The organism is Brevundimonas sp. (assembly GCF_050729455.1).
GTDB lineage: Bacteria > Pseudomonadota > Alphaproteobacteria > Caulobacterales > Caulobacteraceae > Brevundimonas.
Genome location: NZ_JBOHLI010000011.1, coordinates 1 through 57,671, shown reverse-complemented (window position 1 = coordinate 57,671; position 57,671 = coordinate 1). Strand labels below are relative to the sequence as shown.

General features: G+C 68.0%; 48 protein-coding genes (1 of these 48 running past the window's edge). 24 read left to right on the top strand and 24 right to left on the bottom strand.

Features of this window, described 5'->3' with window-relative positions; genetic code table 11:
- Together ACREEF_RS04700 and ACREEF_RS04695 are read left to right on the top strand one after the other, a co-directional pair.
- A protein-coding gene (locus tag ACREEF_RS04700; protein WP_431564453.1) for an SDR family NAD(P)-dependent oxidoreductase crosses the window boundary here: on the top strand, positions 1-291 show its 3' portion. Its footprint begins 618 nt before the window's first position; the window shows 291 of its 909 coding nt (coding positions 619-909); the start codon falls outside the window, past its left edge; it ends in the stop codon at positions 289-291.
- A 166-nt stretch (positions 292-457) separates the two neighbouring features.
- Positions 458-1,660, top strand: coding sequence for an acetyl-CoA C-acyltransferase (locus tag ACREEF_RS04695; protein ID WP_431564452.1), 1,203 nt, complete (start codon positions 458-460; stop codon positions 1,658-1,660).
- On the opposite strand, the gene ACREEF_RS04690 is transcribed toward ACREEF_RS04695, so the two are convergent.
- Entirely contained in the window at positions 1,654-2,361 is a 708-nt protein-coding gene (locus tag ACREEF_RS04690) for a helix-turn-helix transcriptional regulator (protein WP_431564451.1), read from the bottom strand. The genes ACREEF_RS04695 and ACREEF_RS04690 overlap by 7 nt on opposite strands.
- A 111-nt stretch (positions 2,362-2,472) precedes the next feature.
- On the opposite strand from ACREEF_RS04690, the gene ACREEF_RS04685 reads away from it, so the two are divergent.
- Entirely contained in the window at positions 2,473-3,084 is a 612-nt protein-coding gene (locus ACREEF_RS04685; protein WP_431564450.1) for a glutathione S-transferase family protein, read from the top strand.
- A 3-nt stretch (positions 3,085-3,087) separates the two neighbouring features.
- On the opposite strand, the gene ACREEF_RS04680 is transcribed toward ACREEF_RS04685, so the two are convergent.
- From ACREEF_RS04680 to otsB, 3 genes are read right to left on the bottom strand one after another with little or no spacing between them, the layout of a single operon-like run.
- A complete protein-coding gene (locus ACREEF_RS04680; RefSeq protein ID WP_431564449.1) occupies positions 3,088-4,494 on the bottom strand; it encodes an alpha,alpha-trehalose-phosphate synthase (UDP-forming) in 1,407 nt (468 codons plus the stop codon).
- A gap of 10 nt (positions 4,495-4,504) precedes the next feature.
- A complete protein-coding gene (locus ACREEF_RS04675; protein ID WP_431564454.1) occupies positions 4,505-6,289 on the bottom strand; it encodes a glycoside hydrolase family 15 protein in 1,785 nt (594 codons plus the stop codon).
- Complete coding sequence (gene otsB, locus ACREEF_RS04670) at positions 6,289-7,071, bottom strand: trehalose-phosphatase (protein ID WP_431564448.1); 783 nt, start codon at positions 7,069-7,071, stop codon at positions 6,289-6,291. The genes ACREEF_RS04675 and otsB overlap by 1 nt, the downstream gene beginning before the upstream one ends.
- A 194-nt stretch (positions 7,072-7,265) precedes the next feature.
- Here otsB and ACREEF_RS04665 point away from each other — a divergent pair, with 194 nt between their 5' ends.
- Genes ACREEF_RS04665 through ACREEF_RS04655 form a run of 3 tightly spaced genes read left to right on the top strand, consistent with a single transcriptional unit; the run spans position 7,266 to position 10,872 of the window.
- Positions 7,266-8,261, top strand: coding sequence for a KpsF/GutQ family sugar-phosphate isomerase (locus tag ACREEF_RS04665; protein WP_431564447.1), 996 nt, complete (start codon positions 7,266-7,268; stop codon positions 8,259-8,261).
- Between the two features lie 41 nt (positions 8,262-8,302).
- Positions 8,303-9,607 (top strand): glycosyltransferase family 4 protein, encoded by a 1,305-nt coding sequence (locus ACREEF_RS04660; protein ID WP_431564446.1) that lies wholly within the window; start codon positions 8,303-8,305, stop codon positions 9,605-9,607.
- Positions 9,604-10,872 carry a glycosyltransferase family 4 protein gene (locus tag ACREEF_RS04655; protein ID WP_431564445.1) on the top strand — a complete coding sequence of 423 codons (1,269 nt, stop codon included), beginning with the start codon at positions 9,604-9,606 and terminating at the stop codon, positions 10,870-10,872. Before ACREEF_RS04660 ends, ACREEF_RS04655 begins: the two co-directional genes overlap by 4 nt.
- On the opposite strand, the gene ACREEF_RS04650 is transcribed toward ACREEF_RS04655, so the two are convergent.
- Both ACREEF_RS04650 and ACREEF_RS04645 read right to left on the bottom strand, forming a co-directional pair.
- Positions 10,869-11,441 (bottom strand): hypothetical protein, encoded by a 573-nt coding sequence (locus ACREEF_RS04650; protein WP_431564444.1) that lies wholly within the window; start codon positions 11,439-11,441, stop codon positions 10,869-10,871. The genes ACREEF_RS04655 and ACREEF_RS04650 overlap by 4 nt on opposite strands.
- On the bottom strand, positions 11,438-13,252 hold the full coding sequence (locus tag ACREEF_RS04645; protein ID WP_431564443.1) for a glycosyltransferase: 1,815 nt from the start codon (positions 13,250-13,252) through the stop codon (positions 11,438-11,440). The genes ACREEF_RS04650 and ACREEF_RS04645 overlap by 4 nt, the downstream gene beginning before the upstream one ends.
- A gap of 452 nt (positions 13,253-13,704) precedes the next feature.
- Between ACREEF_RS04645 and ACREEF_RS04640 the strand changes: the two genes are divergently transcribed.
- Genes ACREEF_RS04640 through ACREEF_RS04625 form a run of 4 tightly spaced genes read left to right on the top strand, consistent with a single transcriptional unit; the run spans position 13,705 to position 21,108 of the window.
- Positions 13,705-16,317: a hypothetical protein gene (locus ACREEF_RS04640; protein ID WP_431564442.1), complete on the top strand. Its 2,613-nt coding sequence runs from the start codon at positions 13,705-13,707 to the stop codon at positions 16,315-16,317.
- Positions 16,317-17,843, top strand: a complete 1,527-nt coding sequence (locus ACREEF_RS04635) for a hypothetical protein (protein ID WP_431564441.1) — start codon at positions 16,317-16,319, stop codon at positions 17,841-17,843. The genes ACREEF_RS04640 and ACREEF_RS04635 overlap by 1 nt, the downstream gene beginning before the upstream one ends.
- Positions 17,840-20,047 carry a hypothetical protein gene (locus tag ACREEF_RS04630; protein ID WP_431564440.1) on the top strand — a complete coding sequence of 736 codons (2,208 nt, stop codon included), beginning with the start codon at positions 17,840-17,842 and terminating at the stop codon, positions 20,045-20,047. The genes ACREEF_RS04635 and ACREEF_RS04630 overlap by 4 nt, the downstream gene beginning before the upstream one ends.
- Positions 20,044-21,108, top strand: coding sequence for an NAD-dependent epimerase/dehydratase family protein (locus tag ACREEF_RS04625; protein WP_431564439.1), 1,065 nt, complete (start codon positions 20,044-20,046; stop codon positions 21,106-21,108). The genes ACREEF_RS04630 and ACREEF_RS04625 overlap by 4 nt, the downstream gene beginning before the upstream one ends.
- On the opposite strand, the gene ACREEF_RS04620 is transcribed toward ACREEF_RS04625, so the two are convergent.
- Positions 21,105-23,051 carry a GSCFA domain-containing protein gene (locus tag ACREEF_RS04620; RefSeq protein WP_431564438.1) on the bottom strand — a complete coding sequence of 649 codons (1,947 nt, stop codon included), beginning with the start codon at positions 23,049-23,051 and terminating at the stop codon, positions 21,105-21,107. The genes ACREEF_RS04625 and ACREEF_RS04620 overlap by 4 nt on opposite strands.
- Before the next feature lie 185 nt (positions 23,052-23,236).
- Here ACREEF_RS04620 and ACREEF_RS04615 point away from each other — a divergent pair, with 185 nt between their 5' ends.
- On the top strand, positions 23,237-23,950 hold the full coding sequence (locus ACREEF_RS04615; protein ID WP_431564437.1) for a hypothetical protein: 714 nt from the start codon (positions 23,237-23,239) through the stop codon (positions 23,948-23,950).
- A gap of 75 nt (positions 23,951-24,025) precedes the next feature.
- The gene (locus ACREEF_RS04610) at positions 24,026-25,189 is read left to right on the top strand and encodes a polysaccharide biosynthesis/export family protein (RefSeq protein ID WP_431564436.1); all 1,164 of its coding nucleotides are present in this window, start codon (positions 24,026-24,028) and stop codon (positions 25,187-25,189) included.
- A gap of 48 nt (positions 25,190-25,237) precedes the next feature.
- Here the strand turns inward: ACREEF_RS04610 and ACREEF_RS04605 are convergent, their stop codons facing one another.
- Both ACREEF_RS04605 and ACREEF_RS04600 read right to left on the bottom strand, forming a co-directional pair.
- Complete coding sequence (locus ACREEF_RS04605) at positions 25,238-27,469, bottom strand: glycosyltransferase (RefSeq protein WP_431564435.1); 2,232 nt, start codon at positions 27,467-27,469, stop codon at positions 25,238-25,240.
- Complete coding sequence (locus ACREEF_RS04600) at positions 27,466-29,865, bottom strand: glycosyltransferase family 2 protein (RefSeq protein WP_431564434.1); 2,400 nt, start codon at positions 29,863-29,865, stop codon at positions 27,466-27,468. The genes ACREEF_RS04605 and ACREEF_RS04600 overlap by 4 nt, the downstream gene beginning before the upstream one ends.
- A 216-nt stretch (positions 29,866-30,081) precedes the next feature.
- Between ACREEF_RS04600 and rfbC the strand changes: the two genes are divergently transcribed.
- The 5 genes from rfbC to ACREEF_RS04575 are packed head-to-tail and all read left to right on the top strand — an operon-like array spanning position 30,082 to position 34,375.
- Positions 30,082-30,657, top strand: a complete 576-nt coding sequence (gene rfbC, locus ACREEF_RS04595; protein ID WP_431564433.1) for a dTDP-4-dehydrorhamnose 3,5-epimerase — start codon at positions 30,082-30,084, stop codon at positions 30,655-30,657.
- Positions 30,658-30,671: 14 nt separating this feature from the next.
- Positions 30,672-31,730 carry a dTDP-glucose 4,6-dehydratase gene (gene rfbB / locus ACREEF_RS04590; RefSeq protein WP_431564432.1) on the top strand — a complete coding sequence of 353 codons (1,059 nt, stop codon included), beginning with the start codon at positions 30,672-30,674 and terminating at the stop codon, positions 31,728-31,730.
- Positions 31,723-32,619 (top strand): dTDP-4-dehydrorhamnose reductase, encoded by an 897-nt coding sequence (rfbD, locus tag ACREEF_RS04585; RefSeq protein WP_431564431.1) that lies wholly within the window; start codon positions 31,723-31,725, stop codon positions 32,617-32,619. The genes rfbB and rfbD overlap by 8 nt, the downstream gene beginning before the upstream one ends.
- On the top strand, positions 32,616-33,512 hold the full coding sequence (rfbA, locus tag ACREEF_RS04580; RefSeq protein WP_431564430.1) for a glucose-1-phosphate thymidylyltransferase RfbA: 897 nt from the start codon (positions 32,616-32,618) through the stop codon (positions 33,510-33,512). Before rfbD ends, rfbA begins: the two co-directional genes overlap by 4 nt.
- Positions 33,509-34,375: an FkbM family methyltransferase gene (locus ACREEF_RS04575; RefSeq protein ID WP_431564429.1), complete on the top strand. Its 867-nt coding sequence runs from the start codon at positions 33,509-33,511 to the stop codon at positions 34,373-34,375. The genes rfbA and ACREEF_RS04575 overlap by 4 nt, the downstream gene beginning before the upstream one ends.
- On the opposite strand, the gene ACREEF_RS04570 is transcribed toward ACREEF_RS04575, so the two are convergent.
- From ACREEF_RS04570 to rpmH, 9 genes are all read right to left on the bottom strand, one after another.
- Positions 34,368-35,255, bottom strand: coding sequence for a hypothetical protein (locus ACREEF_RS04570; protein WP_431564428.1), 888 nt, complete (start codon positions 35,253-35,255; stop codon positions 34,368-34,370). The genes ACREEF_RS04575 and ACREEF_RS04570 overlap by 8 nt on opposite strands.
- A complete protein-coding gene (locus tag ACREEF_RS04565) occupies positions 35,252-35,932 on the bottom strand; it encodes an ABC transporter ATP-binding protein (protein WP_431564427.1) in 681 nt (226 codons plus the stop codon). Before ACREEF_RS04565 ends, ACREEF_RS04570 begins: the two co-directional genes overlap by 4 nt.
- Complete coding sequence (locus ACREEF_RS04560; RefSeq protein ID WP_431564426.1) at positions 35,932-36,981, bottom strand: chain-length determining protein; 1,050 nt, start codon at positions 36,979-36,981, stop codon at positions 35,932-35,934. The genes ACREEF_RS04565 and ACREEF_RS04560 overlap by 1 nt, the downstream gene beginning before the upstream one ends.
- 162 nt (positions 36,982-37,143) lie before the next feature.
- The gene (locus ACREEF_RS04555; protein WP_431564425.1) at positions 37,144-37,872 is read right to left on the bottom strand and encodes an ABC transporter permease; all 729 of its coding nucleotides are present in this window, start codon (positions 37,870-37,872) and stop codon (positions 37,144-37,146) included.
- A 155-nt stretch (positions 37,873-38,027) separates the two neighbouring features.
- Positions 38,028-39,023: an LLM class flavin-dependent oxidoreductase gene (locus ACREEF_RS04550; protein ID WP_431564424.1), complete on the bottom strand. Its 996-nt coding sequence runs from the start codon at positions 39,021-39,023 to the stop codon at positions 38,028-38,030.
- Between the two features lie 49 nt (positions 39,024-39,072).
- Positions 39,073-39,744 carry a ribosome biogenesis GTP-binding protein YihA/YsxC gene (gene yihA, locus ACREEF_RS04545; RefSeq protein WP_431564423.1) on the bottom strand — a complete coding sequence of 224 codons (672 nt, stop codon included), beginning with the start codon at positions 39,742-39,744 and terminating at the stop codon, positions 39,073-39,075.
- A gap of 4 nt (positions 39,745-39,748) precedes the next feature.
- On the bottom strand, positions 39,749-41,539 hold the full coding sequence (yidC, locus tag ACREEF_RS04540) for a membrane protein insertase YidC (protein WP_431564422.1): 1,791 nt from the start codon (positions 41,537-41,539) through the stop codon (positions 39,749-39,751).
- A 5-nt stretch (positions 41,540-41,544) separates the two neighbouring features.
- Positions 41,545-41,970 (bottom strand): ribonuclease P protein component, encoded by a 426-nt coding sequence (gene rnpA, locus ACREEF_RS04535; RefSeq protein ID WP_431564421.1) that lies wholly within the window; start codon positions 41,968-41,970, stop codon positions 41,545-41,547.
- Between the two features lie 33 nt (positions 41,971-42,003).
- Complete coding sequence (rpmH, locus tag ACREEF_RS04530; protein WP_003164000.1) at positions 42,004-42,138, bottom strand: 50S ribosomal protein L34; 135 nt, start codon at positions 42,136-42,138, stop codon at positions 42,004-42,006.
- Between the two features lie 168 nt (positions 42,139-42,306).
- Between rpmH and ACREEF_RS04525 the strand changes: the two genes are divergently transcribed.
- The 4 genes from ACREEF_RS04525 to ACREEF_RS04510 all read left to right on the top strand — a co-directional run bounded on the left by ACREEF_RS04525 (position 42,307) and on the right by ACREEF_RS04510 (position 46,663).
- The gene (locus ACREEF_RS04525) at positions 42,307-43,035 is read left to right on the top strand and encodes a TVP38/TMEM64 family protein (protein ID WP_431564420.1); all 729 of its coding nucleotides are present in this window, start codon (positions 42,307-42,309) and stop codon (positions 43,033-43,035) included.
- On the top strand, positions 43,032-44,528 hold the full coding sequence (locus ACREEF_RS04520) for a sensor histidine kinase (protein WP_431564419.1): 1,497 nt from the start codon (positions 43,032-43,034) through the stop codon (positions 44,526-44,528). Before ACREEF_RS04525 ends, ACREEF_RS04520 begins: the two co-directional genes overlap by 4 nt.
- Positions 44,529-44,633: 105 nt before the next feature.
- On the top strand, positions 44,634-46,109 hold the full coding sequence (locus ACREEF_RS04515; protein WP_431564418.1) for a GSCFA domain-containing protein: 1,476 nt from the start codon (positions 44,634-44,636) through the stop codon (positions 46,107-46,109).
- A 110-nt stretch (positions 46,110-46,219) separates the two neighbouring features.
- Positions 46,220-46,663 carry a cell wall hydrolase gene (locus ACREEF_RS04510; RefSeq protein WP_431564417.1) on the top strand — a complete coding sequence of 148 codons (444 nt, stop codon included), beginning with the start codon at positions 46,220-46,222 and terminating at the stop codon, positions 46,661-46,663.
- Here ACREEF_RS04510 and ACREEF_RS04505 read toward each other — a convergent pair.
- Both ACREEF_RS04505 and ACREEF_RS04500 read right to left on the bottom strand, forming a co-directional pair.
- A complete protein-coding gene (locus ACREEF_RS04505) occupies positions 46,660-47,691 on the bottom strand; it encodes an oxidoreductase (RefSeq protein WP_431564416.1) in 1,032 nt (343 codons plus the stop codon). The genes ACREEF_RS04510 and ACREEF_RS04505 overlap by 4 nt on opposite strands.
- A 4-nt stretch (positions 47,692-47,695) precedes the next feature.
- On the bottom strand, positions 47,696-48,739 hold the full coding sequence (locus ACREEF_RS04500) for a ribonucleotide-diphosphate reductase subunit beta (protein ID WP_431564415.1): 1,044 nt from the start codon (positions 48,737-48,739) through the stop codon (positions 47,696-47,698).
- Positions 48,740-48,893: 154 nt separating this feature from the next.
- Between ACREEF_RS04500 and ACREEF_RS04495 the strand changes: the two genes are divergently transcribed.
- Entirely contained in the window at positions 48,894-49,538 is a 645-nt protein-coding gene (locus ACREEF_RS04495) for a glutathione S-transferase family protein (protein ID WP_431564414.1), read from the top strand.
- Here the strand turns inward: ACREEF_RS04495 and ACREEF_RS04490 are convergent.
- From ACREEF_RS04490 to ACREEF_RS04480, 3 genes are all read right to left on the bottom strand, one after another.
- Positions 49,535-51,643, bottom strand: coding sequence for a response regulator (locus tag ACREEF_RS04490; protein ID WP_431564413.1), 2,109 nt, complete (start codon positions 51,641-51,643; stop codon positions 49,535-49,537). The genes ACREEF_RS04495 and ACREEF_RS04490 overlap by 4 nt on opposite strands.
- A gap of 100 nt (positions 51,644-51,743) precedes the next feature.
- On the bottom strand, positions 51,744-53,075 hold the full coding sequence (locus ACREEF_RS04485) for an acetyl-CoA hydrolase/transferase family protein (protein ID WP_431564412.1): 1,332 nt from the start codon (positions 53,073-53,075) through the stop codon (positions 51,744-51,746).
- Between the two features lie 66 nt (positions 53,076-53,141).
- Positions 53,142-53,891 (bottom strand): phosphatase PAP2 family protein, encoded by a 750-nt coding sequence (locus ACREEF_RS04480; RefSeq protein ID WP_431564411.1) that lies wholly within the window; start codon positions 53,889-53,891, stop codon positions 53,142-53,144.
- A 287-nt stretch (positions 53,892-54,178) separates the two neighbouring features.
- Here ACREEF_RS04480 and ACREEF_RS04475 point away from each other — a divergent pair, with 287 nt between their 5' ends.
- Both ACREEF_RS04475 and ACREEF_RS04470 read left to right on the top strand, forming a co-directional pair.
- Positions 54,179-56,062: a ribonucleoside-diphosphate reductase subunit alpha gene (locus ACREEF_RS04475; protein ID WP_431564410.1), complete on the top strand. Its 1,884-nt coding sequence runs from the start codon at positions 54,179-54,181 to the stop codon at positions 56,060-56,062.
- A gap of 161 nt (positions 56,063-56,223) precedes the next feature.
- Positions 56,224-57,087: a lipid A-modifier LpxR family protein gene (locus ACREEF_RS04470; RefSeq protein WP_431564409.1), complete on the top strand. Its 864-nt coding sequence runs from the start codon at positions 56,224-56,226 to the stop codon at positions 57,085-57,087.
- 10 nt (positions 57,088-57,097) lie between these two features.
- On the opposite strand, the gene ACREEF_RS04465 is transcribed toward ACREEF_RS04470, so the two are convergent.
- Positions 57,098-57,671 (bottom strand): gamma-glutamyltransferase (locus ACREEF_RS04465; RefSeq protein ID WP_431564408.1); only part of this gene is annotated, 574 nt, incomplete at its 5' end.

Below are 57,671 nucleotides of genomic sequence, written 5' to 3'. Positions count from 1 at the left end.
GCCGCCCTGCCGCTGGAGGCCCTGGGGCCGGAGCTGGTGACGCCGGGCCTGCTGCATCTGGTCAGCCGCGACGCCCCGACCCGCGCCATCCTGGCCGCCGGCGCCGGCGGCTTCGAACGCGCCTATGTCACCCTGACGCAAGGCGACTTCGCCATCGGCCCCGACGCCCCCGAACAGGTCGCCGCCCGCTTCGACGCCATCTCGGACCGCAGCAACGAGATCGTCCCCGAGATGGGCGCCGCCCAGGGCATGATCGAACTGACCAAGGCCCAGAAGCATCATGGATCTTGAGGGGGCCTAACGCGCGGCGCGCGGCGCCTCGCTGCTTGAGGCCCGCGTTCACTTCTCAGAAGGCGCCTTGCGTTGACGCCACGTGAGGCGCCTATCCTGTCTGCAGGCAGAAACGCGCTCAAGCAGCGACCGCGTCGCGAGCGATAGCGCAAACTAGGAATATCCTATGCGTGAAGCCGTCATCGTCTCCACCGCCCGCACCCCGATCGGCCGGGCCTATCGCGGGGCCTTCAACGACACCCAGGCGCAAGCCCTCGGCGCCCACGCCGTCAGGCACGCGGTCGCGCGCGCCGGCGTCGATCCGGCCGAGATCGAGGACGTCGTCATGGGCGCGGCCCTGCAACAGGGCTCGACCGGAACCAATGTGGCGCGTCAGGTCGCGCTGGCGGCGGGCCTGCCCGCCTCAGTCCCCGGCATGAGCCTGGATCGGCAATGCGCCTCGGGTCTGATGGGCATCGCCACGGCGGCTAAGCAGGTGATCTTCGACAACCAGAAGATGGCGGTCGGCGGCGGGCTGGAGAGCATCTCCCTGGTCCAGAACCAGCACATGAACCTGTATCGGATGAAGGATGAGGCGCTGCTGAAGCTGTCGCCCCACATCTATATGTCGATGTTGGAGACCGCCGAGGTCGTCGCCCGCCGCTACGGGATCAGCCGCGACGCCCAGGACGAATACGCCCTGCAATCGCAGCAGCGTACGGCGGCGGCGCAAGCCGAGGGCCGCTTCGACGCCGAGATCGTGCCGATGACCACGTCCATGCTGGTCGCGGACAAGGCGACCGGCGAGACCTCGTCGAAGGAAGTGACGCTGTCGAAGGACGAGGGCAACCGCCCGGAGACCACCCTGGAGGGCCTACAATCGCTGAAGCCCGTCTTCGGCGGCGGCGAGGAAATCCAGCAGGGCGAGTTCATCACCGCCGGCAACGCCTCCCAGCTGTCGGACGGGGCCTCGGCCTGCGTCGTCATGGAGGCGGGCGAGGCGGTGAAGCGCGGCCTGCAGCCCCTGGGGGCCTATCGCGGCATGGCGGTGGCGGGCTGCGAGCCCGACGAGATGGGCATCGGCCCGGTCTTCGCCGTGCCCAAGCTGCTGAAGCGCCACGGCCTGACCATGGACGACATCGGCATCTGGGAGCTGAACGAGGCCTTCGCCGTGCAGGTCCTCTATTGCCGCGACAAGCTCGGCATCCCCAACGACCGGCTGAACGTCTCGGGCGGCGCCGTCTCCATCGGCCACCCCTACGGCATGTCGGGCGCCCGGATGACCGGCCACGTCCTGATCGAGGGCAAGCGGCGCGGGGCCAAGTACGGCGTCGTCACCATGTGCATCGGCGGCGGCATGGGCGCGGCGGGTCTGTTCGAAATTTACTGAGGTTCGCACTCGGCGGCCCGCCGCGCCTCCATCGCCGCGAACCAGCGCTGGCGCAGGACGGCGGGCCGACCGGGATAGCGGTCGTCCAGAAACTCGGCGTCGACCACCCGGTCGGCGCGGAAGCTGCGGAAGTCCTCGCGCGTCTCGCACCAGGCCAGCAGCAGGCGCGCCCTCTCGTGATAGCCGATCAGGAAGGGCCAGATGACGCGCGTCGTCTCGCGCCCCTGCTCGTCGGCGTAGAAAAGCCGCAGCTTGCGACCGGCGTGAATCCAGGCCCGCACCCGCGCCAGGTCCACGGTCTCGATCTTCTGCTCCCACGGCGGGGGCGTGGCCACCGAAGGCTCCAGCACCACCGGCCGCAGACGCTCCGGCACGATGGCGGCGATCTTGGCGGTCAGGTCGCGCGCCGCCCTCGCCAGAGCCGGGTCGCCCCGCGCCGCCACCCACTGCGCCCCCAGCACCGCCGCCTCGATCTCGTCCGAGGTCAGCATCAACGGCGGCAGGTCGAACCCGCCGTCCAGCACATAGCCCAGCCCCGCCTCGCCCCGGATCGGCACCCGCTGGCCCATCAGGGTGGCGATGTCGCGATAGATGGTGCGTTTGGAGGTCTCCAGCTCGGCCGCGATGGCGTCGGCCGTCACCGGACGCGAGGTCCGGCGCAGCAGCTGGATGATCTGGAACAGTCGGTCGGCGCGTCTCATGTCCCCACCCTCGTCGAAGACTGCTGACAGCATGGTGGCAGCAGGGTGTCAGTAGTCAAGACGGACCGCCGCCGACGCCCCGTCGCGGCCCGATATCTGGGAGGACTATCGATGCTGACCCTGTTCCATGCCCCCTGGTCCCGTTCCTCGCGCCTGGTCTGGCTGGTCGAGGAACTGGGAGCCGACTGCCGCATCGAATATTGCGACATCCGCCGCATGGACGGCGCGGGCGCCGCCGATCCGAAGAACCCCCATCCCGACGGCAAGGTCCCGGCCCTGCTGCACGACGGCGCCCTGATCACGGAATCGGCGGCGGTCGCCCTCTACCTGACCGGCCTGCATCCCGAAGCCGGTCTGGGCTTCCCGCCGGACTCGCCGCAGCGCGGGCCGTTGCTGAGCTGGATGTTCTGGGCCTCGGGCGAGCTGGAGCCGTCGCTGTGGAACAAGATCACCGGCGCGGTCGAGGCCGATGCCTATGCCAAGGCCCGCTACGACGCCGCCATGACCCGCCTGCTGGAGGCCCTGTGGGAGGGCCCCTGGCTGATGGGCGATCGCTTCACCGTGGCCGACGTCCTGATCGGCAGCACCGTGGCCTGGGCGCGCGACCACCTGCCGGAAAGCCCGCTGCTGGACGCCTATGTCGATCGGCTGGCGGCGCGCCCCGCCCATGCCCGCGCCATCGCCCGGGACGGCGCGCCGCCGCAGTTCGCTGAAGCCAGCTAGGCGTCAGTCCGCGACGACGTCATCGTCGGCGCGGACGGCGACGCTCTTGAGCGCACCGACGTAGCTGTCGCGCCAGATGGCTACGTCGGTGTCGCGCACCACCTGCATCAGCGCCGTCCATTTTCGGATGCGCTCCTTCAGCGGCATGGTCAGGGCCTTCTTGATGGCTTCGGACAGCTCCTCGCGGCTGAACGGATTGACCAACAGGGCCTCGCCCATCTGCTCGGCGGCCCCGGCGAAGCGCGACAGGATCAACACGCCGGGGTCCTCAGGGTTCTGGGCCGCAACATACTCCTTGGCCACCAGGTTCATGCCGTCGCGCAGGGGCGTGACCAGACCGACCTTGGCGGCGCGATAGAGGCCCGCCAGCTGATCCCGGCGGAAGGTGCGGTTCAGATAGCGGATCGGCTGCCAGTCCATGTCCGCGTAGGCGCCGTTGATGCGCCCGGCCAGGGCGTCCAGCCGTCCGCGAATGTCCTGATAGGCGTCCACCTCGTCGCGCGAGATCGGCGTCACCTGCAACAGGAAGACCTCGCCGCGCAGGGCGGGGTTGTCCTCGAGGAACTGCTCGAAGCCCAGCATCCGCTGCTCCAGCCCCTTGGAGTAGTCGAGCCGATCGACGCCCACGATCATGGAGCGGAAGGCCGCCGAGGCCGCCATCCGGTCATAGGTCTTGTTGCCCAGCACCGAGTCGCGCGCCGCCAGAAAGCCGTCCACGTCGATGCCTATAGGGAAGACCCCGCCCTGGACGCGGCGGCCAAAGGCCTCGATCACATGGTCCGGCGACACCCGCCCCCGCGCCTCGACCTCGACATAGCGTTCAAACAGACCCAGCCATTCCCGGGTGTGGAAACCGATCAGGTCGAAATAGAACATCGACTCCACCAGCCGCCGATGGTGCGGCAAGGTCACCAGCAGCTGCCGCGCCGGCCAGGGCGTGTGCAGGAAGAAGCCGATCCGGTTCGTCACCCCCAGGCGGCGCAGGTCCCGCGCCATCGGGATCATGTGGTAGTCGTGGATCCAGATGATGTCGTCGGGTTGGATCAGCGGTTGGAGCACCTCGGCGAAGCGCCGGTTGGTCCGCTCATAGCCCTCGCCGTAGGACCGTTCATAGGCGGTCAGATCGACCCGGTGGTGGAACAGGGGCCACAGGGTCTTGTTGGCGTAGCCGTTGTAATATTCGTCGACGTCCTGCGGCTCCAGATCGACGGTGGCGACGGTGACGCCCGCCCGATCCTCATAGTTCAGCTCGCCGGTGAAATGCTCCACCGTCTCGCCGGACCAGCCGAACCACAGGCCGTCGTATTTGCGCAGCGCCGCCGACAGGGCCATTGCCAGCCCTCCCGCGGAGCCCTCCGCCGGGTCCCTGGGCGCCGAGACGCGATTGGAGACGACGATCAGGCGGGTCATGGCCGAGGGCTCATCGCGCGTCCTGCCACGAACGGCTGAGCAGGACGGCGCAGTTGATGATCCCGACCAGGGAATAGGTCTGCGGATAATTGCCCCACAGTTCGCCGTCCTGAATGGCGATGTCCTCGCTGAGCAGACCTGCGTGGGTGCGGCGGCTGAGCATCTCCTCGAAGATGGTTCTCGCCTCCTCCGTCCGTCCGTTCAGGTGCAGGGCCTCGATGAACCAGAAGGTGCAGAAGTTGAACGCCGTCTCCGGCTCGCCGAAGTCGTCGGGGTGGATGTAGCGGAACAGGTAGCCGCCCCGCTTCAGGTCTCGCTCGATGGCCTCGAAGGTCTTCACCTGACGGGGATCGCGGGCGTCGAGAAAGCCCAGGTCCGTCATCTGCAGCAGGGAGGCGTCCAGCTCCGTCCCGCCGAAACTGGCGGCGAATCGGCCTTCATGCGGCAGATAGGCCTCGGCCTCGATCCGCGCCCGGATCAGCCGCGCCCGCTCGTCCCAGAGCTCGGCCCGCTCCTCCAGCCCCAGGTGCCGCGCCGCCTTGCCCAGCCGGTTGCAGGCTGCCCAGCACATCATCGAGGAATAGGTGTGGACCCGGGCGATGGTGCGGAACTCCCACAGTCCGGCGTCGGTCTGGTCGTGCATGGAGAAGGCGCGGTCGCCGACCTGTTCCAGGGTGTGGAAATCCTCAACCGACCCTGGCCTCAGCAGGCGCTCGTCGAAGAAGGCCTGGACCAGGGGCAGGACGATCTGGCCATAGACGTCGTGCTGAAGATGCTCGTGCGCCTGGTTGCCGACGCGCACCGGCTTCATGCCGCGATAGCCGGCCACGCTGTCGACGATGCGTTCGCCGATGTCGGCCTCCAGCCCCACGCCGTAGACGGGCTGGACGTGGCCGCCCTTCGACGCGTCCACCAGATTACGCAGATAGCCGAGGTAGTTCTCGAGGATGTCGACGGCGCCCAGCCGGTTCAGCGCCCGCACCGTGTAATAGGCGTCGCGCACCCAGCAGTAGCGATAGTCCCAGTTGCGCCCGCTCTCGGGGAATTCCGGCACCGAGGTCGTCATCGCGGCGACGATGGCGCCGGTCTCCTCATAGACGCAGAGCTTCAGGGTGATGGCGGCGCGGATCACCGCCTCCTGCCACTCCAGCGGCAGGTAGAGGGTGCGCGTCCACTCCTTCCAATAGGCGACGGTGCGATCCAGGGTCGAGGCCACCCCGGCCCTGACCTCCTGATCATAGCCTTCGTCCGGCCCGAGGAAGAAGGCCATGTCGCCCTCCAGCCGGAAGGTGCGCTCATCCATGACGTGCGACACCGGGCAGTTGGTGGTCAGGCGCAAAACGATATCGGCGCACATATAGCGGATGTGGTTGGAGCCCGAGGTCTGCGGGGCCCGCCGCGCCCCCCAGTCGGTCGAGGGCCGCAGCCGAATGGTGATGCGCGGCGCGCCGTTGAGTGGGCGCACGATGCGCGCGAAGGCGATGGGCCTATAGGTCCGCGAGTGCTTGATATGGCGCGGCGCGAAATCGAGGATTTCGACCGCCGCGCCGTTCTCGGCCGTCAGCACGGTGCGCAGGACCGGCGTATTGCGGACATAGGCCTGCTCGACCGCCGCCAGGTCCTCCAGCTCGATAGCCCAGAACCCGTGACTGGGCGCGTCGCCGTCCATCAGGGCCGAAAAGACCGGATCGCCGTCCACGCGCGGGGCGCAGGCCCAGACGAACCGACCGCTGCGATCGATCAGGGCGCTGACGGCGCAGTTGCCGATGGGGGCCAGGTCGAGATTGGGCCGGATCATGCGCGCGCCTCCCCCGCCCGAACGTCGCCCGCCACCGCCTCCAGCCAGTCCAGCACCGCCGCCACGTCGGCTAGGCCGTAGCGGGCGACGGTCGGCCGCGGCGGGCCGACCAGGACGCCGAATCCGCCCAGGGCCTCGGCCGCCGCAAACCCGTGCTCGTCCGTCAGATCGTCGCCCAGCATGATCGGCACAGCGCCCTTGAAGGGCGGCTCGGCCATGAAGGCGGCGACGGCGACGCCCTTGTCCGCGCCCGGCGTCTTCAGCTCCAGCACCATGGCGCCTGGCTGCAAGGCCAGGCCGGTCTCGCCCGCCAGCCGACGCGCCAGATCAGCAGCGGCGGCGGCGGCGGCGGGCGCCTGGCGATAGTGCAGCCCCGCCGCCAGATCCTTGTCCTCGACGATCACCCCCGGACGGTCCGCGGCGAAGGCGTGGAATTCGTCGACGGCGCGCCGCACCCCCGGATCGGCCGGGCGACGCTCCAGCGAACCGTCGCCGCGCCGCCGCTCCAATCCATGCACCCCCGACGCGGCCCGCGCGGCGCCGTCGCTGATTCGGTCGATTTCGGACAGGGTGCGGCCGCTGACGATGGCCACCCGTCCTTCCAGCGCGGCCTCCAGCCGGTGAAGGACCGCGGTCCGTCGCGCATCGGGAAGGACTGCTTCCGGCGTCGGCGCCAGCGGGGCCAGGACGCCGTCCAGATCCAGAAACAGGGCGGGGCGGGCGATGGACACGGGCGGGGCGGACAGGGTTGGAGCTGCGGCTCCGGCGCTAGACGTCATTAGGTCCCGAACTCTTTCCGTTGCGCCCCTCCACCGGACCTAACGCCTCAGCTCGTTGAAGGTTGAGGTTTGCAACTGCATTTCCGTTCCAGTCCCGCCATTGTGCGAACCGGTCGGATCGGGCATTTCACGCCCACGCCTCGCTCAGAAGAAGGCCGCAGAAGCGGCTCCCCCCGGCGTCAGGAGCTGCAAGAATGACCAAAGACACTCTCCATTCGTCGCCCGAACAGATCGCCGCGATGACCGACCGAGCGCGAGAGGTCGTGCGCCTTAACATCGAGGCGCTGGAGGCGCTGGAGCGCTCCATCGACGTCTCGATCGCGCGCGCCTGCGACATCATCCTGTCGCGTCCGGGCTATCTGGTCGTCACCGGCATGGGCAAGTCGGGCCACATCGGCGGCAAGATCGCCGCCACCCTGGCCTCGACCGGCACCAACTCCTTCTTCGTCCACCCCGCCGAGATGAGCCACGGCGACCTGGGGATGTTGCGCCCCGACACCACCCTGCTGGCTATCTCCAACTCGGGCGAGAGCCGCGAACTGCGCGACCCCCTGCTCTTCTGCCAGCGCAACGACATTCCGGTGATCGGCATCACCCAGCGGGCGGGCAGCTTCCTCGGCCGCCACTCGGCCGTCAGCCTGACCATGCCCAAGGTGGCGGAGGCCTGCCCCAACGGCCTGGCGCCGACCACCTCGACCCTGATGACCCTGGCCATCGGCGACGCCCTGGCCATGGTGCTGATGGACCGACGCGGTTTCACCCGGGAGGACTTCGGCCTGCATCACCCGGGCGGCGCTCTGGGGATGAGCCTGCAAAGCGTGCGCGAATGGATGGGCGACAACGCCGCCCAGCCGGCCGGCGTGCCCCTGGACGCCAGCTTCAGCACCGTGGTTTCGGCGATTTCGGCCGGTCGCAAGGGGGCGGTCGCCGTACTGCATTCCGATGGGACCCTGGCCGGCGTCATCACCGACGGCGACATCCGCCGGGCCTTCTCCAGCGACATCGCCGCCGTCAGCGCCGAGAACATCATGAGCCGCTCGCCCATCACCGTCGATCCCGACGCCCGGATGAGCGACGTGGTCGACCTGCTGAGCACCAACAAGATCGCCAACCTGTTCGTGGTGGAGAACGACCGACCGGTCGCCGTCATCCATGTGGCCGAACTGATGCAGGCGGGCTACGTCTCCTGATCGGGGACGCTCGCCTCTCCTTGCCGATTCCCGGAAAACCCATGCCTTCGGTCTGTCTCGACGCCTTCAACATCGGCCTGCCCAAGGGATCGGGCATTGCGACCTATGGGCGGAACCTCATTCAGGATCTCGGCGCCCTCGGGATCGAGGCCCAGCTCCTCTACGGGCCGCACGGCCCGATCGGCGAAGGCCGGCTGCTGGATACGGTCGCCCTGACCGACGCCCCCGCCCCCAAGGGCCGGCCGGCCAAAATTCGACGCTGGGCGGCGACGATCGGCAGCCGATTCGGCCGGACGGCCCATCCCGTCACGCCGACCGACGAGGTCATCTGGGCGGACGCCGGCGGCGGACGCCCGCCGGTCGACCGGTTCTGGGCCGCCCGGAACCTGTATGAGCTCGGCTACCGCTCGCACCGCGCCTATGGAACCTTCACGCCGGTCAGCTTTCCCGCCGGACCAGGCCGTCCCGACGCCGCCCACTGGACCTGCCCCATGCCGCTGGCCGCGCGGGGCATGCCGAACCTTTACACCTTCCACGACCTGATCCCGCTGAAGCTGCCGCACAGCACGATGGACGACAAGAAGGCCTTCCTGGATATGTGCCGCGACATCGCCCGGCGCGCCGATCACATGGTCGCCGTGTCGGAGACGACGCGTCAGGACGTGATCAAGCTTTTGGGCGTAGACGAAAGCCGCATCACCACCACCTATCAGTCGGTCAACCTGCCCGCTCGGGCGACGGATCAGTCGGACGCCGAGGTTCAGGCCTATAACGAAGGGGTCTTCGACCTGGGGTGGAAGGACTACTTCCTCTACTATGGCGCCATCGAGCCCAAGAAGAACGTGGGCCGGCTGGTCGAGGCCTATCTGGCCTCCGGCGTCAGCACGCCGCTGGTCATCGTCGGCGGTCGCTCCTGGCTGGACGGCGGCGAGACCGCCATGATCCACTCCGTCGTCAACGGCGCGAACACCCTGCGCAAGGGCCGCATCCGCCAGCATGAATTCCTGTCCGCGGCCATGCTGCATTCCCTGGTTCGCGGCGCCAAGGCGACGCTGTTCCCCTCCCTTTACGAAGGGTTCGGCCTGCCGGTGCTGGAGTCCATGCAACTGGGCACGGCGGTTCTGACCTCGACCGGCGGTTCGTTGCCCGAAGTGGCCGGGGACGCCGCCATGGTCGTCGCGCCGAACGACGTCGAGGCCATCAAGCGCGGCGTCATCGCCCTGGATTCCGACGACGCCCTGCGCGCCGATCTCGAGAAGCGCGGCCGGATTCAGGCGCAGCGCTTCACGCCCGCCGCCCATCAGGAAAGGCTGGCCGCGGTTTATGCCAGCCTGGGGCTGCGGTGACGCGGCCCGTCCTCTTCGATGCGTCGCGGCTGGTCAGCCGCAACAGCCGCAGCGCCCCGACGGGCATTGATCGGGTCTGTCTCGCCTATGCCGAATGGCTGCTGACGGCGCCCGCCGTGGAGTTGATCCCCGTACGCGGACGACGCGGCGGACTGGTGGCGGTTGATCGCGCCTGGTTCGCGGATCTGGTCCGCAGCGCCCGCGAGCGCTGGAACGGCGATCGCGCCGTGCGTCGCCCGGAGGATGACGCCCTGGATGCGGCCCTGCGCGCCCCGCTCGGGCAGCGCGTCGCCCTGCGCGAGGCCAGCACTCCGGCGGAGCCGCCCAGGACGACGCGCCGCCTGGCGACCGCCCCGCGCCTGCTGGCCAGCCGGCGTATGCCGCCCCCGCCCGAGGGCGCCCTTTATCTGAACGCCGCCCATACGGGGCTGGAAGACGACGGAATTCTGGTCCGGCTCAAGAAGGCCGGGGTCGAGTGCGCGGTCCTGCTGCACGATCTCATCCCGATCACCCACCCGGAATACTGCCGTCCCGGCGACGACCGGAAACATCGGCGACGTCTGGACACCATCCTGACCCACGCCGACGCCGTGATCGTGAACTCCCGCTATACGGGCGACGAACTGCATCGCTTTGCGAAGGCCGAGGGCCGACGACCGCCCCGCACCATCGCCGCTCATCTGGGCGTCGAGGAGATTTTTCGCCAACGGCCGCCTTCGGTCGAGGCCGCCCCGCCCTACTTCCTCCACGTCGGCACGATCGAGGGCCGCAAGAACCTGGCCTTCCTGCTGACGATCTGGTCACGGCTGGCCGAGGTCATGGGAGAAGCGGCGCCGCAACTGGTTCTGGTCGGCAGTCACGGCTGGGAAAGCGAGGCGGTGCTGGACCATCTGGAACGCTCGCCGCGCATCCAGCGCCTGGTGCACCATGTCGCCGGGGTCGGCGACGAGGCCCTGATGCGGCTGATGGCCGGGGCGAAAGCGCTGCTGGCGCCGTCGTCGGTGGAGGGGTTCGACCTGCCCGCCGTCGAAGCCCGCACCATGGGCGTGCCCGTCATCGCTTCCGACATTCCGGTCCACCGCGAGGTCGTGCCGGACGCGGTGCTTGTGGACCCCATCGACGGCCTGGGGTGGCTGCAAGCCATTCAGCAGGCCATGGACGCGCACCCCCTTCGCCCCGCCTGCTTCTCGCCGACCTGGACCGAACATTTCGCCATTGTCGGCGCCGCCCTGGATCTGACCAGGAGCGCGGCCGCCCCGGCCTAGGCGACCGTCGCCAGCGCCGCGGCCAGCACCCGATCAACACCCCTGTCCCGCAGCCGCCAGGCGGTCCCGTCCAGGTAGGCGTCGACCGTTCGCGCCAGGGCGGCGTTAACGCGGGCCGGATCGTCGACGCGCAGGACGTGCCAGGGCCTCCGCCCGCCCGCCGTCGCCAGCCAGAGCGCATCGCTCGGGCTCGGCGCATCCAGACGCCCTCCCAGCAGGGTGGTCGGATCGGGCGCCCAGGCCGCGACGGTTCCAGCCGCGGCCTGCGCCAGCGCATCGGCCAGGGCCAGGGCGATGAATCCCGCCCGAAAATAGGCGGGGCGCTCCGCCCGCTCGCCGTCCAGGCCGGCGTTGTGCAGTCGCACCAGCGCCCCTGGAGCCAATCCATTCATGGCGCGGCTCCTGACCGGCGCCGGGACGGAGAACTTGTCGCTCGCATAGAGAAGAGCCTGCGTTGAAGCGGACTGGGACGCCGCCGCATCCGACACGGCGGCCGCGGCCAGTTCGACATCCGCAGACGTCGGCGCCACGGCGATCAAAATCAGGGAAGAGGGAGGGGCAGCCGTCATTCGCAGAAATCCCGTCCTTCGTATTCCAGCAACAGACGCCAGGCTTCGCCGCTGGCGATCTCGTCCAGGGTGAACTGCGAATAGGCGAGGTGGCTGAGCCAGGCCTCGCGATCCGGCCGGGCCGGCTGTTCGATCCGGGTCAGGTCGGTTTCGCCGACGGGGGCCGCCGCACTGGTCGGGGCCACGAAGACGGGGACGCCGGCTACGGCCGCCTCGACGGCGATGTTCGAGGAATGGGTGACGATCGCATAGGCGCGGCCCAGGGCGCTTTCCAGCGGCTCGCTGGGGTCGCCCGGCACGGGCTTGCCCCGGATCTCGACGGGCCGGTCGGTGCAGGCGCGCAGCGTCGCCAGCGTCTCGTTCAGCCAGTCAGGGCATCCATGGGCGTCCATGAAGTACTGGGTCGGCGGGCAGACAAGAATGGTCGAGTCGCCCCGCCGCCAGGGCGAAAGCTCCAATCCCAAGGCCTTGGCGCGATCCGGCGGACAGTCGCGAACCTGACCCGCCTCATGCGCATTTCGCGTGATGCGATAGTTCAGATAGTGGCCCCGCCCGAAATAGGCGTGATCCGTATAGAAGAAGTCGCGGCCCTCCGCCCGGGCCGCCGCGACGACGCGGTCGCTGTTGCGCAGGACGCCCCAGACGACGGGAATGTTCGGTCCCGCCCCCTCGGCGTCCTCGGCGTAGGCCAGACGACAGCCCGCGCCCCGGGCGAAGGCGTTCATGACCGGATTGCCCGCCCCGCCGCGGTTCAGATAGGCCGTCACCATGTCGGGCCGGATGTCGCCGGGCGACGCCGGGGGGGTGAACGACGACGCGCCGTCGCCCTGGCTGGGCGCCTCGGCCGCCTGATGCAGGATCGCCGCATCGGCGGGATGGGCCGCGGGCGCCGCCACAAGACTCGCCACGGCGGTCGGCGCGGGGATTTCAGGCGGCGGCGGGACGGGCCGCGCGGGCGGAGGGGCGCCTTCACCCAGTTTGCGAATCTCGGCTGCGAACCCGTCCCAGCTGTAGGGCAGCACGGTCGCGCGGACATCGGCGGCCAGATCGAAGGCGGCTTCCACGAGCGGAGCGATATGGGCGGGCTTGGCGCCGGCCTCGAACAGGAAGCCGTTGCGCCCCGGCTGGATCAGATCTGGCGAAAAGCCCGTCCGGCTGGCGACCGGCACAGCGTTCTCCATCATCGCTTCCAGCAGGGGGATCGGCCCCCCCTCCAGCATGGCCAGCGACAGGAAGACGTCGAACTCGCGGTAGATGGCAGGGTAGTCCTTGTAGGTCGCCGTCTTGTAGGAAAAATTAGGCGCCGCCATCAGTTCCTGGAAGCGCGGATACACTTCCCAGCCCCGTCCCACGAGCACGAAACGCCGGTGCGGCAGGGCCTGGACCAGGCCCAGCAGGGCGTCGGGATTCTTGCGCTCATAATAGGACGACGACAGGCCGACGCAGCCGCCGCCCCGGACATGGCCCTTGAACAGGCCGGGATCGGCCCCGCCCAACACCACCGCCGTCCGTTCGGGACGCACGCCCCGGCCGATCCACAGGTCGCGAAACTCGGTGCAGGTGAAGATGACGCAATGCGCCCGATTATAGGCCTCGACCTGCTCTTCGATCGTATAGGGCAGGTCGCGCGGATGAGTGTACCAGACCAGCGTGGTCCTGTCGGTCAGATCAGGCTTCCTGCGAAGGTGGTCCAGGTAGTTCCAATAGTGGGCGAAGAAATAGGTTCGGCCGGCGGGCAGCGTTTTTGGATTGTAGGCCACATCCCAGGAGCCGTTCAGGCGCGCGCCGATCTCGCGACAGATCGCGTCCAAAATCCATCCACGGGACTCCTTCGGCGTGACGAAAACCCAGTCGTTCCGGCCATCCTCCGCCGGGCGTTCGGTAAAGTCAGGCGTCTTGGGCCTGGGGCGGCGATCCAGCCAACGAGAGAACATAGAGCAGGGATTCCATCGCAATAGAGATCGACATCGCGCCAGCGTCGCCGAGGCTTGGAAGGGAGCAGCCACTCCGCTAACACGGTCCTTACGCGGGCCGTCAAGACCTCCCTGCCTTTGACGACCAAAGGAAGCACCATGACGACAGAACAACTTCCGATCACCGGGTGCCGGTTCATGACCCGCACGCTCTTCAGGGCGTGCGCGTGAAGGACGACGCCGTCGGAACACGCCGCGCCGCGGCGGACGCCCTCCCGAAGCGTGGGAACCCGGACTGGCTGAAGAAGCTTGCCCGGCGCACGAAGCGCGGCAGCGGAAAGAAGGCGGTCATGGCCTCCTTCCCCGCCGACGAGGCGGAGGCCCTGGCGCTCGTTCTCGGCACCCCGTTGTTCCAGGCCGAATGGTATCTGCAGCGCTACCCTGACGTCGCGGCCGCGGGCATGGACCCTGCGACCCATTTCCTGCTCCATGGCGGTCACGAGAGGCGCGACCCCAGTCCTCTGTTCCGCACGCGCTGGTACCTGTCGCAGGATGCGGAAATCGAAACCACGGGCGTCAATCCGCTGATTCACTATCTGGTGAAGGGGCAGGCCTTGGGGCGGTCGCCCCTGTCTCCGCAGGAACGCGTCCTTTCGCCGGAACTGACGCAGGACATCGAGACCCTGCTGGCCAGCGGCCTGTTCGACGCCGAATGGTACCGCGCCCATACGCCCGGCTTGCCCAAGGGCCGCGCCACGGTCGCTCAGCACTATCTCGAGACGGGGGCGACGAGCGGCAAGAACCCTGGCCCGGACTTCGACACGCGCGCCTACTGGAAAGCCCATGCGGATGTCGAGGCTGCGGGCGCCAACCCCCTGTTGCACTATCTGCGCCACGGCCGCTCGGAAGGGCGCAGCATCTTCGCCGTCCAGACCGCGCCTCCTCCCCCGTCGAGCCAGGCGCCGGATTTCGAGCCGTTCGACATCACGATGGAGGACTGGGTCAGCGCCCATGACCTCGCCGCCCTTGCCGAGCAGGAGAGCCTGTCCCTGGACGGCGTCGTGCTGGGGCGCGTCTCGCCCGAAAACCGACACCGGCTTGCCGCGTCGGCGGCGGCCTTTTCGTCGGATCCACGGCGTCGACGCGAAGCCGCGCGCGACGCGTCCGCTCGGATCGCGCCCTGGATCGCGGACCTCTGGTTCATCAACGACGACACCCTGCGCCTGCGCCTCAACCTGGCCGGACACGCCGGGGCGGCGTCCCAGATCCTGGTCGCGCGCGCCTATCAACGCGACCTGGAAAGCGGCGCGCTGCGGCTGCTGGACGAAGCGCCGGTGCGCGCGTCGTTCGCGCCGATCGTCGACGCGCGCCTGCCCAACCCCTATTCGCCCGTCCTGCTGACCCTCAGCGACGCCCAGGGCGAGGTGGTCGAGATTCAAGCCCTGGCCTTCCCGTCGCTGGCCCGCCACGGCGCGCATCACGCCGAACTGACGGTGCTGAGCGAGACCCCGTCGCCCGAGGCCGATCTCTGGCGAGTCAGCGCCGAGCTTTGGAACGAGATGACCACCGGCCCGGCGACTGGATTGTCGATCAGCCGCCTCGTCGTCGATCTGGGCGGAGCCATCGGCGGCGAGCGGATTTTCTCAGCGACCTGCCTGGACTGGTTGACCCACGTCATGGCCCTGAGGCCGGAAGCTGTCGGCGCCCCGCAGGAAGCGGACGCCGACAGCCTCAGGTCGGCGCTGGCGCGCGCGCCCATGGTCGAGGCGCGGCGGCGGGCCGCAAGCGCGCTCACCCTGACCGTTTCCGGCGACAGTCTCCCGTCGATCAGCGCCCTGGTCAGCCGGCGGCTGCCGACCGCATTGAGCGCGGCCCTCGCGGGCGGCTATGTCGCCGCCGACGCCAGCCGGGCTCGCCCGCGCTGGTCCGTGTTCCCCGCGTCAGCCGCTCCTGATCTCAGCAACCTTCAGCCACGCAATGCAGCGCTCGCCTGGCCGCTGTTGAGCCGTGAGCGCGAGACTGCCGCGGCGGACTTGCGTCCCGCTCCGCCGGCCTTCCCGCTTGCGGTACGCTTCCTGGACGAGCGGTTCGAGCCCACGACGGCGGAACGACTCTCGCCGACCGCGCTGGACGTCGATGGCCCCCTGTTGCGCCGCGCTCTGACGGCCGGTGAGCGATCCGGCGCCGCGATCGCCGCCGTGATGCTGGCGTCTGAAACGGACTCCGCCCTTTCCGCCGACCTGGCGGCGCTGGCCGCCCAGACGCTGCCTGTCGAAGAGGTGACGCTGGTCTTCGAGGGCGACGCCCGAGCGACTGCCCTCGCCCTGGCCGAAGCCTGTTTCCCTGGCCGTGTCCGCGTCATCGACGGCGCTCAGTCGCGAGCCGGCCTGCTGAACCGCGCGGCCGCCGGCGCTGCGGGCGATCACCTCCTGTTCGTCGGCGCCGGCGTCGTGCTTCACGACCCGAGAACGCTGGAGACCCTGCTCGCCATGGCGAGAACCGAAGGGGCCACATCGGCCGGTTGCATCGCCGTCGAGCAGCACGACGGGCGCAACGACTGGCGGGTTCGTGTTCGTGGCGGAGGCCTGCTGCCCAGCCACATCAGCTTCACGACATCGCCCCGGCTCGTCATGCGCGAAGCGCGCAGCGTCTCGGCCCTGCCGCCCATGACCTACACCGTCGCCGCCAATCCCTTCAGGCTCGCCCTGGTGCCGCGCCGGGCATGGGACGCGCTCGGCGGCCTGGATGAAGGTCGTTTTCCCCATTGCGATTACGACCTGGACTTCGGCCTGAGGGGCCTGGACGCAGGCGGACTGCAATTGTGCACCTCGGCGGTGTCCGTTTCGGCGCTGGAAACCGGACTGACGGATGATCGAATCGATGTCGTGACACCCCACGTCCTCGGCGCTGGAAACTGGTGTCGGATGCTCGCCGGGTTGACGAACATCCGCGAGCTGGCCTGATGAAGATCTGTGTCTTCGGCCCGTCCAGGACCTATGTGAACAGCGCAGGCGCGCGAATTCGCTACCGCCGAATCCAGAAATGGTTGGAGTTGCTGGGTCATTCGATCGAGATCCAGTCGATCAGCGACATCTCGTCCGCCCGATCCCTCACCGCCGACGCCTTCATATTCAGCAAATGCTACGATGCCCGCGTCACGACCATCGGCCGTATGCTGAACAGGGCGGGCAAGCTGGTCGGCGTTGATTTGTTCGACGACATCTTCAGTCAAACGACAGACGCTCGCCTGCTGCATCGGCGTCTATGGCTCAGCCAGATGGCCGAAGGCCTGGACTTCGCCCTGTGTTCGACGCCCAGGATGCGGGACGTGGCCAGCCAGTTCCTCCCGCGGGAAGCCTGCCACGTCATGAACGATCCCTTCGGCGAGTTCGATCCCCAGGCCCTTGCGCCCCTGCTGCAGGCCAAGCTCGACCGGGCGCGCGCTGAACGACGGATAGATGTCGCCTGGTTCGGCCAAGGCGATAATCCGCGCTATCCCGTCGGTCTGCGCGACCTCGCCGCCTATGGCGAAAACCTTCGGCTTCTGGCGGAGGACGGGTGGGATGTCCGGCTGAACATCCTGACCAACCGGAAAAGCCTGACGGCGGCGGGACTTGAACAACTGCAGCGCCTGTCGGTTCCCCACGGCATCCATGAATGGAGCATCGACGCTGAAGCGCGGCTGCTCAAGTCCGCTCTGCTGGCCTATATTCCGGTCAACTGTCAGGCCTTCAGCATCGCCAAGTCGCTGAACAGGGCGGTTTCAGCCCTGACCCACGGCGCCCAGGTGCTGTCTGACGGCCACCCCCTGTACAGACAGTTCGACGACTTGATCTATGATCGCCCGAAGGATCTGGCGAGCGACCTCGAAAAGGGGGAACTTCGCCTTCGCTCCGGTACGCTGCCGACCTTGATCGAGCGGATGAGCGAATGGGGCGATCCCGATGTCGAGACGACGCGATTGTCCGATTTCCTGGCGAGCCGCCTTGCGATGAAACAGACGTCGCCCGACGCTGGCGTCCGCCCGATAGCCGTCGTCCACGGCATCGAGAGCCCGCTCGAAGTGAACGCCGTCCTGCAAGCCCTCGACTACCTTACCATCGGCTCTCCCATGGCCCGCGAGGGGCGACGGTATGATCTCGACCTGGTCCTCGTCGCCGACGAACTCGTGCTGCGACTGACGCCGGAAGCGGCCAGCCGGATTGCGCCGGCTTTCGCCCAGGCGCTGACACCCGCGATAACGCCGGAAGGCGAGCCCCGTTTCGATCTGGCGCTGACCGACCTTCTCGAAGCCGGTGAACTGGAAGCCCTGCACCCCATCGACCAGACGCAACCGCTGCGTCGCCACATTCACTATGGCCCCGCCATGGAAGCCATGATGAAGCTGTGCGGCCGACTGCTGCCCGACACGGACATCCTCATCTCCGAAGTCGATCCTATCGCGGCGGCCTTCAGCCTTGCCCCAGCGGACCACAGGCAGGCCGCATGAGCCAGCATCGCGCCGTTTTCCTGATCAACCTGCTTCAGGACGTCAACATCATCCGGCCTCTGGCCTATCTGGCGCGAGAAGCGGCGGCCCAGCCTGCTTTTCTGCTGTCAAAGCGCTTCTCGAATCGAGACCGCAAAGGCGTTTGGCGGAGCGAGATCGAAAGGATCGCGCGCGATGTCGGGGCCGCCGTCCACACCTATGACTCCGTCTTTGACGCCTATGAGATCCTGCAGGGCGGCGCCGGGGTGCTGGTCGCCGCGAGCGAGTCGAATCTGTCCGCCCATGCCGACACTCACGACGTGTTCCGAAGCGCGCCGTCCGCCTATCTGAAGGTTACGCTTCAACACGGCTATGAATGCGTCGGCTTCCTGCAAAGCCGTCAGCACGACCGCGCCCATGGCCGCAACATCCGCTTCGCCGCCGACGTCCTGGCCGGCTGGACGCCGCTGGAGCGCCAACGCTCGATGCCGGGGGCCGAGCGCGGCAAATATCTGTTTACGGGCTCCACTGCTCGCATCGTCCTGCCTGACACAGCCCCGCGCCGCCGCATCCCCGCGGAGGCGCTGGTCTGCGAGAATCTACACTCCGTCCGGTTCACGGCCGAAGGCGACCACCGCGACGCCTTCATGGAGATGTTCAACGGCTTCGCCGCCGCCATGGGGCCGGCGGACAAGCGCATCGCCCTGCGCCCCCATCCGGGCGGCAAACGCGCCTTCGATCTGAGCCGGGCGGGCTCCGCCGTGATCCGCGAAGACGCGCCGCTCTACGCCCTGGACCTCGGCAGCGTGGCTTATGGCGTGTCGCCGCCGTCCTCGGTGGTGGTCGACCTGCTGATGGCCGATACCCCGGTCGCGGTCTGGAGGGATCCGGCCGGCGACATGGACGCCGACGCCTACGCCGGTCTCTGCAGCGTCAGCCTGCCGGGCGACGTGCTGGCCTTCCGCCGCGAGGCCCTGACCAACCGGGACGCCGTGCTCGAACGTCAGCGGCGCTTCCTGACCGATCGCGGCCTCGACAAGCCGGCGGGGGCGGTGAAGGACGCCTTCCTGGGCCTGTTGGGCGGCGCCCGGCCGGCCCTGCGGGCAGACACCACCCGTTCCGAAGCCGCGACGCCGACCTGGCTGGTCGTGGCCGACAGCGCCGGCGCCACCCAGAACATCAGCTTCGTCCAGCCGTTCGCGGATCCGGCCCCATTGCGCATCGCCCTGGTCGGTCACGACAAGACGTGGAACAAGCCCGCCGCTCTCGACGCTCTGTGGAACCGTCATGCGCCGGAAGGCCTGGTCCTGTCGCGTTACACCCAGTCAGCGGGCGACGCCCTGATCCGGAAGGCGCGGTCGGCCGGCGTCCCAGTCGTCTTCCATATCGACGACGACCTTCTGGCCGTGCCGACGAGCCTCGGCCAGTCCAAATACGACTACTATAACCAGCCCGACCGGCTGGCCGCCCTGAAGGCGGCGATGAACGCCTCGGACGTTGTCTACGCCTCGACCGGTCCGCTGGCCGAACGCCTGCGCTCGCATGGCGTCACGGCGCCGATCGTCGCGGGCGACCTGTATTGTTCGGTCGAGTCCGCCGCCTGGGACGCGCCGCCCGCCGCGCCCGGCCCGATCATCGGCTATATGGGCACCGGCGGGCACGGCGCCGATCTGGACATGGTCCTGCCGACGGTGAAGGCCCTGCTGGACGAGTTTCCGACCCTCCGCTTCGAAAGCTTCGGCACGATCAAGCCCCCGCCCTGGCTGGCCGAGACCTACGGTGACCGCGTCGGGCATCACCCAGGCCTGGCGGACTACGACCGGTTCCTGGCCCGGCTGGGCGAATTGGGCTGGTCGATCGGCCTGGCCCCCCTCGAGGACACCCCGTTCAACCGCTGCAAGGCGGACACCAAATGGGTCGAATACAGCCACGCCGGAATTGCGGTCGTGGCGACCGACTTGCCCGTCTATCATCGCGCCTGCGCCGACGGGGCCGGCTGGCTGGCCTCGTCGAGTGAGGACTGGACCCGCATCCTGCGCCACCTCGTCGCCGACGCCGCCGCCACGCGCGCCACGGTCGAAAAGGCCCGCGCGCGACTGAGACAGGACTATACTCGCACCCGGCTGGCGGACCAGGTTCTCCAGGTCTTCGCCGCCGTCACCCCCGGCGCCGGCACGCCGACAGACGCGCCCGCAACAGGCGACCAATCAGGACCACAGGTTTGACCGCGCAACGCATCTTCATCACCGGCGGCGCCGGCTTCATCGGTTCGCGCCTGTGCACGGCCCTGCGCGCCACGGGCGCGACCGTCACAGCCTTCGACAATCTGCACCCCCAGGTGCATGGCGACGGCGCCGCGGCGCGTCTGCAACCGGGGCTGGTGATCGGCGACGTGCGCGACCGCGACGCCCTTTCGGCCGCGCTGGGGGACGCACGTCCCGACATCGTGGTGCATCTGGCCGCCGAGACCGGCACCGGACAGTCCGCCGACGAGCCCTCGCGCTATTGCGACGTCAATGTCGTCGGCGCGGCCAATCTGATCGAGGCGCTGCGGGCGCTGGAGACGCCGCCCCGCCGTGTCGTCCTGGCCGCGACCCGCGCCGTTTACGGCGAAGGCGCCTATGCCGACGGATCCGGTCCCCTGGCCGCCCCGCCGCCCCGCGCCGTCGAGGCCATGGCCAGCGGCGTGTTCGACCTGATCGGCGAGGACGGGCGTCCGCTGACGCCGCATCCCACGCCCGAAAGCCTGCCGCCCCGCCCCGGCTCGGTCTACGGCTCGTCGAAACTGATGCAGGAATATCTGCTGCAGCAGAGCCCGGCGCCCTGGGATCATGTGATCCTGCGGCTGCAGAACGTCTATGGCCCGGGCCAGTCGCTGCGGAATCCCTATACGGGGGTGCTGTCGATCTTCTGCCAGCAGGTCATGGCCGGCCGCACGCTGAACATCTTCGAGGACGGCGAGATCTATCGCGACTTCATCTTCGTGGACGACGTGGTGGCCGCCTTCGTCGCCGCCTGCGCGACCGAGAAGGCTGCCGGACAGATCATCAATATCGGCGCGGGTCGGGCGACCTCGATCCGCGAGGCCGCCGAACTGATTCTGGCCGAGCTGAAGTCCGATCGCGGCCTGACGATCAGCGGCGACTTCCGCGCCGGCGACGTGCGCTACGCCGTCGGCGACACGCGCAAGGCGCACGATCTGCTCGGCTGGCGCCCTGAAGTGTCCTTCGAGCAGGGCGTGGCGGCGCTGGTCGCCTGGGCCAGGGATGAGGCTCCGGCGCTCTAGGCCTCGGCCAGAAGCGCTTCTTCGCAGATGATCTTCTGCCCTTCCCGAGCTTCCCGGCCCGCGACAAGGTCATCCGTCGCCGCCCCCGCCAGGGGCGCCGTATTGTGCTGCATGAACAGCCGCATGACATGGGCCACCCCGGTCGGGGTGACGGAGCGCAGGTCGTCCTCGTAATAGGTGCCGCGATTGAAGGCGCCGGTGATGATCTCGAAGGACGGGAAATAGTCCACCGCCGCATGGCGACGCGCCGCCGTGTCGGCGACCACCCGCAGCACGGACTTGCTGTAGGTTGTGGCGACCAGGACGTGCTGCGGTTCAAAGGTAGCGGCCAGCGGCACGGGCGAAACCGTCAGGATGACCCGCGCGCGCGGATTGACCGACCATAGGTGCTGGAGCGCCCGCTCCAGCGAGGCGGAGGTCTCGTCGACGTCGAAATTGTGGAACTCGTATCGGGCCGGGTCCATCTCGCCCCCCGCCACGCCAGGCGCCAGGGGATAGACAGCGCCATCCGTCCGCGAGCGCCAGGCCTCGGTCAGGCCCAGAGTGAAGACGAAGACGTCGGTTTCGCGCGTCATGCGGCGCACGGCGGCCAGATGCTCTTCGCGCGACGCCTTCAGGTCCGCCTCGGTCGCGAATCCGTCAGGCTCGATCTGGGGCCGGAAGGCGTCGACCAACCGCCCGTCAGGCCGACGCCACACATCGTCCGCCGCCGCAAAGCTCCCTTCGGCACGCTCGAACAGCTGGGCCAGCTGCTCAGCCGTATAGATGTTCCCGTAGCGGCATGAGAAGACGCCGAAGTTCCGGCGGACCGCGACATCCGGGTCCAACGCCTCGCCAGCCTCGGGCACGAAATAATTGTAGCCGGACCCGCTCAACGCCCTGGCGATATGCTGGGCGAAGCAACTACCCGCGGTAGCGATCTTCGTCGCGCCCTCGATCCTGGTGCGTCCGCCGACCACAGGATCGACAGCCGCCGGTTCGACATCGGAAACGGCCTTCTTCCAGAACTGATGGCCGGGAAGGCCGCGATAGGGATGCCCCGAAGGAGCGCTGCGGATCTTCTTCCGGTCGATGACCGAGGCGTATCGGCCGTCATCAAACCGCGAGCATTGCACGGCGCGCGGGTCCAGCCCCTTGTAGGTCTTGAAGCTGCGCTGCACGAACGCCTCCAGGCCGAAGGTCTGCAAGGGCGCCGCAGCCAGGCGTCCGCCGCTCTTGGGCTTGAAGACATACTCGCCCTCGACACCCAGGCGCTCGCCGATCTCGGGATAAACGGGCCAGACGATATTGGAGGCGAGGGCATCGGGCAGCAGGAGTTCGGGTCGCTCCATCGCCGGCGTGAGCCCCAGCTTTTCTACCACCAGTCGGGCGAAGGTCGACAGAACCGGCAACTTCGGATGGTTGACCGAATAGAGGAAGGCGCCCGATCGCTCCCAGCGCCGAATGTCGGCCACGATATCCAGCCCAAGCCGCTGCGCATCGGCAATCAGGCCCCGTCTGGCGCGCTCATAGTGATCGAAGAACCCCAACGCCTCATAGGTGCGGGCATTGAACAGGCTGATCGTCTCATCGACGGTCAGCTTGGATTTCCAGGCGAACAGACAGATCGACGAATTGAGCTTGCCCAAGACCGAGACGATGCTCTCACCCGCGCAACTCGCATAGACGATGTCGGGATGAAAGCCCGTGAAATAGAGGCTGGGCAGTTCGATGATCGGCTTGTCCACGCCCAGGGCGGCCATCGCTTCACGAACGCGGGCCGTCATTACGGTCTGCGCAACGACCACGTCCGCGCCCGTGACCAGTTCCTCCATATCGACCGCGCCCTGCCGAAGATCGCGTCCCACCCCAGTCGAAATCCGGGCAGCGGGCAGCATGGCGGCCAGACAGTCGGCGATTCCAGCAGACTGGCAGTTTCCGAAAACAGAAAGGGAAATCGTCATGTGACACTCGAATTGCAACCGTAGCGCTGTGGCGCCGGACTATGACATAGTCGGCGACGGCGCGTTGGGGAACACGGGATGCACGCGGCGCCTGGAGCATCCGCGATGCGGCCGCCCGGCGCCGGTGGTGGACGGGCGACGCACGCGACGTTAGAAAAATCCCTTCGTAGGACGGAGAGTGAATCTTGAGCGACCATGGCAAACCGCTGAAGGTCTTTGTCGGCTACGATCCCCGCGAGGACATCGCCTGGGAGGTTTGCCGCCATTCCCTCCTGCGGCACGCGACGGGACCGATCGAGGTCATTCCGCTGAAACAGCCCGCGCTGCGCGAACTGGGCCTGTACCGGCGCCCCAAGGACGTGACCGCCTCGACCGATTTCTCGCTGACGCGGTTCCTGACGCCCTATCTGGCGGCGGATGACGGCTGGGCTGTCTTCGTTGACTGCGACTTCCTGTTTACCGGCGACATCACCGCCCTGCCCGCCTCGCTGGATGACGACAAGGCCATCTACGTCGTCCAGCACGACTATCAGCCGCATCACCAGATCAAGATGGACGGCAAGGCCCAGACGACCTATCCGCGCAAGAACTGGTCGTCCTTCATGGTCTTCAACGGCCGCCACTCCGACGTGAAGGCGCTGACCCCGGACCTGGTCAACAGCGCGACGCCGGCGCAGTTGCACCGTTTCGAATGGATCCGCGACGACGCCCACATCGGCTCATTGGACCGGACGTGGAATTTCCTGGTCGGGGAATATGATCGTCCCGAGCAGTTGCCGACGGCCATCCACTACACCAACGGCGGGCCCTGGTTCGACGAATGGCGCGAGGTCGATTTCGCCCGCGAGTGGCTGGAAGAATTGCAGCGCGTCGAATCCCGTCAGGCCGAAGCGGCGTAGCGACCGCGAAAGCGAGTGGTGGTCCCCACGGCCACGCTCCGCTAGAGAACTCCCGTAACAAACGCTGCGAGCCTCATGTCACGTCACCTGCTCACGCTAGTCCTGGCCGCCGCCGTGGGCGCCTGCACCACGCTGCCGCGAGACGGCCCGGCGAACAGAACCATTGCGCGCGCCGCGACCAATCCCCAGGAATCGAATTTCAACCTGCTGAAGCTCGACTACGCCGTCAGCGAGCGAATCCGCATGGTGCCCTTCAGCATGATGGGTTCGCTGTCCCCGGCCGGGGACAGCGCGCCGGTGGACGTGATCCAGGTCGGCGACGCCCTGTCCGTCTCCATCTACGAGCCCGGCGGCGGCCTGTTCGGCGGCAGCGCGGCGCTGGGCGGCGCGGCGGCCGTGGCCGCGGTCCCTACCGCCAACCAGGCCCTGCCCTCGACGGTCGTGGACCGTCAGGGCGCGGTCACCATTCCCTTCGCGGGTCAGGTGCGCGTCGCCGGCATGACGGCGAACGAGGCCCAGCAGGCGATCCGGCGGGCCCTCGCCGGCAAGGCGGTCAATCCGCAGGTCATCGTGGGCGTGACCGGCTCCAGCGCCAACGGCGTCACCGTCATCGGCGCCGCCAAGCAGGCGGGCCGCGTGCCGCTGTCGCTGGCCAACGACACGGTGATCGACGTGATCGCCGCCGCCGGCGGCGTCGAAGGCCCGCCCGAGAACGTGATCGTCACCCTCACCCGCGGATCGAACAGCGTGAAGGTCGCCCTGACCGACCTCTACCGTTATCCGGCGGAGAACATCCGGCTGCAGCGCGGCGACCAGTTGAATCTGGAGCTCAAGCCGCGCCGGTTCAGCAGCTTCGGGGCCCTGGGCAAGGTCAGCCTGACCGACATGCCGACCGGCGACGTCACCCTGACCTCGGCCCTCAGCAGCCTGGGCGGGCTGGACGCCAATTCCGCCAACGCCCGTTCGGTTCTGGTCTTCCGGTTCGAACGCCCGGAAGTGGCCGACGCCCTGGGCGTCACGGGTCCGCGCTCGGCGCGCGGCGTGCCGGTGGTATATCGCCTGGACCTGGCCGATCCGGCGGGATTCTTCACCGCCAATAATTTCATCGTTCAGCCGGAAGACGTCATCTACGTGCCGCGCGCTGATTCGGCCGAACTGCGGAAATTCTTCGAGTTCGTTCAGACCATCACGCGGGTCATCTACGACATCCGGGTGACGGGAACCTTCGGCAGCGACTAGGACGGCGGACCGCGCGGCTGGCCGACGGCCGCCGCGCGGACGAGAGCGTCAGGCCGCCGGCTCCGGATCGGGCGGCGACCACGGCCGCAGGCGCGCGCTCAGGTCCAGATGGCGCAGCACGCGCCTCGGCGTCGGCTCCTGGAACCCGTCGAACACCGCATGACCGGCCGAGGCCCAGTGCGGATTGTGGCCGGGATCAAACGTCAGGGCCTCGCCCCACGCCTCATACAGGCTGCGCAATTCGCCCCGGTCCCAGGCGATCCGGGCGCGCGATTCATTGCGCCCGCGCGTCTTCGATTCATGGTGGACCAGCTCCACGTCGCCCGCGAACACCACCCGCAGCCCCAATCGACGGACCCGCAGGCAGAAATCGACGTCGTTGTAGCCTATGGCCAGGGCCGCCGCGTCGAAGCCCCCGGCCAGTTCGAACACCTCACGGCGCACGGCCATGAAGGCCCCGGTGACCGCCGCCGCCGAGCGGCTGCGGCTCCAGCGCCCCGCCGGACCGCGTTCAGGCCCCGCCGCCCCCACGCCCTCGTGAAGCGGCGTGCCCTCACCCGCACCCAGCACCATGCCCCCGTGCTGGACGGTCCCGTCGGGATACAACAACCGGGCGCCCACCAGGCCCGCGCCGTCGGCGGCGGCCCGGCGGCGGACGATCTCGTCCCAGCCCTCCGTCAGCATCACCGTGTCGTTGTTGGCGAAGACCAGCAGGTCCTCGCCCCGCTCCGCCGCCAGCAGATTATTGATGCGCGACCAGTTGAACGGTTCGTCCACCGGCACGGTCACGACGTTGAAGCGCGCCGCCAGGTCCGCCAGAACGCGCGCCGTCTCCGCCTCGCGGCTGCGGTTGTCGGCGATGACCACGGTCAGCCGTTCAGGACGCGTCGCCTTGTCGAACAGGCTGCGGACGCAGGCCTCCAGCATGGCGGCCTCGTCGCGCGTCGGCACGATGACCGCCAGGCTCCAGTCCGGCGCCACCCCTTCCGGATCGGCCGTCAGCGGCGCCGGCGCTACCAGCCCCCCCGCCGCCTCGTCCTCGGGTCTCAGACCCTGGCCCGCGCCGTCGGGCAGTTCGGACACGCTGGCGAGGATTCGCGGCAGGTGGGCCACGGGCACGCGCTCCACCATCGCCAGCAACTGGTCGCGGCGCGCCGCCGCGCCGGCGGCGGGATCGTCATTCCGGCGAATCAGGGCTGCGAACAGGTCTGCGCCCGCCGTCGGCGCTGTAAACAGGACGGCCTCGGGCGGCGCCGCGCTGGTGCGCAAATCCTCGCGGTCAGGCATGGAATGAAGCACCGGATCCAGATGGCGTCGGCCGTGGCGCCAATGCTCGACGATGCGGTCCTGATCGCAATAGACGGCGGCGGCCTCGGTCCGCGTCTGGGCGAAGGCGAACCAGGCCAGGGCCTCGGGATGCAGCACCACGCCAGCCGTGATGCTCAAGACCGCGCCGGCCGGAGCCGCGACCGCTTCCAGGGCGGCGAAACGGATCCGATCATCGGCCAGAGCCAGGGAGGCCACGGGATGATCCAGCGTCGCGGCCGAAGCCAAAACCAGGGCGCGCCACTCGGTCTGGCTCTGGTCCTTCAGGGCCAGAAGGGAGGCGCGGATCCGGGCCGGACTGGCGTGCAGGGCATCGACCACGACCGTGACGGCCGCCGCCGTGCGGCGCGGCGGCGGCGTGATAGGAAAATTGCGCCGAAAGGCATCATAGGCGTCCAGAGGATAGGTCGAGACCGCCAGCCAATCGCGCAGGGTGTCCAGCGTATGCTCCAACCGTCCGCCGACGAGAGCCAGATCGCGGACATGAGCCGACCGGGGCCTGTCGTTGTCGGCCGCCAGTTCGGGCGCGCCGATGGCCGCCAGTTCCGTGCGGACATCGGCGTTTCCGGGCGCCAGACGCCCGACCTCGACGAAGGCCTCGATCGCTTCCGCGCGTCGCCCGCCTGACGCCAGAACCCGGCCCAGTTGCAACCAGCCGTCCGCATCCGGCGCCAGGGTCAGGGCCTGCCGATAGGCCCGCTCTGCGCCCGACGCATCGCCCGTCTGAGCTAGCATATTGCCGAGCTGGACGTGGATCGGCGCGGCGTCCGGCTTCTGGGAGAGATAGTCGGCGTAAAAGCGCGCCGCCGCCGCCCAGTCCTCGTCGTCGCGCGCGGCGTTGCCGGCCGACAGAGCCTCGCGCGCCATGATCCGGCGGCTGCGCGCCAGGGCGGCCTCAGACGCCGGCGACGGCTTGCGGAATTCGGCCAGCGCGCGCTTGAACCGGTCGATCATCGCCGCCCCTCTCCCTGTTTCCGTTCGAGCTCGCCGACGCTCCACGCGGCTCCCGGCCCCAAGCGTAGCCGGGGCGAGGTCGTTTCGCATAGACGGGTTTGCTCGGGCGCAGCCGGATCCATCGACATCAGCGGATTGTAGAAGGGATCGCCGGCCGTCAGCATCTCGCCCCATCGCGCCTGCAGTCGCGCCGCGTCCTCGGGATGGCGGACTTGGTCCGTGCCTCGGCGGGTGGCGGATTCATGATGCAGCAGCACGGTCTGGCCGTCGTTCAGCACCCGATAGCCCGCCGCGCCGACCCGCAGGCACAGGTCGGTGTCGTTGAAGCCGACCTCGAAGGTCTCGTCGAAACCGCCGACCGCCTCGAACACATCGTGACGCATCATCATGCAGGCCGCCGTCACGGCGGAGAATTCCCGCGTCGCGACCAGACTGCAGTCCGGTCCGGAGTTGCGGGCGCCGCCGCGCTCGAAGGGAGCGAACTTGTGGATATGTTCGGCGTATCCGCCCAGGCCCAGGACCACGCCCGCGTGCTGAATTCTCCGATCGGGATACAGCAGGGTCGCGCCCGCGACGCCCACCTCAGGCCGCGCGACCAGACTGGCCAGCCGCTCGATCCAGCCGGCGTCCAGCGCCTCGATGTCGTTGTTGAGAAACAGCAGCCGCTGGCCGGGCCGGGCATGGCGACGCACCGCCTCGTTGTTCATGCGCGCGAAATTGAACGGCCCCTCATAGGGCATGATGATCGCGCGGCTGGCGAGTTCGGCTAGATAGGCCCGCGTGTCGGCGTCATCGGACTCATGGTCGATGACCAGCAGTCGGACCCGGCCTGTCGGCGTGGTGCGTTCCAGCGATTCGACGCACTGGCGCAGCAGGTCGCCGCGATTGCGCGTGGGGATGATCGCCAGGACCTCGGCCCCGTCGTCGGGCCAGTCGATACGGAAGGTGTTGAACGTCGCACCGGGGCTCGCCCGCCCCGACGACCCCAGGCGCGCCAGGTGCGCATTGATCGCCGCCTGGGTCGCCGCCGTCACCTGATCGCGTGCGCGATGGCCCTCGCTGCCCGAATGGGTGCGCCAGCGATAGAGGACGGCCGGGACATGGGCGACCGTCCGCGACCGTTCCAGCAGCCTCAGGATCAGATCGACGTCGGCCGAGATCGGCAGGGTCTCGTCCAGTCCTTCGACCGCCCTCACCGCCGCCAAAGGCGCCGCGACCATGTGCACGAAATAGGGATGGGACAGATAGTAGTCGTGCGAGAAGGCCGGTCGCAGCGCGAAATGCTTGAGCGCGTCGGCTTCCTCATGGGTCAGGACCTCGTCCGAATAGACCAGATCGGGTCCCAGGGCGGCGGCCTCCATCAGACGGGCGACCGCCTCCGGCTCCAGCACGTCGTCATGATCCATGAAGGCGACCCAGTCTCCCGTCGCCTCGGCCAGACCTGCGTTGGTGGCGCCGGCCACCCCCCGCCCCGGCGACAGGGTCGTCAGCCGGACGCGCGCATCGCGCGCCGCGGCCACGGCCAGAAGCGCCCTCACCTCGGGGTCCGACGATCCGTCGTCGATACAGACCAGCTCCCAGGCGCTGCTCGTCTGGGCCGCCACGCTGGCAAGGGCCTCCGCCAGCCATTCGGGTCGGGGATCGTGCACCGGCATGATCAGGCTCAGGACCGGATCGCCCGGATTCGTCGCAACGGCAGGCGTCGGCCGCGACAGCCAGGCCTGCACTGCCAGCGGCGGAGCGGCGTCGAAGGGCGAACCGAGCAGGGGCTCGCCCGTCGTCTGGGACACCGCCTCGACGCTCCAGCCGGTCTCGGGATGCGGACGCAGCCCGCTCAGCGAGAAGCTGAAACCGCCTGCGCCGTCGGTCAGCCCAGCCCGCGCCAGGTCCGGCCGCGGAAGGTCGGCAGCCGCCGTGCCTATCACGCACCCCGCCTGACGGAATTCGACCGTCCCGCCCGCACCCGCCAGCCAGCCGACGGCCGCTCCCGTGGCGGCGTGCTCGACCCGGCCGACCGGTCGCCAGTCGTGACTGACGGCCCATCGGGCGAAGCCGGGCGATCCCGCTTCGTCGAACAGGTCGGCCGCCGCGGGACTGTTTCGATCCTGCCGCAGGCTGGCGACAAGCCGGGCGACGGCCGTCGCCTCATCCCCTCGCAGCCGGGCCAGCCGCCCCTGGCTGAGCAAGAGGTCGGCGTCCGTCTCACCCAGAACGGCGCCGGCCCGCGCGTAGGCGTCGGCCGCCCCGGCCAGATCGTCCCCCTCCTTCAGCGCATGGCCCAGCTGGATCCATATCCGGCCGTCGGACGGTCGTCGCGTCAAATAGCCGCGATACGCGAAAACGGCCTCACGCCAGTCGCCCCGGTCCCGCGCGGCGTCGGCGGTGCGCCGCAGCAAGGCCGTGCGATCCCCCGTCACGCGTCGCAGCGCGCGCTTCAGGCGCTTAAGCGGACTTCCTGCCATCTCTGCTCCGGGCGGTCCCGCCCCGTTGAATATCACGTCGATCGTCGCGAACCGCGTTCATGTCGCTCTAACACGCCCCGAACGCGAATCCCCGGATGGTCATTAGGTCGAACTCGGCTAAAAAGCTCGTCTCCCGATCAAGGATGGCCCATGACTTCTGATGTGAAGCTGCTGGAAACGCGACGCTTTGGCGACAGCCGCGGCTGGTTCGCCGAAACCTATTCCGAGGCCAAATTGGCCGCCGCGGGCGTCACCTGCCGCTTCGTTCAGGACAATCAGTCGCGCTCGACCTTCGTCGGCACGATTCGCGGCATCCATTTCCAGCGCCCCCCCCACGCCCAGGCCAAGCTGGTCCGCTGTCTGCGGGGGTCGGTCATGGACTACGCCGTCGATTTGCGGCGCGGTTCCCCCACCTATGGCCGTCACGTCGCCGCCGAACTCAGCGAGGATAACGGCCGCCAGCTGTTCATCCCGGTCGGCTTTGGCCATGCCTTCGTCACCCTGACGCCGGACGCAGAGATCGCCTACAAGGTGTCTGACGTCTACGCGCCTGATTGCGACGGCGGCGTGATCTGGAACGATCCGACCATCGCTATCGACTGGCCCCTGCCCGCGACCGGCCCCGTCCTGTCGGACAAGGACGAGGCCCTGCCGACCCTGGCCGAATTCGACAGCCCCTTCGAGTACGACGGCCGCCCCCTGGCGCCGCTCATCATCCCCGCCTGATCGCCGGAGTTTTCATGCGCATCCTGGTCACCGGCGGCGCCGGCTTCATCGGCTCGGCCCTGGTCCGGCACCTCATTCACGACAGCGACCACGAGGTCCTGGTCCTCGACAAGCTGACCTACGCCGGACTTCTGTCCTCGCTGGAGCCCGTCACCGGTAGCAACCGTTACCAGTTCGTCCAGGCCGACATCGCCGATCCGGTCGCGGTCGGCGAGGCGCTGAGGCGCTTCCGCCCGCAGGTCATCGCCCACCTGGCGGCCGAGAGCCACGTCGATCGCTCCATCGACGGCCCCGGCGATTTCATCCAGACCAACATCGTCGGCACCTTCGCCCTGCTGCAGCAGGCGCTGGGCTATTACCGCAGCCTGTCGCCGGAAAAGCAGGCGGTCTTCCGCTTCCATCACATCTCGACGGACGAGGTGTTCGGCTCACTCGATGAGACGGGCCTGTTCACCGAAACGACGGCCTATGATCCGCGCTCGCCCTATTCGGCGTCCAAGGCGGCGTCCGACCATCTGGTGCGCGCCTGGGGGCACACCTACGGCCTGCCGGTCCTGGTGACCAACTGCTCGAACAACTACGGGCCGCACCACTTCCCCGAGAAGCTGATTCCCCTGATCATCATCCGCGCCCTGGCGGGCGAAAACCTGCCGGTCTACGGCGACGGGTCCAACGTGCGCGACTGGCTCTATGTCGAGGACCACGCCCGCGCCCTGCGCACCGTGTTCGAGCGCGGCGCGCCAGGCAGCACTTATAATGTCGGCGGCAACGCCGAACGCCGCAACATCGACGTGGTCCAGGCCATCTGCGCCGCGCTGGACCGGCTGTCGCCCTCGCCGTCCGGCAAGCCCTACGCCGAACAGATCACCTTCGTCGCCGACCGGCCAGGCCACGATCAGCGCTACGCCATCGACTCCTCGCGCATCCGCGACGAACTGGGCTGGGAGCCGCAGCACGGCTTCGAGGACGGGATCGAGGCCACCGTGCGCTGGTATCTGGAGAACCGCGACTGGTGGCAGGCCATTCTGGACGGCCGCTACGCCACCCAGCGCCTGGGCGCGGCCCATGGCTGATCCGGTGCGGCATATCCTCGTGACCGGCGGCGCGGGCCAGGTCGGCCTGGAGCTGATGCGCGCCCGCTGGCCGGACGACGTGCGTCTGCACGCCCCCGAACGCGACGACCTGGACCTGACCGACGCGGACTCCATCGCCCGGCTGTTCGCGCGCACGCCCTTCGCAGCCGTCATCAATCCGGCGGCCTATACGGCCGTGGACAAGGCCGAGGACGACGTGGCCGCCGCCTTCGCCGTCAATGCCGTCGGCCCGGCCCTGCTGGCGGAAGCGACGCAACGCGCGGGCGTTCCGTTGATCCACGTCTCGACCGACTACGTCTTCGACGGCGCTTCGCCGGACGCCTATGATGAAAACGACCCGGTTGGGCCGCTGGGCGTCTACGGCGCCTCCAAGCTGGCGGGCGAACTGGCCGTGCGCTCGGGCAACCCCCGGTCCGTCGTCCTGCGCACGGCCTGGGTGTTCAGCGCCCACCGCGCCAACTTCCTCAAGACCATGCTGCGGGTCGGGGCGCAGAACCCGACCTTGCGGGTGGTGGCGGACCAGAAGGGCTGTCCCACTTCGGCCGCCGACATCGCAGAGGCCCTGGCCGCCGTCGCCCTGCGGCTGATGGACGACGCGGCCGCGCCGACCGGGGTCTATCATTTCGTCAACGCCGGCGAAGCGACCTGGCACGAATTCGCCACGCGCATCTTCGCCGAGCAGACCGGTTTCGCCGCTCCGACGGTCGAGGCCATCACGACGGCCGACTATCCCACGCGCGCCCATCGTCCAGCCAACTCGCGCCTGTCCACGGCGAGGATCACCCGCGACTTCGGCGTTCAGCCCCGGCCGTGGGAAGAAGCCATGCGGGACGTACTCAAGGAATTGGAAGGGGAGACGGTGCGATGAAGGGGATTATTCTGGCCGGCGGCTCAGGCACGCGCCTGCACCCGATGACCCAGGTGGTGTCGAAGCAACTGATGCCTGTCTACGACAAGCCGATGATCTTCTATCCCCTGTCGACGCTGATGCTGGCGGGCATTCGCGAGATCCTGATCATCTCCACCCCGCATGACCTGCCGGCCTTCCAGCGCCTTCTGGGCGACGGCTCGCAATGGGGCCTCGGCCTGGAATACGCCGAACAGCCCAGCCCGGACGGCCTGGCCCAGGCCTATATCATCGGCGCGGACTTCGTGGCCGGTTCGTCGTCGGCCCTGATCCTCGGCGACAACATCTTCTACGGCCACGGGATCACCGACCTGTTCACCCAGGCCATGACCCGTCCCGAAGGCGCGACGGTCTTCGCCTACCACGTCACGGACCCCCAGCGGTACGGCGTGGTGGAATTCGATGCCGGGATGAAGGCGCTCTCCATCGAAGAAAAGCCCGCCGCACCCAAGTCCGACTGGGCGGTGACCGGGCTCTACTTCTACGACCAGACCGTGGTCGACATCGCCGCCGACCTGAAGCCGTCGCCGCGCGGCGAACTAGAGATCACCGACGTCAACCGCGTCTATCTGGAGCGTCAGTCCCTGTCGGTCGAGATGATGGGCCGAGGCTTCGCCTGGCTCGACACCGGCACGCCCGACAGCCTGCTCGAAGCGGCCGAGTTCGTACGCACGCTCGAACGCCGGCAGGGGTTCAAGATCGCCTGCCCCGAGGAAATCGCCCTGCATCAAGGCTTTATCGACGCCGACCAGGTCGAGCGTATTGCGAAAGCCTATGGCAAGAGCGACTACGGGCGGTATCTGCACCGCCTGCTGGCCGCCGCGCCTTCGCCCACCGGAACCCCGAATTCATGAAGTTCAACAAGAACCACGTCCCGGACGGCGCCCTGCTCGGCGCCAACCATATCAGCGAGATGGACCGCTGGACGCTGGAGAACCACGCGCGCCGCCTGGCGCACTCGGTCTATGTCGGCGACCACGTGGCCCTTGGCCGCGTCCTGGGGCGCTACAAGATGTACATCGCAACGACCGACGTCGGCTTTGGCGCGCACGTCCTGCTGGACGGACTGTGGGAGAGCTGGCTGACCGTCTTCATGGCCCGCATCATCAAGCGCGGCATGAACGTCATCGATGTGGGCGCCAACCACGGCTACTACACCGTCCTGTTCGCCGACCTGGTCGGCCCCGAGGGACAGGTCGCGGCCATCGAGCCCCATCCGCGCACGGCCGAACTGCTGCGCCGCTCGGTCGATGTGAACGGCTTCAGCAGCCGCGTGACCGTGACTGAAATGGCCGCCGCCGCCGAGGATGGCGGCTCGCTAGTCTTCCACGCCCCCCCGACCGAACCCAAGAATGCGCGCGTGGTGCCGGGCGGCGACCTCTCCCAACCCGATCACGTCAAGGTCAAGGCTGGGCGGATCGACTCCATCGTCAAGCGCTGGAACCGGGTGGACTTCATCAAGATCGACGTGGAGGGCGCCGAAGAAGCCGCCCTCGCCGGCCTGACCCGCGTGCTGAAGCGCGATCGCCCGCGCCTGTTGCTGGAGTTCAACGCCAACCGGTGCGCGGCTCCGGAACTGCTGATCGACCGTCTGATCAATCTCTACGGAAACTTGCGCGCCGTCGGCTTCAACTGCCAGGCGGAGCCCGTGTCGCGTGAGGAAGTGCTGAAGCCCGAACGCACCGAGGACTGGATCCTCTACTTCGAACCTAAATAGGCGAAGCCGCGATCACCGCGTCGTCGGGCAGCCGTTCGACATGGCAGCCGAGCCAGGTCATCTTTCCAAAGAGGTGGCCTCGCTCGGCCCAGACGCGCAATTCCGCATTGCCGGGCCGCTCCCAGACTCGATCCAGCACGACCTCATAGACGCCCGGCGTGTCGAAGGCGCCGTAGCAGGTCGTGACGCCCGCCGCGGCGCCCCACTGGAACATCAGGAAGGCGTCGTCGTCCGGCTCGACCGTAAAGCGCGCCGTGACGCGCCACGCCCCCGGGGGCAGCTGGAAATAGGGTCCGTGCACCAGAATCCGCGCCCGGCCGCTGATGTCGATATCGGCCGTTCCGCCCTCGTGCTCGACGCCGCGGGTGTAGCTGAACAGATCCGGCGACCAGGCCGCCGTCGCGCCGATTCTCGGCGGCAAGGCGCCATAAATGGCGAGGGGATTGGCAGGATCGAGCGCGACGGCCGCTCGCACTTCTTCCGCCCCCGAAGCGACGCGCCCAAGGCCGGGAAGGTCGGCTTCGCTCGCCGCGCCGTCGATCACGACCGCATGGTTCTCGATCAGGCGACAGGCCGCGCTGAACTGGCTGGCGGCGCGGCGGAGCGCCTGGCGTGGATCGTCGGAATGCCGTTGCCGCGCCGCCTCGAACACCTCGTCGGGCGAGGCCGAGACGACCACCAGAGCGTCGGTCTCGGCTAGTCGGGCATCGTCGATGTCGCGCATGAAGATCAGCTGACCGGCGGCGGACACGTCGCGATCACCGCCGTCCTTGGTCGCCGCCCAGCCCTTGGCCTTGGCGGCCTGAACCAGAGCGCTTCGCCAGCGCGCTTCATGAGGGCCCGGCAGGGTGACCACACCCACAACACGCACGTCGCTCACGCAGCCCTCAACCAGGAATAGATGTCGACGGCCTCGTCGATATCGTCGAACATCTTGACCTTGCCGCCTTCGATGATGAGAGCGCGATCGCAGGTCTCGCTGACCAGCTTGGTATCGTGCGAGGCCATGATGAAGGACCGGTCCCCGCGGCGCTCGAACAGCTCTTCCTTGCAGCGGCGCTGGAAGCGCGCGTCGCCCACCGCGACCACTTCGTCCACCAGATAGCAGTCGAAGTCGATCGCCAGCGACAGTCCGAAAGCCAGACGCGACCGCATTCCTGACGAATAGTGCTTCACCGGCTGAGCCAGCTTGCGGCCCAGTTCCGCGAAATCGTCGATACGCTGCAACAACTCATGATAGTCGCGGTTGTAGATCCGCGACAGGAAGCGGATGTTGTCCAGCCCCGTCAGACTGCCCTGAAAACCGCCGCCGAAGCCGATCGGCCACGACGCCGTCATGCGCCAGTTGACGCGCCCCGAAGTGGGGGCGAGCGCGCCGCCGAGGATCTTGATCAGCGTCGACTTGCCTTGCCCGTTCCGTCCGAGGACGGCGAAACGCGCGCCACGTTCCAGCTGGAAATTGAGATCGGTGAACAGGGGACGCGCGCCTGGCGTGGTGGTGTAGGTTTTCGTCAGGTTGACGACCTCCAGGCCCACCGTCTGGGCTGGGGTGTCCATCAGAGCTGCCTGTGTTCCCGCAGACCCGCCCACACCAGCCAGCCGATGCCGTAGATCAGCAAGGTCGAGATCAGCACTATCAGGATGGCGCGCAGACGGTTGGGCTCGGTGGCCTTGTCCGCCACGCTCGGGCTGACGATGCGCTCAAGATAGAGCTTCTGTCGGCGTGCGTCGACGCGTGCGGTGTCCAGTGCGGTGCTCGCCGCCGCCATCGCGCGCTCGGCCAGCGTGCGCTCGGCGGCCAAGGTTTCATACTCGCTGAACTTGGTGGCCAGCGAACCTGCGCCGCCGGCGATCTTCGCCCTTTCCTCGGCCAGTTGCCGGCGGAAAGCCGCCAGGCGGCCGTCGAGAATCGGCAGTTGCGGGCTGTTGGGCGCCTGGGCCGCCAGCTGCGACCGCTCCGCCTCAAGCGTAGCGATGCCCGACAGCAATTCGCCGATCAGCGCCGAATTCTCGGTCGCCGACAGGGTCGGATCGACCATGCCCTCGCGGTTGCGGAAGGCGGTCAGGCGAACCTGGATGTCGCGCAGACGGGTCTCCGCCTCCAGCTTGGTGCGCTCGGCGTCGATCACGGCGCTGGCCGACGACCGCTCGTTCAGCTTGTTGACCAGTTCTTCGCCGCTATCCAACAGCGCAGCCGCCAGTTTCTGCGAGTCCTGCGCGCGGAAGCTCTCTACCCGCAGGGTGCTGATGCCCGTTGAGGTCTCGTAGCCCACGGTGACGAAGCGCTGCAGCCCCTTGTAGAGGCTCTCCTTGGTTTCGCCCTCCCAGGGACGCGGATGGCGCGACATGAGGTCGGCGCCGGCCGGCGCGAGCATTTTCGCCACGTCGATCTTCGGCTCCAGCGCGGCGAGGGCGTCGCGCGAGCGGATATACTCATGGACGGCGAAGGAATCCGTGGCGCTGGCGGACAGGCCAACGCCCTGCAGCGCCACGCCCAGCGCCGAAGGCTGCTCCTGCGACGCCGCGCGGACGATGAAACGGGCCTCCGACACGTAGCGCGGCGTGGCGAACGCCAGATAGTAGATGGCCGTCAGCAGCGTCGGCACGACGACCACCAGCAGGAAGGGTACGGGAATGCGCTGCGCCAGGGTCCGCCCGACGCCTTGCCTGGCGCCGGAACCGCGCCCGCTGATCGGGCCCAGAAACGTAATGCGTGAGTCGCTCATCCAGGCCTCGTACTGGTTCCGCTGGCTGCGGCGCCGTCATGTCTATTCAGCATCGATATGTTCCTTGGCCCGCGCAATGAGCAGCAGACCGAAGGCGATCAGGACGCCCCCCCAGAACAGGGGATAGAAGGGGTCATAGTGCGTCTCGATGAACTCGCCAAACACACCGGCCCGGACCATCTCGATCGCGTGCGGCATGGGGAAGGCCATATAGACGTCACGGTATTTCTCGGGCACCCACGCCGCCATGATGAAGACGCCCGAAAACGGCAGCATTCCGTACATCATCACCGGCACCAGGCGCTCGAGCACGTCGAATTCCATCGCCAGGGCGCTGAGCACCATGGCCGCGCCGCAACCGAAAAGAAACAGGCAGAACCAGCCCCAGTAGATCAGGCCGAGATCATGCGGAAGATCGACCAGACCGCCCAGATACAGGACCGTATAGACCACAGCGAGCGCCAGGGTCGCGCCCGCGAACTCCAGGGCGTATCGGGCGAGATAGAGGTGAAGGATCTTGACCTTCTGGTGATACAGCACGCCCACGTTCGCCGAGATGGCGCCCATGCTGTAGGACACCAGGTGCCGGAACATGATCAGCGACATATAGCCGGTCATGACGAAGGGCGCGACGCCGAGCCCGTGTTGATATGGCGCCTTGATGGTCGACCAGATCAGCATCACCCCGAAGGTGAACAACAACGGTTCGCCGATCAGCCAGAAAAAGCCCAGCCCTCTACGTCCGTAGCGCGTGATGATCTCACGCAGCATCAGGGCGCCGACGATATCGCTGTGCTCTCTTAAAGCGCTGATTGACGCCATATTTCGAACTAACCGCAGGAGAGCGAGCCTTGGAGACATGGCCATGAACGGTCGGTCGCCGCACGCTCAGCCTTGAACGGCTGGAATACGCACAATCCTGAAGCCTAGCAAGTCGCCTGACGCGCGACTTCCGCCAGCAGCTCCAGCGAACGCACCCGTGCCGTCGGGTCCCAAATCTGGCTGGTGACCATCAGTTCGTCGGCGCCGGTTTGAGCGATGAAGGCCTCCATTCGAGCGCGCACCGTCTCGGGCGACCCCACCGCCGAACAGGCCAGGGCGGCGTCGATCATGCCGCACGCGGCGCCGTCCAGCCGCTCGTAATAGCCCTCGACCGGCGCGGGAAGCTTGCCGGGACGGCCCGTCCTCAGGTTGACGAAGGCCTGCTGGACCGAGGTGAACAGCAGGCGCGCCGCCGCGTCCGTTTCGGCGGCGAAGACGTTGTAGCCCAGCATGGCGTAGGGCCTGTCCAGATGCGCCGACGGCCGGAAGGTCTGGCGATAGACGTCCAGAGCCCGCATCATCTCGCCGGGCGCGAAATGGCTGGCGAAGGCGTAGGGTAGGCCCAGATGCGCCGCCAGCTGCGCCCCATAGGTCGAGGAGCCCAGGATCCAGATCGGCACGTCCTGGCCCTCACCGGGATTGGCGATGATGCGCTGATCCGGGGTCGCGGGGGCGAACCACTGCATCAGCTCCATCACGTCCTGCGGGAAGGCGTCCACGTCGCCCTGAAGCGTGCGGCGCAGGGCCCGCGCCGTCGCCTGATCCGAGCCGGGGGCGCGGCCCAGCCCCAGGTCGATGCGGCCGGGGTGCAGGGCGTTCAGCGTGCCGAACTGCTCGGCGATGACCAGGGGGGCGTGATTGGGCAGCATGACGCCGCCGGCGCCGACGCGGATGGTTTTCGTCGCCGCCGCCACGGCGCCGATGACGACCGAGGTCGCGGCGCTGGCGATGCCGGGCATATTGTGGTGTTCGGCCAGCCAGAAGCGTTTGTAGCCGAGGCGCTCGGCATGACGCGCCAGATCGAGGGTGTTGGCCAGCGACCTCGAGACGTCGGAGCCTTCCGGCACCGGGGCGAGGTCGAGAATGGAAAGCGGGATCATCCGTCCGATATGGGGCCGCGCGTCAGCGGCGCCATAGGGCCACGCTCGATCAGTCCAGCGTCACGCCCGTGGTGCGCATGATCTCGGCGCGCAGTTCCGGCATCCCCGTGCCCTTTTCGGACGAGGTGACCAGCACGGCCGGGTAGGCGGCGGGGCGTTTGGCGATGGCCTTCAGCGTCGCCGCCTGAACCTTTTCCGCCTCGCCCTTCTTCAACTTGTCGGCCTTGGTCAGGACGATCTGGTAGCTGACGGCGGCAAGGTCCAGGGCGTCCAGCGCCTCGTCGTCGACCTTCTTGAGGCCGTGACGGGCGTCGATCAGCAGATAGACCCGCTTCAGCGTCACCCGGCCGCGCAGATAGTCGCGGCCCAGGTCCTGGAACTTCTTGACCGTGGTCTTGGACGCCTTGGCCCAGCCGTAGCCCGGCAGGTCGACCAGACGCATCCGGCCGTCCAGGTCGAAGAAGTTGACCTCGCGTGTGCGGCCCGGCTCGTTCGAGGCGCGGGCCAGCTTGTGCATCCCGACCAGGGCGTTGATCAGGCTGGACTTGCCGACGTTCGACCGACCCGCGAACGAGATCTCGGGCAGGTCGGGATCGGGCAGTTGCTCGATCTTGGCGCAGCCCAGGACGAAGGTGGCCTGGCGCGAGAACAGCACGCGCGCGGCCTCGATCTCGGCGTCCGAGTATTCTCCGACCTTGGGTTCGTCCGACGGATGCTCCAACGGATCAGGCCTTCTTGAAGCGGGCGAAGAAGCTGTCGATCGGGTTCTCGGCCTTGAAGCGGTGCATGATGATGTACTGCTGCGCGATCGAGAGGATGTTGTTCCAGGCCCAGTAGATCAGCAGACCGGCCGCGAACGGGGCCATGATGAAGGTGAAGACGAAGGGCAGGAAGGCGAAGATCTGACGCTGCATCGGGTCCTGGGCCGGCGGGTTCATCGCCTGCTGCAGCCACATGGTCAGACCATAGACGATCGGCAGGACGCCGAGGTGCAGCGGGCCGTTCAGGATGCTGCCCAGCAGCGGCAGGGTCGCCGGGTCCCACGGAACGGCGCCGAACAGGTTCCAGATCGTCGACGGGTCGCGCGCCGACAGGTCCTTGATCCAGCCGTAGAAGGGGGCGTGGCGCATCTCGATGGTGACGAACAGCACCTTGTACAGGGCGTAGAAGACCGGGATCTGCACTAGGATGGGCAGGCAGCCCGCCAGCGGATTGATCTTCTCCCGCTGATACAGGGCCATCGTCTCCTGCTGCTGCTTCTGCGGGTCGTCCTTAAATTTCTTTTTGATCTCCTCCATCTTGGGCTGGAGGGTCCGCATCTTGGACAGGCTCTCGTAGGACTTGTTGGCCAGCGGGAACATGATCAGCTTGACCACGACGGTCAGAGCCAGGATGGCCAGGCCGAAGTTGCCCAGGACGCCGTGGAAGAACTCCACGATCATGAAGATCGGGCGCGTCAGGAAGAAGAGGTGGCCCCAGTCGATGGCGTAGACGAAGCGCGGCAGGTCCAGGCTCTTTTCATAGCCGGCCAGAATCTCGTTCCGCTTGACGCCGGCGAACAGACGCTGGGTCTCCTCTATCTGGCGGCCCGGCTGGATGGTGCGGGTCGCGCCCAGCATGGCGGCTTCGTGGACGTTCAGGCCCTCGGCGTCGCGGACGGCGAACCGGCCTTCGATCTTTTCCTTCTGGTCCGGGATGAGGGCGGCCAGCCAGTACTTGTCGGTGATGCCCAGCCAGCCGCCGGTCGACTCGTTCTCGATGCGCGGCTTCTTGGCCCAGTCCTTGTACTTGACCTGCTCCGTGGTGAACTTGCCGTTCGCGCCGAAGGTGCCGATGGCGCCTTCGTGCAGGATCATCTGCTTGCCCAGATCAGCCGGAACGCCCTGGCGCTCGACGCGGCCATAGGGGGCGATGGTGATGGGCTGGGCGCCCAGGTTGGCGACCGTGTCGGTGACGGTGAAGACGTATTGGGCGTCGATGGCGATGACGCGGGTGAAGCGCAGGCCCTGGCCGTTGTCCCAGGTCAGCTCGATGGGGGTGGTCGGCGTCAGGGTCGCGCCCTTGGTCAGATTCCAGACCGTGTTCGGGCCGGGGACGCCGCCGGGGACATTCGGGCCGCTCCAGCCGAACTGGGCGAAATAGGCGTGCTCCATGCCCTGCGGGCGGAACAGCTCGACCGGGGGCGAATTCTTGTCCAGCGTCTCGCGGTAGTCCGTCAGATACAGGTCGTCGATACGCGCGCCCTGCAGCGACAGCGAGCCCTTGAGCGTGTCCGTCTGGATCGGCACGCGGGCGGCCGTGCCCAGGGCCTGGACGCGGTCGGTGACAAAGGCGGCGGGACGCGAGGCCGTGCCGGCCCCGACGTCGCCGGTCGCCAGCTTTTCCTCGGCGGCGGCGGCCTGGGCCTGGCGGCGCATCTCGGCCTGCGGGCGCATCACCATGAAGTAGTACACGCCCATGATCAGGGCCGCGCACACGAAGAAGATGATGGTGTTGCGCGAATTCTCGTTCTGCATCGGGGTCAGCGGTCCTGGCCGGTGGGGCGCGAATCGTCAGAGGCGCGGGCGGGCGATTTCGCCTCTCCCGGATCGGGAGCCGCGCGCGGGGTTGCGAGCCTTGTAAGGGCCGATTTCACATCGTCAAGCAAGCGGTCCCAGTCGCGGTCCGCCGTGCCCATGCGGGCGATGAACACATAGTCGCAGCCGGGGCGCCCATGCAGGGGCGCCAGAAGCCGCGCGGCTTCGCGCAAGCGGCGCTTGCAGCGGTTGCGCACCACGGCTCCGCCGACCTTGCGGGTGGCGGTGAATCCCAGGCGGATCGCGGTCTGCCCGTCCTGACGGTCCAACTGCTGGACCACCACGGCGCCGCGGGCCTGAGAAACGCCTTTGGCGGCCGCCAGAAACTGGGGCCGCCGTGTCAGGCGATCGATTTTCATCGGATCGGTCATGCGCCCGCCCTGAAGGGTAATGGGCGCGTGACGTCAGGCCGTCAGGCGCTTGCGGCCTTTGGCGCGGCGACGCGCAACAATCTTTTGACCGTTCTTGGTGGCCATCCGCGAACGGAAGCCGTGACGGCGCTTGCGCACGAGTCGCGACGGCTGATAGGTCCGCTTCACGTTCGGCTCCAGGGTTACAGGGTTGCACAACGGACAACAGTCATCCGCTGCAGGAGGCGGGCGTATAGGCGGCGGCGGCGGACGAGTCAACGCCGACGAGCGATCCAGAACGTTGCAACGGGTCTGAATCCTCTAGGGAAGCTGGGCCGCGTCGGTTACGGAGCAGGGATGAACCGGGTCAAACGATTTCTGCCCCTCGCCGTCCTTCTGGCGGCGATCGCACTGATCTTCGGCATGGGGTGGAACCGCTACCTGTCGCTGGACACCCTGCGCGAGCACGGCGCGGCGTTTCAGGCCCTGGCCGACGAACATTACGTCCTGACCCTTCTAGGCCTGATGCTGGTCTTCGCCCTGCTGACGGCCAGCGTGGTGCCGGGCGTAGTTTTCATCACCGTGACGGCCGGCTATCTGTTCGGCCCCTGGGTCGGCGGGGTGGCCACCGCCTTCGCCGCCACCTTCGGCGCCTTGGCCGTCTATTATGTAGGGCGCACCGCCCTGGGTGAATCCCTGCGTCGTCGCGCGGCCCAGAACACCGGCCTGCTGAGGAAGGTCTGCGAGGGCGTGGACCGCAATACCTTCTGGTATGTGCTGGTGGCGCGCCTGGTGGTCTCGGTGCCTTTCCACCTGATCAATGTCGCCGCGGGCGTCATGGCTGCGCCCCTCCGCCCCTATATGATCGCCACCTTCATCGGCCTCTTGCCGGCCCACATCATCTACTGCTGGATCGGCGCCGGCCTGAACGACATTCTGGTGGACGACCCGAACCCGAACCTCCAGAGCCTTTTCGCCGAATTCATGTGGCCGCTGCTCGGCGTCGCCTTCCTGTCGATGCTGCTGCCCCTGGCGCTCAAATTAGTGCAGAAATGGCGGGCTCGACACGGCATGGACGCCGCATGACGGAACGGAACGCGATCGAGACCAGACTGGAGCCGCGCCCGCACGCCGCGTCGAGCCTGATCGCGCGCCTGCAGGCCGTCCGCCTGCCCGAGGTCTGGCGGGAACGGCTGACGCCCCGCGCGCCCGACGGCCTGTCCAGCCGCCTGCTGCTGCTGACCGTGGCTTTCACCCTGGCGGTGGCCGCCCTGATCATCGTGCCCAGCGCCGCCTCCTTCCAGGAGCGCTGGCTGATGGACCGGCTGCAAGGCGCCGAACTGGCCTCGGTCGGGGTCGAGGCCTTGCCCTATTCCGCCGTCGAGGATTCGACCGCCGAACAACTTCTGAGCATCGGCGGGGTGCAGTCCGTCGTGGTCGGCGAACAGGGGGTGCGGCGGCTGCTGCTGCAGGCCCCCAACCTGCCGCGCGCGCCCGATCTGATCGACCTGCGCCGGCGCAATATCGGCGCCCGCCTGCTGGACCCCTGGAAAACCCTGTTCGGCCACCCCGACCGTTCGATCCGGGTTCAGGCCAAGCCCCGCTATCGCTCGGGCGACTTCATCGAGATCCTGGCTCCGGCCCAGCCGCTGAAGACCGAGCTGAAGACCTTTCTGCTGAACAGCCTGACCATGTCCCTGTTGATCGCCGTGGTCGCGGGCGGGCTGCTCTACGCCAGCCTGTCCTTCCTGGTCCTGGCCCCGCTGCGCCGGGTGACGCGCTCGATCGAGCGTTTCGCCGCTAATCCCGAAAGCCCTGCTGAGACGCCCTCGGACCGCCACGACGAAATCGGCCGGGTCGAGCGCGAACTGGCGCGGATGCAGGAGGAAGTGCGCCAGTCGCTGCGCTCGCGCGCCCGCCTGGTGGCCCTGGGCGAGGCGGTGGCCAAGATCAACCACGACCTGCGTAATATGCTGACCTCGGCCCAGATGGCGTCCGAGCGGCTGTCCAGCTCGTCCGACCCCCTGGTGGCCAAGGCCCTGCCCCGGCTGGAGCGCGCCCTGGGCCGCGCCGCCGCCCTGGCTCGCAACGTGCTGGAGTACGGCAAGTCCGAAGAGGCCGCGCCGCAGCGGCAGAAGATGCTGCTGGCCCGCGTCGTCGCCGTCGCCGCCGAGGACGCCGGGCTGGAGGAGGACGGGGTGCGCCTGGTCCGCGCCCTGCCCGCCCGCCTCACCGTCAACGCCGACAGCGACCAGCTGCATCGCATCCTGGTCAATCTGATGCGCAACGCCCGTCAGGCCATCGAGAGCGATCCCGCCCGCGACAAGAAGGGCCGGATCACCGTCCGCGCCGAGACCCGCGACGGCGTCGCGATCCTGCGCATTACCGACGACGGCCCGGGCATTCCCGAACGTCTGGCCGGGCGGCTGTTCGAACCCTTTGTCAGCGGCCGCGCCTCGGAAGGCACGGGTCTGGGTCTGACCATTTCGCGCGAGTTGGCCGCCAACCACGGCGGCGAACTACGTCTGCTGGACACAGGGCCGCACGGCACCACCTTCGAACTGCGCCTGCCGGCCTGACTCAGGGCGCCCGACCGTTGACACCCGCCCCCCTCTGCGCCACCGGATGGGACAAGTTGAACCGAGGCGGCGCGCAGCTTCGGATAGTAAGCCACGGATAATTTCATGCCGATCGAACGCATTCCTGCCGATGAAGCCTTCAAGAGATTCCGGCACAATCGCGCCTCGATCTGGCCCGACGGCCGCAAGAACGGCGCTCGGCTGGAAGGCGTGGCCACCGTTACGACGAAGCCGTCCTTCGAATTCTCACGCGACACGCCGGTCCTGACGATCGGATCCTGCTTCGCCCGCAACATCGAACGACACCTCGTATCGCTCGGCTTCGAACTGCCGATGACCAAGGTCGCCCTGCCCCGCGAGGAGCGCGTCAGCGAGACGGCCAACGACATTCTGAACAAATATTCGGTCCACTCGATCGAGAACGAGCTGCGCTGGGCCTTCGAGCCCTGCCCCGTGCCGGAAACCTCGCTGTTCCTCGAGACCGAGGACGGCCTCTGGCACGATCCCCAGTTGGCCCCCAACATCATCCCGGCTTCGTTCGAGCGCGTCGTCGAGCGCCGCAAGGAAGTGATGAACGCCACGCGTGAAATGGCGCGCTGCGGTCTGGTCATCATCACCCTGGGCCTGGCCGAATCCTGGTTTGATCTGGAAACTGGCCTCTATCTGAACGGCGCTCCGCCGCCCGCCGCCCTGAAACGCTATCCCGGTCGCTTCGCCCTGGATGTCCTGTCCTACAGCGAAGTCCTCGAAAGCCTGGAGCGGATTCGCGAACTGGTGCGGCGTCATGGCCGGCCGGACGCCAAGATCCTCATCACCACCTCGCCTGTGCCGTTCAAGGCGACCTTCAGCGGCGAGGACGCCCTGACGGCCAACTGCTACAGCAAGAGCGTCCAGCGCGCCGCCTGTCGCGAGTTTTCCAGCGCTCACAACGACGTGGACTACTTCCCCAGCTATGAGGTCGTCACCCTGACGGAGCGCAAACTGGCCTTCGAGGTGGACAATATCCATGTGCGCCACGCCGTCGTGGCCCAGATTATGGAGACGGTGATTGCGGCCTATTGCCCCGGCCTCGTCCAGCCGAAGGCAGACGCCCCGCGTCTGACGACGCTGAAAGCCCATGAAGTCGCTGCCGCCAAGGCGTTCAAGCGCGGCCAGTACGAAGCGACGGCCAGCATCATCAAGGCCCTGATCGAGAAATACGACAGGGACCTGACAGACGCCCAGCGCGCGGAACACCTGACCCAGATGGGCGTCGCCTATCTGCGCGCGGGTCTGCCCGCCGAAGGCGTCATCGCCCTGAAGCTGGCTCTGGCCGAGAATCCGACCAGTGCGCGGCTCAATTACAAGACCGGTCTGGGCTTTGCGCGCATGAAGCAGTCGAAATCGGCCGTCCGCTATTTCGAGAACGCCTTGGCCCTGGAGCCCGACACGCCGGACCACGCCTGGCGTCTCGGCGAAGAACTCTTGCGGCTGGGCGAGAACGAGCGCCCGAAAACCCTGGCTGAACGAGCCTTGCAGCTCGATCCCGAGCATCCCCATGCCCGCAAACTGCTCGAGAGGCTGGCGGACAAGGCGGCCTGATTCCGACTGTGGCGCAGCCTTTCACGACGACAGTCATTGTTCTTGCCCCCGATCCTGTCAGGAACCGGGATGCGACGGAGATCAGAATGACGAGCCGAAACGCGTTCCGGATGCTCGCGCCCGCAGCCCTCGCGGCCATCATCACTATGGCGCCGTTTGCGTCGACCCAGGCACAAACGGCGCCTGCCGACCCCGTCGGCGACCTCCTGCGTAGCCAGGGCGAACGCTACCACCGCGCTCCGGATTCGGCCCAGGATCCTGACGAACTGCGCCGCACCCAGGCCCTGAACGCCGAGATCGTCGCCCAGAACGATCTGGCTGAAAATCAGGACCGCGCCAACGCCGCCGCCTACGCCAAGGCTCAGGCGCAGTATCAGGCCGAACTGGAAGCCGCCGAGGCGGACCACCGCCAGCGGCGTGAATCCGATCTCCGGGCCGCCGCTGAGGCGCAAGCTCTCTATGAGCGGCAGATGGCCGACTGGCGCGCCACCGTCGCCGCCTGCGAACGTGGCGACCGCGCCCGCTGCAACGCCGGGCGTCAGGTGCCGTACTAGAGCGCGACCTCGGCCCGGCGTTCGGCGCTGAGCAGGCCGGCCTCCAGCACCTCCATCACCGCCACGGCTTCCTGCGCCGGGACGGGATTGGGCGCGCCGTCACGGATCGCGCAGGCGATAGCTGAGTAATAGACAGGATAGTCGCCGGGCGGGCCCGGCACGGCCTCTCGCGTCCCAGTCGCGCCGTCGATGACGACGCCGGGGCGCGGATCGACGCCCCAGCCGGCCGCGCCGGGCGTCAGGCCCGACTTCATCTGGTCTTCCTGCACGTCCAGCCCGTCCTTCAGCCAGCCGGCGCGCGCGCCGTGGACGGCGAATCGGGCGTCGGGCGCAGGCGTGACCATGTCGGCGTGCAGGATGACCCGTTTGTCGGTATAGCGCAGCACGGCGTGGGCGTAGTCGGTCGCCCGACCGCCCGGCCGCAGGATGGCCAGATCACAGCTGACGCCCTGCGGACGGCCAAACAGGCATAGCGCCTGATCAATCAGGTGCGGCCCCAGATCGTACCAGATGCCCGCGCCCGGCCCGTCGCCCTCGCGCCAGCGGTCGCGCACCTCGGGTCGCCAGCGGTTGAAGCTGCTCTCGAAGCGCACCACCGGACCCAGCCGATCCTCGGCGATCAAGGCCTTCAGCCTCAGGAAGTCGGCGTCCCAGCGGCGGTTGTGGAAGACGGACAGCAGCAAGCCCTTGGCCTCGGCCAGAGCCGCCAGTCGTCGCGCCTCGGCGGCAGTCAGGGTGAAGGGCTTGTCGACCACCACCGCCTTGCCGGCCTTCAGCGCCGCCTCAGCCTGGCTGGCGTGCAGGTCGTTGGGCGTGGCCAGAACGATCAGGTCGATGGCGGGGTCGGCGACGGCCTCATCGAACGAAGCCAGCACGCGCACCTGCGGACAAGCTTCAGCGACCGCCTCAACCTGACGGCTGACCACCGCCTCCAGACGCAGGTCGGGACAGGCGGCGATCAGAGGGGCATGAAAGGTCCGCCCGGCGTAGCCGAAACCGACCAGCGCCGTGCGGACCGGACGCTTCACAGGCTCAGCCCTCGGCGGTCTCGCGGCGCTTCATCATGGCGTCGAAGCTGTCCCAGACGCCGTCGGCGCCGTGCCAGGCGCCCTGGGTGGCGGCCTTGGAGTATTCGGTGGCGCGAGCCTCGAAGAAGTTGGCGTGCTCGACGCCCGACAGCAGCGATTGCAGCCAGGGCAGAGGGTTTTCCGTCACGCCGTAGACTTCAGGCAGCTTCAGCTGGCGCAGGCGCCAATCGGCGATGAAGCGGATGTATTGCTTGATGTCGTCGGGCGTCATGCCGTTCACCGGGCCCATTTCGAAGGCCAGGTCGATGAACTTGTCCTCCATCGCCACCACGGTCTTGCAGCAGTCGACGATGTCGTCGGCCACGGCCTGGGTGACCGCGCCCGTCTCCTTGTTGAAGGCGTGGTACAGCTTGATGATGCCGTCGCAGTGCAGGCTCTCGTCGCGCACCGACCAGCTGACGATCTGGCCCATGCCCTTCATCTTCGACTGGCGCGGGAAGTTCATCAGCATGGCGAAGCTGGCAAACAGTTGCAGCCCTTCCGAGAAGCCCCCGAACATGGCCAGGGTGCGGCAGATGTCGGCGTCGGTCTCGACCCCGAACTGGCCCATGAAGTCATGCTTGTCGCGCATGGCCTCGTATTCCATGAAGGCGCCGAACTCGCTCTCGGGCATGCCGATGGTTTCGAGCAGCAGGGCGTAAGCCGCGATATGGATGGTCTCCATATTGGCGAAGGAGGCCAGCATCATCTTCACTTCGGTCGGTTTGAACACCCGGCCGTAGCGCTCCATGTAGTTGTCCTGAACCTCGATGTCGGCCTGGGTGAAAAAGCGGAAGATCTGCGTCAGCAGATTGCGCTCGCTGTCGGTCAGGTTGGCCGCCCAGTCCTTGACGTCCTCGCCCAGCGGCACCTCTTCGGGCATCCAGTGGACCTGCTGCTGCTTCTTCCACATGTCGAAGGCCCACGGATAGCGGAAGGGCTTGTAGGCCGCCGAGGGCGTCAGCAGTCCGGCCGTTCCGGGACGGATGATCGAGGAGTGGGCGTTCATCAAAATGACCTGAAGCGAATCCGGGAGATGTGAGTTTCACCATGCGGCCGGAGGCGTCCGGCGCCAAGTCGAAACAAGCCTATCTTGCGATCACGTTTTCTTCCGACGCTAGATATGGTGTGGTCGGCGTAATCAGATGGGGAGAAGCCTGGGGATGAGTTTCACGCTTTACGGCGCCGCTGGCTCGGGATCGGTCCCGGTCGAGGCGGCCATGACCCTGATCGGACTGGACTATCGCGTCGTCGAGGCCGTGACCTGGGAGGGCGAGGCCGAGCGCGACAAGGTGGCCGTCGTCAACCCCATGCGTCAGATCCCGGCTCTGATCACGCCCGGCGGCGAGACGATCACCGAAAGCGCCGCCATCCTGATCTGGCTAGCCGACTCCTGGCCCGAGGCCCGTCTGGGGCCGGCGATCGGCGATCCGCGTCGGGCGCAGTTCCTGCGCTGGATGAGCTTCATCCCCGCCGCCATCTATTCGATGTTCTGGGTGCGGGATGTGCCGTCGCGGCTGGTCGGGGACGACGCGGCAGCGCAGGAACAGGTGAAGCAGCGCACCGCCGAACGCATCGCCGACTGCTGGCGGATCATGGACAGCCAGATCACGCCGGGCCGCTTCCTGCTCGGCGACGAGCTGAGCGTGCTCGACCTCTATGTCGCCGTCGCCAGCCGCTGGACGCCGCGCCGGGCGCGCTTCTATGCCGAGGCGCCGGGAATGGCCGAGGTCGTGCGCCGGGTGGACGCCCTGCCCGCGTTGCAAGCCTTCTGGGCCGAGCGCTTCCCGTTCGAGGACGACGCCTAGGCGGCCGCTCGCTCCATACGGGTCGCCGCCGCCTGCATGGCCTGGTCGATGGCGGCGTAGAGGCGGGCATGGGTGATCGGCTTGGCCAGATGGCCGTCCATGCCGGCGCAACGACAGCGGTCGGCGTCCTCGGGCATGGCGTCGGCGGTGACGGCCAGGATCGGCGCGACCGCCGCCGGCGAAGCCAGGGCGCGGATCTGGCGGGTGGCGGCCAGGCCGTCGAGGTGCGGCATCCGCACATCCATCAGGATCAGGTCGAACACCTCTTCGCCCGCGCGCTGGACCGCCTCCAGCCCGTCGGTCGCCTCGACCGTCTCGCAGTCGGCGGCGGCCAGCATCAGCCGCATCATCTCGCGGTTCACCGGATGGTCGTCGACGATCAGCACGCGCATGGCCCGATCCGCCTCGGTCGCGACGACGTCGGGCGCGGCCGCCAGAACCGGCAGGGGCGCGATCAGCGTGAAGGTCGAGCCCTCGCCCTCGACGCTGCTCACCTCGATGCGTCCGCCCAGACGCCGCGCCTGGGCCTGGGCCAGCGACAGGCCGACGCCCGCCCCCATGTGGGATCGCTGCAGGGAATCGTCGCTCTGGGAGAAGGCCTCGAACAGGCGGGGCATGAAGTCCGACGCGACGCCGCAGCCGGTGTCGGTGATGGCGACGCTCAGCACGGCGCCGTCATATTCGGTCGTGACCCGCACGCCGCCCCGTTCGGTGAATTTCACGGCGTTGGAAATCAGATGGTGCAGGGCCTGGCGCAGTCGGCGTCGGTCTCCGCTGAACTCGCCCTCGGCGCCGAGTCCGACGACCAGGGTCACCGGCAGCCCCTTGGCCTCGGCGTTCATGAGCGCGGGCGCCGCCGCTTCCTGCAACAGGGCCGCAAGGGTCAGCGGCTCGGCGGCGAGTTCGTCGCCCCCGCGCGAGAACTCCAGCACGTCCTCGACCAGCATCAGCATGGCCTCGCCCGAGCGACAGACGGCCTCGACCTGGGCCTGGGCCTCCGCCGGCAGGTCCACGCGGCGCGACAGCAGGTCCGCATAGCCGGCGATCCCGTTCAGGGGCGTGCGCATTTCATGGCTCATCAGGGCGAGGAAGCGCGCCTTGGCCGCGTCGGACTGTTCGGCCCGGCTGCGCGCCTCGATCGCGGCCGCGGTGCGCGCCCGCAGGCGGACGATCAACTGACGGCGCTCGCTCATTAATGTGCTGACCGGCAGGGCGGTGATCACGACAACCAGCAGGAAGACGTAATAGGCCCCCATCTGCCGCATCCGCAGCGGCACGGCCGCCAGGTCGGGGACATCGGGAACAGGCGTCAGCATCACCGGGCCATGGCCGGTCAGGGTCGCCAGCCCGCTGATCGTCGTCGTCAGAATCAAGCCTGCGGCGGTCCACGGCGGCGACAGTCGGAAGGCGACCAGAAGCAGGGGCGGCAGGACGACGAAGGCGATGGCCTCCGGCCGGCTGAAGACCCAGGTCGTCGTCGCGGCCAGCAACAGCAAAAGCCCGACGGCTTCCAGGGGGCGCGTCGTGCCCTCTCCGCGGAAGCGATGCGCCCGCGCCAGCAGCAGCAGGGTCGGCGTGACGATCAGCAGCCCCAGCAGTTCCATGCCGAACATATGCCGCCAGACGAAGGCCGCGTAGGCAGGCGAATAGTCACGCAGCCAGGCTCCCGCCCCTATGGACAGGGTCGTGCTGAGCGCCACCGTCGGCGCGACAGCCAGCAGGGCGAAGGCGATCAACCGCCGCGGCCGCCTCATGTCCAGGGCCGCGCCGCCGATGCGGCGGGCCAACAGGCCGGCGACCAGCACCTGGCCCATGTTCAGCACCGCATTGATCCACAGCAGCGGCATGACGTCGCCGCGCGCGACATTGCTGACCAGATTAAGGGCGAAACAGGCGATCAGGACCGCAATCGCCTTGCGGCGTCGCAATTGCAGCAAGGCGGCCAGCATCACGCCGTTGGCGGGCCAGACGATAACGGCGTGAAAGGTCGAGGCGCTCCATTGGCCGAGCAGCAGGCAGACGGCGAACAGAAGGACATAGGCCAGGGGCGGCGGTCCCGCCTCCCTTCCCGCCTCATGGCGAAACAACCGCCAGCGTCCGGCCATGCCCGATCCCCTCGTCAGCCCTGATCGAGACCCTGCGTCGCAAACGTAAAAAAAGCCTGCCGCCGGACAAACGCGGTTCTACGTAGCGACCGCCAGCCGATCAGATCAGCCCCATGGCTCGGGCGTCGCGCTCCAGCCCCTCGCGGAACTGCGGGGCGGCCAGGCCGATCAGGGCGCGGGCGCGCTGGTCCACGGTCAGGCCGCGCAGATTGACCCAACCGTGCTCCGTCACCACGATCTGGGTGTCGTTGCGCGGCGTGGTCACCGGCCCGTCCAGCCGGGCGACGATGCGCGAGACCGTCCCCTTGGCCGCCGTGGAATGGCAGGCGATGATCGACTGGCCGCCCTCGGAGGCCGATGCGCCACGCACGAAATCCAACTGCCCGCCCGACGCCGTATATTGCCGCCCGTTCAGATATTCCGAGCAGCAGGCGCCGAAGAGGTCTATCTGCAAGGTGGCGTTGACCGAGACCATCCGGTCGTTGCGGGCGATGACGGCGGGGTCGTTCACATAATCGACCGGACGCGCCTCCAGCGCCGGGTTCTCGTTCAGGAAGTCATAGGTCGCGCGGTCGCCCATGGCGAAGGTGAAGACCGTCTTGCCCGGATGCAGGGTCTTCTTCGCATTGGTCACGACCCCGGCGCGCATCAGTTCGACCAGGCCCGGCGTCAGCAGCTCGGTGTGAATGCCCAGATCGACATGGTCGTGCAGGGCGGCGCAGACCGCGTCCGGCAGGGCGCCGATGCCCATCTGCAGGGTCGAGCCGTTCTCGATCAGATCGGCGATGATGCCGCCGATGACCACATCCTGCGGCTGCTGCGGCGCCTTGCCCGCCTCCAGCAGGGGCGCGGCGTGCTCGACCAGGGCCGTGACCTGGGACACATGAACCGTGCAGTCGCCGAAGACGCGCGGCATATGCGGATTGACCTCCAGGATCACCCGCTTGGCCGTCCGCGACGCCGCCAGGGCGTAGTCGGTGTTGGTGCCGAAGCTGAAGCAGCCGTCGGCGTCCATCGGCGAGACCGTGGCCAGCAGGGTGTCGACCCCGATCTCGCGCGTCAGGACATGGGGCGTCTGCTGGAAGCCGGTCGGCACGAACCAGACGGCCTGCCGTCCCTCCTCGATCCCGCGCGCCTCCAGCTTCCGCTCGATGGCGCCGTGGAACAGGCTGTGGGGACGCAGTCGATCGGTCAGCTCGTAGCGCAGCACCGTCTCGCCGGCGATGGCCGTGGACAGCAGGTAGTAGATGTTGATGTCGTCTACCTCCCCCGCCTCGGCCCGGTCGGCCAGGGCCTTCAGCAGGGCCGGCGGCTGGGCGACGCCCAGGGCCATGGCGACCCTGGCCCTCGACGGAATCAGGGCGGCGGCGGCGGCGGGCGACATCAGGCGCTCGGCGTACTTGGCGCCAAAGGGCGTGGCTGGATCGGTCATGGCGTGTCCTCGAACGGCCGTTCGGCTCTCTCCGGTTCTTATCCAACGGCCGGCCGCGGGCGACCGCTAGACATTGGTCGAAGACGCATCCTGCAAGGCGGCGTGGCGCAACCTCTGACGGCGCTCCACCGCATAGGCGACCAGCCACAGGACCATGGCCCAGGCCGCGCCGACGCTCCAACCGGCGAAGACGTCCGACGCCCAGTGCGCCCCCAGATAGATGCGCGTCAGCCCGATCAACAGAGCGATCACCACGGCGCAGCCCAGGACATAGGCCTTCAGCCGCCTCTTCGGAAAAGCCCGCGTCAGCATGACCCCCAGCGTCAGGTAGAAGACCGTCGACAGCAGGGCGTGGCCGGAAGGGAAGCTGGCGTTCAGCGTCTCGACCGCCTGAAACGCCGCCGGGGGGCGCTCGCGCTCGAACAGGGCCTTCAGGCCTTCGCTCAGGGCCACCCCGCCCGCCAGGCCGATGACCAGCAGCAGGGCCGACAGCCGCTTGCCCTGAATCAGCAGGAAGCCCAGCGCGATCAGGGCGAACAGGGTCAACACCGAAATCCCGCCTAGCGAGGTGATGTCCGCCGCCGCCTCGTGCAGCCACCACGGCCCCCAGGGACGCGACGGATCGTCGGCGAAGGGCCGGACCGCATGCAGCACCGCCTGGTCGAAGGCCTGGCCGTCGGTCTCGCGCATATCGTCGGCCACCTCGATGAAGGTCAGGGTTCCCAGGGCCACGACCAGCAGGGCGACGACAGCGGCGATTTCGGTGCGGGCCACGCGCAGGGCGCGGGTCAGGAAGGCGGTCGGATGCGGAGCCATGAGCCGCTAACGGTCAAGCTGGGCGAGCCGTTCCGCAAGCGTCGCTCACGCGGTCGTGAAAGGGGCGCCGATCCGGCTCAAAAAGTGATCGTCCCCAATTTCCGAGTCATTTCCACAGGGTGGCCCGAGCCGCCCACCGATTCGTAGGAAAAGCGCGCGTCAAGAGCTTTACGAGCGGTTAGGGATGTGCACCCATATATGTAGCCGAGCGCAGGAACCGAGACACCATATCTAGTGTTTCAAACCGGCACGGTCTTCTTTCGGATTTGATCGGGGCAGTGATCAATATGGCTGGCGGCAAAGCTCTGCAGACGACGGAATTCACGGCGGTTTCTCCGGCGACCGGCGATGATCGACCCCAGCTGAAGGTCGTCACCGGCCTGCATCTGGACCGTTCGCGCGACGCCCTGCTGACCGATTTCGGCAAGAAGACCCTGGAGGACCGCTACCTCCTGCCGGGCGAAAGCTATCAGGACATGTTCGCCCGCGTCTCGACGGCCTATGCCGACGACGCCGAACACGCCCAGCGCATCTACGACTATATGTCCAAGCTGTGGTTCATGCCCGCCACGCCCGTCCTGTCGAACGGCGGCGCCGATCGCGGCCTGCCGATCAGCTGCTTCCTGAACGCGGTGGGCGACAGCCTCGACGGCATCCAGAACGTGTGGAACGAAAACGTCGCCCTGGCCTCGAACGGCGGCGGCATCGGCACCTACTGGGGCGGCGTCCGCTCCATCGGCGAGAAGGTCAAGGGCGCCGGCCAGACCAGCGGCATCATCCCCTTCATCCGCGTCATGGACTCGATGACGCTGGCGATCTCGCAGGGCTCGCTGCGCCGCGGCTCGGCCGCCGTCTATCTGGACATCCACCACCCGGAGATCGAGGAGTTCCTCGAGATCCGCAAACCCTCGGGCGACTTCAACCGCAAGTCCCTGAACCTGCACCACGGCATCAACATCACGGACGAGTTCATGGAGGCGGTGAAGACCGGCTCCACCTTCAACCTGAAGTCGCCCAAGGACGGCGAGGTCATGAAGACCGTCGACGCCCGCTCGCTGTGGACCAAACTGCTCGATATCCGCATGCAGACGGGCGAGCCCTATCTGATCTTCTCGGACACGGTGAACCGCCAGATGGCGCCGCACCAGCGCGACCTGGGCCTGAAGGTCAAGCAGTCGAACCTGTGCGCCGAAATCATGCTGCACACCGGCAAGGACCACCTGGGCGCAGAGCGCACCGCCGTCTGCTGCCTGTCGTCGGTCAACGCCGAGACCTTCCTGGAATGGCGCGAAGAACCGAAATTCATCGAAGACATCATGCGCTTCCTGGACAACGTCCTGGAGGACTTCATCCACCGCGCCCCGCCCGCCATGGCGGCGGCCGTCTATTCGGCCAAGCGCGAGCGGTCGGTGGGCCTGGGCCTGATGGGCTTCCACTCCTTCCTGCAGGGCCAGGGCGTGGCGTTTGAAAGCGCCATGGCCAAGTCGTGGAACATGCGCCTGTTCAAGCATCTGCGTCGCGAGGCCGACAAGGCCAGCCGCGCGCTGGCCGAGGAAAAGGGCGCCTGCCTGGACGCCGCCGAGCGGGGCGTCATGGAGCGCTTCTCGCACAAGCTGGCCATCGCCCCGACCGCCTCGATCTCGATCATCTGCGGCGGCGCCTCGGCGGGCATCGAGCCGATCCCGGCCAACATCTATACGCACAAGACCCTGTCGGGCTCGTTCGCGGTCAAGAACCCCTACCTGCAGAAGCTGCTGGGCGAAAAGGGCATCGACACCGAGGCCGTGTGGAGCTCGATCCTGGAACACGAAGGGTCCGTGCAACACCTGGACGCCCTGTCGGAGGACGAGAAGGGGATCTTCAAGACCGCCTTCGAACTGGACCAGCGTTGGGTGGTCGAACTGGCCGCCGACCGCGCCCCGGAAATCTGCCAGGCCCAGTCGCTGAACCTCTTCATCCCCGGCGACGTGAACAAGTGGGACCTGCATATGCTGCACTGGTCCGCCTGGGAGCGCGGCGTGAAGTCGCTGTATTACCTGCGCTCCAAGTCGGTGCAGCGCGCCGCCTTCGCCGGCGCCGAGGACAAGGCCGAGGCCGAGGTCGATCCGAACCAGCCGGACCTCTTCTCCGCCGCCCCTACCGACTACGACGAGTGCCTGGCCTGCCAGTAAGGCCCGACCTTCACATCACGATCCGCTGATCGGGCCGCCCGGGGGAACCGTCCTCCGGGCGGTTTCGTTTGAACGTGACTGGATTGTGGCTTTAAGGAGTCCGTTGCGGTTCCTCGCCGTTCGTGCACAGTAGGAATCGTTAACGGATCGGGAGGGCCGTTGTGCGCGTAGAGGCTTGCCTTATCGGCCTGCTGGTTGTCGTGGCCCTGCCCGCGGCGGCGAGCGCGCAGGCGAGCGCCGCCATCGCCTCCCCCACCATAGCCGCCAGAGGCGCCGACGCCGTTCAGTTCGAGGACGCCGCCGCCCTGCTCGACAGCGATCCCGCCTTCACTGCCGCGGACTCGCCCTTCGGCGCCCCCCTCGCCCTGTCGGGATCGCCCGCCGGCCGGGCCGCCTTCACCACCGCCCGGAGCGAGGCCTGGTTCGCCGGAAACGGCTTCACCGACCGGCTGCGCGTCACCGCACGGGGCGAACCGCGTCGCGCCGACGGCGCGCCGGTCCCGCCGCGCGCCCTGGACGCCCGCACCTATGACACTGAAGCCTATGACGTCACCTATACGCGCGGCTGGGTCGCGGCGCGGGGGCGGACGGCCTCGGGGCTTGAAGTCTCGCTGACGCCCCACGCCGGGGTCGGCATCGGCAGCGACGGCACAACCGCCGAGGCGGGCGCCACGCTGAAGATCGGCGAGGGCCTGGACCGCCTGGCGCCCAACGGCGACGAAGCCTTCGGCGATCGGCCGCGCTGGTATCTGTACGTCGCCGGCTCCAAGCGGGCGGTCGGCTACAACTTCGCCCGCACCCGCGACGGCGACTTCACCGGCTCGGGCATGAGCCACGACGCCGGGACCTATCTGGGCGACGCCTCCATCGGCATCGCCTACCGCAGGGGCGCGTTGCAGACCTCGTTCGGCATCATCTATCGCGAGATCGAGGCCAACGGCATCAAGGCCTACAACGGCATCAACACCGACGTGTCGGAAGGCCTTGTGGCCTTCCAACTGACGATCCGGCCGCGTCGCGAGTAGGACGAGCGCCCTACTGGGTGCGCGCCACGCCCTCGCGGCGGCTGTCCGCCCCGCCGTCCCAACGCCCGTTGCGCCACAGGGCGCCGTGCAGGCCCGAGTTCTCCGACGTATTGGGCCGCAACACGATCCCGCGCGCCGCCATCCCCGCCTGAATCTCTTCGCTGAAGCCCTCGGTGTCGGCGCCGAAGCCGTCGCCCTTGGCCACCAGATTGGGCAGGTCGAAGGCCTCCTGCACCGGCAGGCCCCAGCCCAGGGCCGCGATCAGGGCCTTGGCGTTATAGGCCAGGATGGACGAGCCGCCGGGCGAGCCCATGGCCCCCAGCAGCCGGCCTTCGCGGTCCAGCACGATGACTGGCGACATGGAGGAGCGCGGCCGCTTGCCCGCCGCCACGGCGTTGGCTGCGGGCGTGCCGTCGGGGGCCGTCGGCGCCATCGAGAAATCGGTCAGCTGGTTGTTGAGGAAGAAGCCGCCCGCCATCCGGCCCGAGCCGAACAGGCTCTCGACCGTGGTGGTCATGCTGACCGCGTCGCCCTGGGCGTCAACGACGACGAAGTGCGAGGTGCCCGCCGGCTCGCGCGTGGCG

Coding starts and splice junctions, on each gene's coding strand:
- ACREEF_RS04695 (WP_431564452.1), top strand. CDS start 458: ATGCGTGAAGCCGTCATCGTCTCCACCGCCCGCACCCCGATCGGCCGG.
- ACREEF_RS04690 (WP_431564451.1), bottom strand. CDS start 2,361: ATGAGACGCGCCGACCGACTGTTCCAGATCATCCAGCTGCTGCGCCGG.
- ACREEF_RS04685 (WP_431564450.1), top strand. CDS start 2,473: ATGCTGACCCTGTTCCATGCCCCCTGGTCCCGTTCCTCGCGCCTGGTC.
- ACREEF_RS04680 (WP_431564449.1), bottom strand. CDS start 4,494: ATGACCCGCCTGATCGTCGTCTCCAATCGCGTCTCGGCGCCCAGGGAC.
- otsB (WP_431564448.1), bottom strand. CDS start 7,071: ATGACGTCTAGCGCCGGAGCCGCAGCTCCAACCCTGTCCGCCCCGCCC.
- ACREEF_RS04665 (WP_431564447.1), top strand. CDS start 7,266: ATGACCAAAGACACTCTCCATTCGTCGCCCGAACAGATCGCCGCGATG.
- ACREEF_RS04660 (WP_431564446.1), top strand. CDS start 8,303: ATGCCTTCGGTCTGTCTCGACGCCTTCAACATCGGCCTGCCCAAGGGA.
- ACREEF_RS04650 (WP_431564444.1), bottom strand. CDS start 11,441: ATGACGGCTGCCCCTCCCTCTTCCCTGATTTTGATCGCCGTGGCGCCG.
- ACREEF_RS04640 (WP_431564442.1), top strand. CDS start 13,705: ATGGCCTCCTTCCCCGCCGACGAGGCGGAGGCCCTGGCGCTCGTTCTC.
- ACREEF_RS04635 (WP_431564441.1), top strand. CDS start 16,317: ATGAAGATCTGTGTCTTCGGCCCGTCCAGGACCTATGTGAACAGCGCA.
- ACREEF_RS04630 (WP_431564440.1), top strand. CDS start 17,840: ATGAGCCAGCATCGCGCCGTTTTCCTGATCAACCTGCTTCAGGACGTC.
- ACREEF_RS04620 (WP_431564438.1), bottom strand. CDS start 23,051: ATGACGATTTCCCTTTCTGTTTTCGGAAACTGCCAGTCTGCTGGAATC.
- ACREEF_RS04610 (WP_431564436.1), top strand. CDS start 24,026: ATGTCACGTCACCTGCTCACGCTAGTCCTGGCCGCCGCCGTGGGCGCC.
- ACREEF_RS04605 (WP_431564435.1), bottom strand. CDS start 27,469: ATGATCGACCGGTTCAAGCGCGCGCTGGCCGAATTCCGCAAGCCGTCG.
- rfbC (WP_431564433.1), top strand. CDS start 30,082: ATGACTTCTGATGTGAAGCTGCTGGAAACGCGACGCTTTGGCGACAGC.
- rfbB (WP_431564432.1), top strand. CDS start 30,672: ATGCGCATCCTGGTCACCGGCGGCGCCGGCTTCATCGGCTCGGCCCTG.
- rfbD (WP_431564431.1), top strand. CDS start 31,723: ATGGCTGATCCGGTGCGGCATATCCTCGTGACCGGCGGCGCGGGCCAG.
- rfbA (WP_431564430.1), top strand. CDS start 32,616: ATGAAGGGGATTATTCTGGCCGGCGGCTCAGGCACGCGCCTGCACCCG.
- ACREEF_RS04575 (WP_431564429.1), top strand. CDS start 33,509: ATGAAGTTCAACAAGAACCACGTCCCGGACGGCGCCCTGCTCGGCGCC.
- ACREEF_RS04565 (WP_431564427.1), bottom strand. CDS start 35,932: ATGGACACCCCAGCCCAGACGGTGGGCCTGGAGGTCGTCAACCTGACG.
- ACREEF_RS04555 (WP_431564425.1), bottom strand. CDS start 37,872: ATGCTGCGTGAGATCATCACGCGCTACGGACGTAGAGGGCTGGGCTTT.
- ACREEF_RS04550 (WP_431564424.1), bottom strand. CDS start 39,023: ATGATCCCGCTTTCCATTCTCGACCTCGCCCCGGTGCCGGAAGGCTCC.
- yidC (WP_431564422.1), bottom strand. CDS start 41,539: ATGCAGAACGAGAATTCGCGCAACACCATCATCTTCTTCGTGTGCGCG.
- rnpA (WP_431564421.1), bottom strand. CDS start 41,970: ATGACCGATCCGATGAAAATCGATCGCCTGACACGGCGGCCCCAGTTT.
- ACREEF_RS04525 (WP_431564420.1), top strand. CDS start 42,307: ATGAACCGGGTCAAACGATTTCTGCCCCTCGCCGTCCTTCTGGCGGCG.
- ACREEF_RS04520 (WP_431564419.1), top strand. CDS start 43,032: ATGACGGAACGGAACGCGATCGAGACCAGACTGGAGCCGCGCCCGCAC.
- ACREEF_RS04515 (WP_431564418.1), top strand. CDS start 44,634: ATGCCGATCGAACGCATTCCTGCCGATGAAGCCTTCAAGAGATTCCGG.
- ACREEF_RS04510 (WP_431564417.1), top strand. CDS start 46,220: ATGCTCGCGCCCGCAGCCCTCGCGGCCATCATCACTATGGCGCCGTTT.
- ACREEF_RS04500 (WP_431564415.1), bottom strand. CDS start 48,739: ATGAACGCCCACTCCTCGATCATCCGTCCCGGAACGGCCGGACTGCTG.
- ACREEF_RS04495 (WP_431564414.1), top strand. CDS start 48,894: ATGAGTTTCACGCTTTACGGCGCCGCTGGCTCGGGATCGGTCCCGGTC.
- ACREEF_RS04490 (WP_431564413.1), bottom strand. CDS start 51,643: ATGGCCGGACGCTGGCGGTTGTTTCGCCATGAGGCGGGAAGGGAGGCG.
- ACREEF_RS04485 (WP_431564412.1), bottom strand. CDS start 53,075: ATGACCGATCCAGCCACGCCCTTTGGCGCCAAGTACGCCGAGCGCCTG.
- ACREEF_RS04480 (WP_431564411.1), bottom strand. CDS start 53,891: ATGGCTCCGCATCCGACCGCCTTCCTGACCCGCGCCCTGCGCGTGGCC.
- ACREEF_RS04475 (WP_431564410.1), top strand. CDS start 54,179: ATGGCTGGCGGCAAAGCTCTGCAGACGACGGAATTCACGGCGGTTTCT.